The sequence below is a fragment of the Streptomyces sp. NPDC096176 genome (assembly GCF_044763255.1).
In the GTDB taxonomy this organism is placed as follows: Bacteria; Actinomycetota; Actinomycetes; order Streptomycetales; family Streptomycetaceae; genus Streptomyces.
In genome coordinates this window covers 56,215-111,790 of sequence record NZ_JBIWFV010000016.1, presented here as the reverse complement: position 1 = coordinate 111,790, position 55,576 = coordinate 56,215, and the positions used below count along the sequence as shown (strand labels likewise).

General features: G+C 71.5%; 51 protein-coding genes and 3 pseudogenes (2 of these 54 running past the window's edge). 34 read left to right on the top strand and 20 right to left on the bottom strand.

Annotated elements, in window-relative coordinates; all coding sequences use genetic code 11:
• Together ACIQ7Q_RS31645 and ACIQ7Q_RS31640 are read left to right on the top strand one after the other, a co-directional pair.
• A protein-coding gene (locus ACIQ7Q_RS31645; RefSeq protein ID WP_403869747.1) for a YihY/virulence factor BrkB family protein crosses the window boundary here: on the top strand, positions 1-915 show its 3' portion. The gene continues 249 nt to the left of window position 1, outside the view; only the last 915 of its 1,164 coding nucleotides appear in the window; its start codon lies off the left edge, out of view; its stop codon occupies positions 913-915.
• Positions 916-1,108: 193 nt separating this feature from the next.
• Positions 1,109-1,612: a hypothetical protein gene (locus ACIQ7Q_RS31640; RefSeq protein WP_403869745.1), complete on the top strand. Its 504-nt coding sequence runs from the start codon at positions 1,109-1,111 to the stop codon at positions 1,610-1,612.
• 111 nt (positions 1,613-1,723) lie between these two features.
• Here the strand turns inward: ACIQ7Q_RS31640 and ACIQ7Q_RS31635 are convergent.
• Positions 1,724-2,826, bottom strand: a pseudogene (locus ACIQ7Q_RS31635) (IS630 family transposase).
• Between the two features lie 707 nt (positions 2,827-3,533).
• Between ACIQ7Q_RS31635 and ACIQ7Q_RS31630 the strand changes: the two are divergent.
• Positions 3,534-4,256, top strand: a complete 723-nt coding sequence (locus ACIQ7Q_RS31630) for a helix-turn-helix domain-containing protein (RefSeq protein WP_403869742.1) — start codon at positions 3,534-3,536, stop codon at positions 4,254-4,256.
• Here the strand turns inward: ACIQ7Q_RS31630 and ACIQ7Q_RS31625 are convergent.
• The gene (locus ACIQ7Q_RS31625; RefSeq protein WP_403869740.1) at positions 4,196-4,588 is read right to left on the bottom strand and encodes a VOC family protein; all 393 of its coding nucleotides are present in this window, start codon (positions 4,586-4,588) and stop codon (positions 4,196-4,198) included. The two genes, ACIQ7Q_RS31630 and ACIQ7Q_RS31625, sit on opposite strands and share 61 nt — an antisense overlap.
• Positions 4,589-4,698: 110 nt before the next feature.
• On the opposite strand from ACIQ7Q_RS31625, the gene ACIQ7Q_RS31620 reads away from it, so the two are divergent.
• From ACIQ7Q_RS31620 to ACIQ7Q_RS31585, 8 genes are all read left to right on the top strand, one after another.
• Positions 4,699-5,409, top strand: a complete 711-nt coding sequence (locus tag ACIQ7Q_RS31620; RefSeq protein WP_403869737.1) for a response regulator transcription factor — start codon at positions 4,699-4,701, stop codon at positions 5,407-5,409.
• A 5-nt stretch (positions 5,410-5,414) separates the two neighbouring features.
• Complete coding sequence (locus tag ACIQ7Q_RS31615; RefSeq protein WP_403869735.1) at positions 5,415-6,533, top strand: sensor histidine kinase; 1,119 nt, start codon at positions 5,415-5,417, stop codon at positions 6,531-6,533.
• A 125-nt stretch (positions 6,534-6,658) separates the two neighbouring features.
• Positions 6,659-7,537, top strand: coding sequence for an ABC transporter substrate-binding protein (locus ACIQ7Q_RS31610; protein ID WP_403869732.1), 879 nt, complete (start codon positions 6,659-6,661; stop codon positions 7,535-7,537).
• Positions 7,538-7,943: 406 nt separating this feature from the next.
• Positions 7,944-9,866 carry an NAD-binding protein gene (locus ACIQ7Q_RS31605; RefSeq protein WP_403869819.1) on the top strand — a complete coding sequence of 641 codons (1,923 nt, stop codon included), beginning with the start codon at positions 7,944-7,946 and terminating at the stop codon, positions 9,864-9,866.
• A gap of 494 nt (positions 9,867-10,360) precedes the next feature.
• Positions 10,361-10,846 carry a cation:proton antiporter regulatory subunit gene (locus ACIQ7Q_RS31600; RefSeq protein WP_403869729.1) on the top strand — a complete coding sequence of 162 codons (486 nt, stop codon included), beginning with the start codon at positions 10,361-10,363 and terminating at the stop codon, positions 10,844-10,846.
• 6 nt (positions 10,847-10,852) lie between these two features.
• The gene (locus ACIQ7Q_RS31595) at positions 10,853-12,085 is read left to right on the top strand and encodes a cation:proton antiporter (RefSeq protein WP_403869726.1); all 1,233 of its coding nucleotides are present in this window, start codon (positions 10,853-10,855) and stop codon (positions 12,083-12,085) included.
• A 141-nt stretch (positions 12,086-12,226) separates the two neighbouring features.
• Positions 12,227-13,507 (top strand): VWA domain-containing protein, encoded by a 1,281-nt coding sequence (locus ACIQ7Q_RS31590; RefSeq protein WP_403869723.1) that lies wholly within the window; start codon positions 12,227-12,229, stop codon positions 13,505-13,507.
• The gene (locus tag ACIQ7Q_RS31585) at positions 13,507-14,304 is read left to right on the top strand and encodes a hypothetical protein (RefSeq protein WP_403869720.1); all 798 of its coding nucleotides are present in this window, start codon (positions 13,507-13,509) and stop codon (positions 14,302-14,304) included. Before ACIQ7Q_RS31590 ends, ACIQ7Q_RS31585 begins: the two co-directional genes overlap by 1 nt.
• A 108-nt stretch (positions 14,305-14,412) precedes the next feature.
• On the opposite strand, the gene ACIQ7Q_RS31580 is transcribed toward ACIQ7Q_RS31585, so the two are convergent.
• Positions 14,413-14,850 carry a subtilase-type protease inhibitor gene (locus ACIQ7Q_RS31580; RefSeq protein WP_403869717.1) on the bottom strand — a complete coding sequence of 146 codons (438 nt, stop codon included), beginning with the start codon at positions 14,848-14,850 and terminating at the stop codon, positions 14,413-14,415.
• 331 nt (positions 14,851-15,181) lie between these two features.
• Between ACIQ7Q_RS31580 and ACIQ7Q_RS31575 the strand changes: the two genes are divergently transcribed.
• The 5 genes from ACIQ7Q_RS31575 (at position 15,182) to ppk2 (ending at position 18,784) form a co-directional block, all read left to right on the top strand.
• On the top strand, positions 15,182-16,213 hold the full coding sequence (locus ACIQ7Q_RS31575) for a PHP domain-containing protein (RefSeq protein WP_403869816.1): 1,032 nt from the start codon (positions 15,182-15,184) through the stop codon (positions 16,211-16,213).
• A 442-nt stretch (positions 16,214-16,655) separates the two neighbouring features.
• Entirely contained in the window at positions 16,656-16,850 is a 195-nt protein-coding gene (locus tag ACIQ7Q_RS31570; protein ID WP_403869713.1) for a CsbD family protein, read from the top strand.
• A 152-nt stretch (positions 16,851-17,002) separates the two neighbouring features.
• A complete protein-coding gene (locus ACIQ7Q_RS31565) occupies positions 17,003-17,173 on the top strand; it encodes a hydrophobic protein (RefSeq protein WP_356635539.1) in 171 nt (56 codons plus the stop codon).
• An 85-nt stretch (positions 17,174-17,258) separates the two neighbouring features.
• Positions 17,259-17,609: a PRC-barrel domain containing protein gene (locus ACIQ7Q_RS31560; RefSeq protein WP_403869710.1), complete on the top strand. Its 351-nt coding sequence runs from the start codon at positions 17,259-17,261 to the stop codon at positions 17,607-17,609.
• Positions 17,610-17,815: 206 nt separating this feature from the next.
• Positions 17,816-18,784 carry a polyphosphate kinase 2 gene (ppk2, locus tag ACIQ7Q_RS31555; RefSeq protein WP_403869813.1) on the top strand — a complete coding sequence of 323 codons (969 nt, stop codon included), beginning with the start codon at positions 17,816-17,818 and terminating at the stop codon, positions 18,782-18,784.
• A 107-nt stretch (positions 18,785-18,891) separates the two neighbouring features.
• Here the strand turns inward: ppk2 and ACIQ7Q_RS31550 are convergent, their stop codons facing one another.
• The gene (locus ACIQ7Q_RS31550) at positions 18,892-19,398 is read right to left on the bottom strand and encodes a potassium-transporting ATPase subunit C (RefSeq protein ID WP_403869707.1); all 507 of its coding nucleotides are present in this window, start codon (positions 19,396-19,398) and stop codon (positions 18,892-18,894) included.
• Between the two features lie 5 nt (positions 19,399-19,403).
• Positions 19,404-19,691 (bottom strand): annotated as a pseudogene (locus ACIQ7Q_RS31545) (potassium-transporting ATPase subunit B); the annotation flags it as partial.
• Here ACIQ7Q_RS31545 and ACIQ7Q_RS31540 point away from each other — a divergent pair.
• Both ACIQ7Q_RS31540 and ACIQ7Q_RS31535 read left to right on the top strand, forming a co-directional pair.
• Entirely contained in the window at positions 19,573-20,208 is a 636-nt protein-coding gene (locus ACIQ7Q_RS31540; protein ID WP_403869704.1) for a transposase, read from the top strand. The pseudogene ACIQ7Q_RS31545 and the gene ACIQ7Q_RS31540 sit on opposite strands and share 119 nt — an antisense overlap.
• 299 nt (positions 20,209-20,507) lie before the next feature.
• Positions 20,508-20,990 (top strand): annotated as a pseudogene (locus ACIQ7Q_RS31535) (DedA family protein).
• 118 nt (positions 20,991-21,108) lie between these two features.
• On the opposite strand, the gene ACIQ7Q_RS31530 reads toward ACIQ7Q_RS31535, so the two are convergent.
• Genes ACIQ7Q_RS31530 through ACIQ7Q_RS31505 form a run of 6 tightly spaced genes read right to left on the bottom strand, consistent with a single transcriptional unit; the run spans position 21,109 to position 26,726 of the window.
• Positions 21,109-22,113 carry an agmatine/peptidylarginine deiminase gene (locus ACIQ7Q_RS31530; protein ID WP_403869701.1) on the bottom strand — a complete coding sequence of 335 codons (1,005 nt, stop codon included), beginning with the start codon at positions 22,111-22,113 and terminating at the stop codon, positions 21,109-21,111.
• Positions 22,110-22,985, bottom strand: coding sequence for a hypothetical protein (locus ACIQ7Q_RS31525; RefSeq protein WP_403869698.1), 876 nt, complete (start codon positions 22,983-22,985; stop codon positions 22,110-22,112). Before ACIQ7Q_RS31525 ends, ACIQ7Q_RS31530 begins: the two co-directional genes overlap by 4 nt.
• Entirely contained in the window at positions 22,972-23,262 is a 291-nt protein-coding gene (locus ACIQ7Q_RS31520) for an acyl carrier protein (protein ID WP_403869696.1), read from the bottom strand. Before ACIQ7Q_RS31520 ends, ACIQ7Q_RS31525 begins: the two co-directional genes overlap by 14 nt.
• Positions 23,249-24,187: a diiron oxygenase gene (locus tag ACIQ7Q_RS31515; protein ID WP_403869693.1), complete on the bottom strand. Its 939-nt coding sequence runs from the start codon at positions 24,185-24,187 to the stop codon at positions 23,249-23,251. Before ACIQ7Q_RS31515 ends, ACIQ7Q_RS31520 begins: the two co-directional genes overlap by 14 nt.
• A complete protein-coding gene (locus tag ACIQ7Q_RS31510) occupies positions 24,184-25,647 on the bottom strand; it encodes a condensation domain-containing protein (RefSeq protein ID WP_403869690.1) in 1,464 nt (487 codons plus the stop codon). The genes ACIQ7Q_RS31515 and ACIQ7Q_RS31510 overlap by 4 nt, the downstream gene beginning before the upstream one ends.
• Positions 25,644-26,726 carry a threonine aldolase family protein gene (locus tag ACIQ7Q_RS31505; protein ID WP_403869688.1) on the bottom strand — a complete coding sequence of 361 codons (1,083 nt, stop codon included), beginning with the start codon at positions 26,724-26,726 and terminating at the stop codon, positions 25,644-25,646. The genes ACIQ7Q_RS31510 and ACIQ7Q_RS31505 overlap by 4 nt, the downstream gene beginning before the upstream one ends.
• 311 nt (positions 26,727-27,037) lie before the next feature.
• On the opposite strand from ACIQ7Q_RS31505, the gene ACIQ7Q_RS31500 reads away from it, so the two are divergent.
• Both ACIQ7Q_RS31500 and ACIQ7Q_RS31495 read left to right on the top strand, forming a co-directional pair.
• Entirely contained in the window at positions 27,038-28,261 is a 1,224-nt protein-coding gene (locus ACIQ7Q_RS31500) for an MFS transporter (protein WP_403869685.1), read from the top strand.
• Between the two features lie 479 nt (positions 28,262-28,740).
• Positions 28,741-29,133 carry a hypothetical protein gene (locus tag ACIQ7Q_RS31495; protein WP_403869682.1) on the top strand — a complete coding sequence of 131 codons (393 nt, stop codon included), beginning with the start codon at positions 28,741-28,743 and terminating at the stop codon, positions 29,131-29,133.
• An 825-nt stretch (positions 29,134-29,958) separates the two neighbouring features.
• Here the strand turns inward: ACIQ7Q_RS31495 and ACIQ7Q_RS31490 are convergent.
• A complete protein-coding gene (locus ACIQ7Q_RS31490; protein ID WP_403869679.1) occupies positions 29,959-30,177 on the bottom strand; it encodes a hypothetical protein in 219 nt (72 codons plus the stop codon).
• Positions 30,178-30,847: 670 nt separating this feature from the next.
• On the opposite strand from ACIQ7Q_RS31490, the gene rsgA reads away from it, so the two are divergent.
• Complete coding sequence (gene rsgA / locus ACIQ7Q_RS31485; RefSeq protein WP_403869676.1) at positions 30,848-32,014, top strand: ribosome small subunit-dependent GTPase A; 1,167 nt, start codon at positions 30,848-30,850, stop codon at positions 32,012-32,014.
• 353 nt (positions 32,015-32,367) lie between these two features.
• Here rsgA and ACIQ7Q_RS31480 read toward each other — a convergent pair whose 3' ends face one another.
• Complete coding sequence (locus ACIQ7Q_RS31480; protein ID WP_403869673.1) at positions 32,368-32,841, bottom strand: hypothetical protein; 474 nt, start codon at positions 32,839-32,841, stop codon at positions 32,368-32,370.
• 78 nt (positions 32,842-32,919) lie between these two features.
• On the opposite strand from ACIQ7Q_RS31480, the gene ACIQ7Q_RS31475 reads away from it, so the two are divergent.
• Both ACIQ7Q_RS31475 and ACIQ7Q_RS31470 read left to right on the top strand, forming a co-directional pair.
• Entirely contained in the window at positions 32,920-33,264 is a 345-nt protein-coding gene (locus ACIQ7Q_RS31475) for a PadR family transcriptional regulator (RefSeq protein WP_403869670.1), read from the top strand.
• On the top strand, positions 33,261-33,947 hold the full coding sequence (locus ACIQ7Q_RS31470; RefSeq protein WP_403869667.1) for a permease prefix domain 1-containing protein: 687 nt from the start codon (positions 33,261-33,263) through the stop codon (positions 33,945-33,947). The genes ACIQ7Q_RS31475 and ACIQ7Q_RS31470 overlap by 4 nt, the downstream gene beginning before the upstream one ends.
• A gap of 121 nt (positions 33,948-34,068) precedes the next feature.
• Here ACIQ7Q_RS31470 and ACIQ7Q_RS31465 read toward each other — a convergent pair whose 3' ends face one another.
• Positions 34,069-34,551, bottom strand: coding sequence for a DUF456 domain-containing protein (locus ACIQ7Q_RS31465; protein WP_403869665.1), 483 nt, complete (start codon positions 34,549-34,551; stop codon positions 34,069-34,071).
• Between the two features lie 17 nt (positions 34,552-34,568).
• Entirely contained in the window at positions 34,569-35,567 is a 999-nt protein-coding gene (locus ACIQ7Q_RS31460) for a helix-turn-helix domain-containing protein (RefSeq protein WP_403869662.1), read from the bottom strand.
• 185 nt (positions 35,568-35,752) lie between these two features.
• On the opposite strand from ACIQ7Q_RS31460, the gene ACIQ7Q_RS31455 reads away from it, so the two are divergent.
• The 4 genes from ACIQ7Q_RS31455 (at position 35,753) to ACIQ7Q_RS31440 (ending at position 43,815) form a co-directional block, all read left to right on the top strand.
• A complete protein-coding gene (locus tag ACIQ7Q_RS31455; RefSeq protein ID WP_403869659.1) occupies positions 35,753-39,496 on the top strand; it encodes a S8 family serine peptidase in 3,744 nt (1,247 codons plus the stop codon).
• A 935-nt stretch (positions 39,497-40,431) separates the two neighbouring features.
• The gene (locus ACIQ7Q_RS31450) at positions 40,432-41,433 is read left to right on the top strand and encodes a protein phosphatase 2C domain-containing protein (protein WP_403869657.1); all 1,002 of its coding nucleotides are present in this window, start codon (positions 40,432-40,434) and stop codon (positions 41,431-41,433) included.
• A 95-nt stretch (positions 41,434-41,528) separates the two neighbouring features.
• Positions 41,529-43,271, top strand: coding sequence for a pyruvate dehydrogenase (locus tag ACIQ7Q_RS31445; RefSeq protein ID WP_403869654.1), 1,743 nt, complete (start codon positions 41,529-41,531; stop codon positions 43,269-43,271).
• Between the two features lie 214 nt (positions 43,272-43,485).
• The gene (locus tag ACIQ7Q_RS31440; protein ID WP_403869652.1) at positions 43,486-43,815 is read left to right on the top strand and encodes an ATP-binding protein; all 330 of its coding nucleotides are present in this window, start codon (positions 43,486-43,488) and stop codon (positions 43,813-43,815) included.
• 109 nt (positions 43,816-43,924) lie between these two features.
• On the opposite strand, the gene ACIQ7Q_RS31435 is transcribed toward ACIQ7Q_RS31440, so the two are convergent.
• Positions 43,925-44,989 carry a DUF2637 domain-containing protein gene (locus ACIQ7Q_RS31435; protein ID WP_403869651.1) on the bottom strand — a complete coding sequence of 355 codons (1,065 nt, stop codon included), beginning with the start codon at positions 44,987-44,989 and terminating at the stop codon, positions 43,925-43,927.
• A 196-nt stretch (positions 44,990-45,185) separates the two neighbouring features.
• Positions 45,186-46,031: a (2Fe-2S)-binding protein gene (locus tag ACIQ7Q_RS31430; protein ID WP_403869649.1), complete on the bottom strand. Its 846-nt coding sequence runs from the start codon at positions 46,029-46,031 to the stop codon at positions 45,186-45,188.
• Positions 46,032-46,183: 152 nt separating this feature from the next.
• Here ACIQ7Q_RS31430 and ACIQ7Q_RS31425 point away from each other — a divergent pair, with 152 nt between their 5' ends.
• The 3 genes from ACIQ7Q_RS31425 (at position 46,184) to ACIQ7Q_RS31415 (ending at position 48,617) form a co-directional block, all read left to right on the top strand.
• Positions 46,184-46,948, top strand: a complete 765-nt coding sequence (locus ACIQ7Q_RS31425) for a GntR family transcriptional regulator (protein ID WP_403869647.1) — start codon at positions 46,184-46,186, stop codon at positions 46,946-46,948.
• A gap of 52 nt (positions 46,949-47,000) precedes the next feature.
• Positions 47,001-48,152 carry a WD40 repeat domain-containing protein gene (locus tag ACIQ7Q_RS31420; protein ID WP_403869645.1) on the top strand — a complete coding sequence of 384 codons (1,152 nt, stop codon included), beginning with the start codon at positions 47,001-47,003 and terminating at the stop codon, positions 48,150-48,152.
• A 108-nt stretch (positions 48,153-48,260) separates the two neighbouring features.
• On the top strand, positions 48,261-48,617 hold the full coding sequence (locus ACIQ7Q_RS31415) for a hypothetical protein (RefSeq protein ID WP_403869642.1): 357 nt from the start codon (positions 48,261-48,263) through the stop codon (positions 48,615-48,617).
• A gap of 9 nt (positions 48,618-48,626) precedes the next feature.
• On the opposite strand, the gene ACIQ7Q_RS31410 is transcribed toward ACIQ7Q_RS31415, so the two are convergent.
• Positions 48,627-49,145, bottom strand: coding sequence for a protein phosphatase (locus tag ACIQ7Q_RS31410; RefSeq protein ID WP_403869639.1), 519 nt, complete (start codon positions 49,143-49,145; stop codon positions 48,627-48,629).
• Positions 49,142-49,939: a hypothetical protein gene (locus ACIQ7Q_RS31405; RefSeq protein ID WP_403869636.1), complete on the bottom strand. Its 798-nt coding sequence runs from the start codon at positions 49,937-49,939 to the stop codon at positions 49,142-49,144. Before ACIQ7Q_RS31405 ends, ACIQ7Q_RS31410 begins: the two co-directional genes overlap by 4 nt.
• Positions 49,940-50,660: 721 nt before the next feature.
• On the opposite strand from ACIQ7Q_RS31405, the gene ACIQ7Q_RS31400 reads away from it, so the two are divergent.
• Entirely contained in the window at positions 50,661-50,972 is a 312-nt protein-coding gene (locus ACIQ7Q_RS31400; protein WP_403869633.1) for a UBP-type zinc finger domain-containing protein, read from the top strand.
• Between the two features lie 42 nt (positions 50,973-51,014).
• Here ACIQ7Q_RS31400 and ACIQ7Q_RS31395 read toward each other — a convergent pair whose 3' ends face one another.
• Positions 51,015-52,700, bottom strand: coding sequence for a PucR family transcriptional regulator (locus ACIQ7Q_RS31395; RefSeq protein ID WP_403869810.1), 1,686 nt, complete (start codon positions 52,698-52,700; stop codon positions 51,015-51,017).
• 296 nt (positions 52,701-52,996) lie between these two features.
• On the opposite strand from ACIQ7Q_RS31395, the gene ACIQ7Q_RS31390 reads away from it, so the two are divergent.
• The 3 genes in view from ACIQ7Q_RS31390 to ACIQ7Q_RS31380 are tightly spaced (at most 2 nt apart) and all read left to right on the top strand, a layout consistent with a single transcriptional unit that may run on beyond the window.
• Entirely contained in the window at positions 52,997-53,887 is an 891-nt protein-coding gene (locus ACIQ7Q_RS31390) for an FAD binding domain-containing protein (RefSeq protein ID WP_403869630.1), read from the top strand.
• 2 nt (positions 53,888-53,889) lie between these two features.
• Positions 53,890-54,510 (top strand): (2Fe-2S)-binding protein, encoded by a 621-nt coding sequence (locus ACIQ7Q_RS31385; RefSeq protein ID WP_403869627.1) that lies wholly within the window; start codon positions 53,890-53,892, stop codon positions 54,508-54,510.
• A 2-nt stretch (positions 54,511-54,512) separates the two neighbouring features.
• Positions 54,513-55,576 carry the beginning of a xanthine dehydrogenase family protein molybdopterin-binding subunit gene (locus tag ACIQ7Q_RS31380; RefSeq protein WP_403869626.1) on the top strand. The gene runs 1,312 nt beyond the window's last position, so 1,064 of the gene's 2,376 nt are visible here — the first part of the coding sequence; the start codon lies at positions 54,513-54,515; its stop codon lies beyond the right edge, outside the window.

Sequence of the window (55,576 nt, the reverse complement as noted above, 5' to 3'; positions counted from 1 at the left end):
ACCGTCGCCTCGATCGAGGAGAACATCCTCACCGCCGTGGGCACCGTCCTCTCCGACCGCGGTGTCAACGACATCGCCAAGCCGCTGCTGGAGGACGTCACCCAGGGCGGCCGGCCCGACCTCATCTCCATCGGCTTCGCCATCGCCCTGTGGTCCGGGTCGCGAGCCGTCAACGTCTTCATCGACACCATCACCGTCATGTACGGGCTCGACGGGCAGCGCGGCATCGTGGCGACGAGGCTCCTGGCGTTCCTGCTCTACATCATCGCCCTGCTCATCGGGGCCGTCGTGCTCCCGCTCGCCGTGGTCGGCCCCGACCGGGTCGTGGAACTCATGCCATGGGGCACGGAAGTCGTCCGAGCCCTGTACTGGCCGGTAGTCATCCTGCTCTCCATCGCCTTCCTGACCACGCTGTACCACGTGTCCGTTCCCGTGCGGTCCCCCTGGGTGGAGGATGTGCCGGGCGCGCTCGTGGCGCTCGGCATGTGGGTACTGGGCAGCTTCCTGCTCCGCATCTACCTGACCAGCACGGTCGAAGGCCCCACGATCTACGGTTCGCTCGCGGCGCCGATCGCTTTCCTGCTCTGGATAGGCATCTCCGCCTTCGCCGTCCTCGTCGGTGCCGCGGTCAACGCGGCGATCGACCGCGTCTGGCCGTCCGTCGCCACGGCGGCGGCCCGCGCGGCGAACGAGCGCGCGCGGGCGGCCGACGCGGCGGAGCTGCTGGCGAGGGCGAGGGCCGCCGAAATGTACGGCGAAGAGGACGCGGACGACGAGGAGGACGGCGGGGACATGCCGTCCGAGTTCCCGGAGCGCTGGTCGAAGTTCCTCCCGGTGGACGACGTCCGGGCCCGCCTGCACACGACGCGCGAACAGGGCCGGAGCGGCGGCAGCGGCCCGGAGGGCCGCGACTAGTGCTGTGACCGCGAACGTTCGCCGTGTTGGTCGCGAAGTCCTCGACGGCCGGACGGGTGGATAACCCAGCTTGTCCGGCGATTGAGCCCTTCTCAGGTCCTCCCTCAGCGGGTGCACCCTCATTCGCAGGGCGGATACGGTCCGCCGTAGCGGATGAAGCCCGGTCGCCATGTCCAGGGCCAGCATGTACGTCATGACGACAGCGACCGCCCCTCTCCCCGCCTCCGCGCCTGCTCCTGTCTGGGCTCGCCGCGCCGCCCACGCCGTTGCTCTGTGCGCCGTCCCGTCCGGCCTGTGGCGCATCGCTTTGGCATCCGGTGTCTATGTGGGCTACAACGACCAGGTCCTGCGCGACGTCTTCGACATCCCGGGCTGGGGCATCGCATACGTCGTCGGTCTCTCCGTCCTGGCCGAGCTGGCCGCTCTGTTTCCGCTGTTGCTCGTCAGCGACCGGTGGCAGCCGTTGCGCCCCCGGGCCCTGGCCGCACTGGCATGGACCGCCTCGGGGGTCCTGGTCCTGGTGGCACTGTGGCAACTCGTGGTCGCTTTCACCGTCGAGAGCCAGACGTACATGTCGAGCGGTACGGCACAGACCGTCTGGGGCTTCGCTTTCGCCCCGTTGTTTGCCATCCCGGCCCTGATGACCGCGGTGACCTGGTCGTACGCAAAGCGGCACCGGGCACGGGGACAGGCGTAACCCCTACCACGTCCTTGACCTCGGCTACCCCTGTACCACCCTTCCCGGCCTGACGAGCGTGGCCGATGACTGCGCTGCCCAGTGATCGTTTCCGGTCACCGGGTTGAGCGGTCAGGCTGCTGGGGTGAGGGGGCCTCCGCCCCAGCGGATGCCCTTCTCGCTGCGGATGCGGGCGCGTTCCTTGTGTTGGGCGGCGAGGACGTCGGGGTGGCGGGTGTTGCCGTTGCGCCAGCGCAGGTAGCGGTGCAGAGCCCGGGTCTGTGCGGGATGGCTGCGGTGGTTTGAGTTCGCCAGGGTGAACTGCCGCAGCGGGCCGAAGTGGGCCTCGATCGGGTTGGCCCAGGAGACGTTTCGACCTTGTTCTTCTTCGCCCAGCGGCGGATGTCCGCGCCGGTGTGGGCGGATAGGTTGTCCAGGATGATGTAGATGGGGGCGCCGTCGGGTCGGGCGGTGCGGATCGTCTTCAGTGCGGCCAGGGTGTTGGCGGTGCGTTTGCGGCGGCGGTTGACGCCCCACAAGCGGTCGTCGCCGACGGAGTAGCAGCCGTGGAAGTAGGTGACGCCCTGGGTGCGGCGGTAGGTCGCAGGGAGTCGGTTGGGCTTGCCCTGCTCCGCCCAGCAGGAACCTCCGGTTGGCCGGATGCTCAGGGGCCCGAATTCGTCAAAGGCGAAGGCCCGGTCCGGGAAGTGTTCCAGGACGTGCTCGATGCGGTCGAGCTTGGTGTCGCGGTCGGGGTCGGGGGACTCCTTCCAGGTTTTGGTGCGCTGGAAGGTGATGCCGCGGCGGGCGAGCAGGCACCGTAAGGTTTCCCGGCCGATGCGGATGACGCGTCCGTGGACGCGGCGCAGGTAGGCGGCGAGTTTGCGGATCGACCAGCGGGTGAAGGGCTGGCCGAGCTTGGCGGGGCGGGTGGTGGCCGTCCGGATGACGAAGTCCTCGTCGTCAGGGGTGAGCAGGCGGGAACGGTCTCCCGCCCATTGAGGGTCCAGGCAGGCCAGGCCGATCTCGTTGAACCGGTGGATCACATCACGCACGCTGTCTTCGTCGGCCTGGACCAGCTGGGCAATCACCGGCACCCTGTTTCTGCCGGCCGAGGCCAGCAGCATCATCGCGCGCCGGTAGCGCACCGAGTTGGTGCTGCCCCGGTGCACGATCTGCTGCAGCCGCTGGCCCTCCTGGTCCGTCAGTCTGCGCGCACGGACAGGCTCGGCCACCGCGCCTCCAGCGATCGAATCGGACGTCACCGCACATCCAACTGCCATGACCGACAACCCGGCGAACCTATGCGGTCACAGCACTGGCCACCCCGGGGGGCGGTTTTCCGCGCTTGCGCGTCTCCGGGCTTGGCCCGGTCGAGGGCGTGGCGTCCCGGGGGCTGCGCCCCCCCCGGGTGCCCCTGCCGGGTGGGTGGTGCGGGGGCGGGGCCTCCGGAGGGGGGATCGCGGACTGCTTTCCCGTACTTGCCTCGCCCTATCTAACGACGCTTTACGTCCGCTCACCGTGGGGCCGGTGGCCGTCCCCACGGCCGGGGCGAGCTTGCCCCGGGGGGAACGGGCGCCCGTGGGCGCGACTGTCCACCTGGGGTGGAATGGACTCGCGGGTGCCGGTCCATCGAGAGAGAGGGGTCGCGCCGCAGTACCGCCGCAGTACGGCGGGCGGTGGGCTGTCCACCTCCGGGAGCGAAGCCGTTGGCCGGGGGAGGGGGACACGCAGGGGGCGTGTTCGGGACGTAAGGCGTCGTGAGTTAAGGCGAGGCAAGTACGGGAAAGCAGTCCCGGACATGCCCCCGGAGCGGCACCCGGACGCACACCAGCCGGACCGGGCCCCGCCCGGCAGCGCACCCGGAGGGCCGGGCCGCGCCCGGCAGCGCACCCGGGACAACCGGGCCGTGGCCGGCCCCGTCCCGCTAGCCTCGGGGGATATGTACGAGGAGCGGGGTTCTCGGATCGACGGCGCCGTCGTGTGGACGCGGACCGCGCACCCGAGTGCGTATCCGGTACTGCCCGACGGCTGTATGGACCTGCTCTGGTCCGAGGGGCGGCTGCTCGTCGCCGGGCCCGACACACATGCCCACGTGCCGGGCGGGGGTGCGGCGTGGGCCGGGGTGCGGTTCGGGCCCGGGTTCGCGCCCGTGTTCTTCGGGGTGCCCGCGCACGAGCTGCGCGACCGGAGGGTGGAGCTCGCGGACCTGTGGGGCGCCGCCGAGTCGCGCAGGCTCGCCGAGCGCATCGGGGAGGCCGCCGACCGGGCGGCCGAGCTGGAGGCCGTCGCGCTGCGGCGGGCGGCCCGGACAGGGCCGCCGGACCCGGTGCTGCAGGCAGTCGTGCGGCACCTGGACGCCGGCGGCACGGTCCGAGGAGCGGCCGACGCGGTCGGCCTCGGGGCCCGGCAGCTGCACCGGCGGGCCTTGGACGGCTTCGGTTACGGCCCCAAGACGCTGGCCCGTGTCCTGCGGCTGCAGCGCGCCCTCGCGCTGGTGCGCAGAGGCGATGCGTACGCGGTCGCCGCAGTCGCCGCGGGCTGTGCCGACCAGCCGCACCTCGCCAGGGAGATGCGTGCCATGACCGGCCTCACCCTCGGTGCCTACGAGGCGTTGGCGAACAGCGAGACGCCGATCCCGTCCGGGTCGAGCACGACCGCGTAGCGCTGGCCCCAGACGGCGTCCCAGGGCTTGAGGTGTCCTCGGTATCCGGCTGCTGTCAGCTCTTCGTAGACCGCGTCGACCTCCGCGGGACTGTCGCAGAGGAATGCCGGTCCCATGCGTTCGCCGCCGGTGGGCGCCGACCAGCTCGGGTCGAAGGAGCGGATGGTCTCCGCGGTGTCCCACAGCAGGCGCAGACCGCCCGGCAGCGTGGCCTCCGCGTGCGGGGCGGTGTCCGCCTCCGCGGGGATGTCCAGGCCGAGGCGGCGGTAGAAGGCGAGTGAGGCCGCCATGTCGCTGACGACCAGGCCGATGGCGTCGAGTCGTGGAGTCATGACCTCAACGTAGGACGCGGCGCGGCCGTTCGTCTTGAACGAATCGGACGTCATGCTTTCGTAAGGCGGCGCCCCCGTCGGCGCATGCCGCGGGCGACGACACTGGCGGTATGCACACCATTCTCGTCGTCGATGACGATCCGACGGTCGCCGAGGTCGTCACGGGGTATCTGGAGCGGGCGGGGTTCGCCGTCGACCGGGCGGAGGACGGGCCGCAGGCGCTCGGGCGCGCCGCGGGCCGGTGGCCCGATCTGGTCGTGCTCGACCTGATGCTGCCGGGCATGGACGGCCTGGAGGTGTGCCGCAGGCTGCGTGAGGTCGCCCCCGTTCCGGTGATCATGCTGACGGCACGCGGCGACGAGGACGACCGCATCCTGGGCCTGGAAGTAGGCGCGGACGACTACGTGACCAAGCCGTTCAGCCCGCGCGAGTTGGTCCTGCGGGTGGAGTCGGTGCTCCGCAGGGGCGGCTCGGGGCCGGGGGAGCGCCGCACCGGTCCCGAGCTGTCCGCGGCGGGCATCGTGCTGGACCCGGCGGCACGGCGGGCCGTGAAGGACGGGCGGGAGCTGGCGCTCACGCTGCGGGAGTTCGACCTGCTCGCGCACCTGATGCGGCACCCGGGTGAGGCCATCGGCCGGGAGCGGCTGATGCACGACGTATGGGGCTGGGAGTTCGGCGATCTGTCGACAGTGACGGTTCATGTGCGGCGACTGCGGGGCAAGATCGAGGACGATCCGGCACGGCCGCGGCTGATCCAGACGGTGTGGGGCGTCGGTTACCGCTTCGACACACCGGGGCCCCACGCTCCGGAGGAGGGCTGATCGCCGTGCAGGACATGCTGCTGATCGCCTGCTACGCGCTGCTGGGCGCCGTGGCTGCCGGTGTCGTCGGGGCGCTGGTGCTGCGCCTGCTGCGGCATCGTTCCGTCGCTGTGTCCCTGACCGTGGTCGCGGCCGTCACGGTCACCGCGATGCTTGCCGGCACGCTGGCGGTCGCGCAGGCGATGTTCCTCTCCCCGCACGACCTGACCGTCGTCACCATGGTCGTGGCGATGGCGGCGGTCGTCTCGCTGGCGACGGCGCTGCTGCTCGGCAGGTGGGTCGTCGCCCGGAGCAGGGAACTCGCCATGGCGGCCCGCTCGTTCGGTGACGGCGGCTCCTTCGCAGCGCCCGGCGGCGTGTCCACCGCCGAGCTGGACGCTCTCAGCAGGGAGCTGGCCGCGACCAGTGACCGCCTCGCGGCCTCCCGCGAACGCGAACGCGCCCTCGAGACGTCCCGGCGTGAACTCGTCGCCTGGATCTCCCACGATCTGCGCACGCCGCTCGCCGGCCTGCGCGCCATGTCGGAGGCACTGGAGGACGGAGTCGTCCAGGACCCCGAGCGTTACTTCCGTCAGATCCGGACCGAGGTCGACCGGTTGAACTCGATGGTCGGCGACCTGTTCGAGCTCTCCCGGATCCACGCGGGCGCGCTCGCGCTGACCCCGACCCGTATGTCGATGTACGACCTCGTCGGCGAGGCGCTGGCCGGCGCGGATCCGCTGGCCCGCGAGCACGGAGTGCGGCTGGTCGGCGACGGCGTCGAACCGGTCCCGGTGGAGGTGGACGGCAAGGAGATGACCCGGGTCCTCGCCAATCTGCTGGTGAACGCGATCCGGCGGACACCGGCCGACGGCACGGTCGCCGTCGCCGCCGAGCGGCGCGAGGGGTGGGTGGTCCTCTCCGTGACCGACGGCTGCGGCGGCATCCCCGAGGAGGATCTGCCACGCGTCTTCGACACGGGCTGGCGGGGCTCCCAGGCCCGGACGCCGCCGGCCGGCGCGGGACTGGGCCTCGCGATCGTCCGGGGCATCGTCGAGGCGCACGCCGGGCACGCCGAGGTGCGCAATGTGAGCGGCGGCTGCCGCTTCGAGGTGTCCCTCCCGGCGGCCGCCGCGCCGCTCTGATCCATGTCAACTCGGTCTGCAATGCGGGTAGTTGAATCGTCCGGGGGTCGTCAGGAGTGAGCCGGCGGGCGGCGGGGCAGTGACACGTCGAGGCGGGGACGAGCGATCGAACTGGGGGCGGCCGCATGGCGCAACAGACACAGTGGGAATTCCTCGACGACCGCGGCCGGCTGGCCGCGGCCGCGCGCACACCGTCCCGGTTGGTCGCCTACATCCAGGCGGGTGCCGCGCTGTTCGACCACGGACTCCGGCCCGAGGGGGTGTTCGGATCCGCCCACGACGGCGCGGGCCCCGATCCCGCCAAGGCCGGTGCGCTGCCGCTCGACGACGTCGCCTACCTCGGGTCGGGCCCGGGCGTGGAGGCGGACGCGGTGCTCGCGACCGGGGCGGAGCTGCTGGTGGCCGTGACGTACGGCTCCGACCAGATCTACGGCCTGGACCCGGACACGGCCAAGTACGTGGAAGAACGCCTGCCGGTGGTGGTGCTCGACGTCGGGCAGGGGCGTTCGCTCGACGAGATACGCGACCGGTTCGGGGTCCTTGCGCGTTCGCTCGGCGCCGGGGCGCCGGCCGGCGTGGGCCTCGATGCGGCGCGTGAGCGACTGGTCGCGGCGGCGGCCAGGGGAGCAGGTGTACGGGTCCTGGCCCTGTCGCCGGCGGGGACCGACAGTGTCCACCTCGCCCGCCCGGACGCGTGGGCGGACCTGAGAGCGCTGTCCGGATGCGGGGTCACGATGGCCGTGCCGGAGCCCGGCGCCGGGGCGTCGTGGTCCACGGCAGACTGGGCCGCTGCCCGACGGCTGGAGCCGGATGTCGTCCTGGTGGACGTCCGGTCCAACGCGTTCCCGGTCGAGCGGCTCGGCGGGGTGGGTGACTGGGAGGCGATCGAGGCCGGGGCGCGGCTCCTGCCGTGGAATCCGGAGATCCCGCCCAGCGCCACGGCTCACGTCCTCTTCTTCGATGCGGTCGCGGAAACGCTGGTGGCGGCCTCGCCGTCCCTGTAGCTCCCGACACGGTTTCTCAAGGCGCCCGCCGGTCCGGTGGGCGCCTTCTTCTGCAGCGACGGTGGCGGTGCGCACCGCCGCGTTCACCGTCACCACGTCCGGTGCGGCGGCCGGGAAGGACAGCGCCACGGACGGTCACACCGACGGCCACTCGCACCCTTGACCGGTGGTTTCGAACTCGCGCCGCGCGGGTGCGGGGCGGTCCCTCAGCCGGTGCAGGGGGGATGGTGTCCGACGGGGCGCGGGTGTTCGGGCGGTTGCGCTTGACCCTGGTGTCGTTCAGCGTGACCGTGCCGGATTCTCGCGGAGGACCCCGCGGCGCAACCGGCCGAAGGGGCACGGCAGTCTATGAGCTGTGACCTCATCCCTCCCGCATCAGGCGCAACACCCCGCCACGCAGGGCCACATGATCGTGTGCGGCGACGACGCCCTCGTCCACCGGTTGGCCGTGGAGCTCCGCGAGGTCTACCGCGAGCGGGTCACCCTCGTCGTCCCAACCGCCCAGCCGGTGCGCAGCCCCCGGCCGGTGTCGGGCCGGGGCCGCGCCTCGGCGCTTTTCGGCCGGATGTCGGCGGTCATGACACGTACGGTCGGCGCCCCCTACGCCCCCGGCGGCACTCCGCCCCCCGATCTCCCCAGGGTCCTGGAGGTTCCGGAACTGGACGAGGAAGCACTGGTCGAGGCCGGTGTGGCCCATGCCGCCGCGCTTGCGCTGGTCCATGACGACGACGAGACCAACATCCGGGCCGCGCTGGCCGCCCGGCGGCTCAATCCGCATCTGCGCCTGGTGATCCGGCTCTACAACCGCAAACTCGGCCGACATCTGACCGAACTCCTCGACCAAGCCGCCGTGCTGGGCCTGCCCGGCCTGGACACGGCAGCCCTGGACGCCTCCACCACCGTCCTGTCGGACGCGGACACCGTCGCCCCCGCACTCGCCGCCACCGCCGTGGCCGGCACCAGCAAGGTCGTCCGGGCCGACGGCCTGCTGCTGCGGGCCGTGGAACGCACCCCGCCGGCGCGCGGCGAGGTCGCCGACCCCGGGCTGTGCACGCTCGCCCTGCTGTCGTCGACCACCAACGACCCGGCGGGCGCCGAAGGTTCGGACCGCAGCGGTCAGGAAGGGCCGCGCCTGCTGCCCGACGACCGGAGCGTCGCGGAGGCCACGGGCCGTGGCACGGTCGTGCTCGAGGCGATCACCCACAGCACGCCGGGCCGCGGCCGAGGCGCGCTCGCGGGCCGGGGCGTACCACTGGGCCAATTGTTCTCCCGGCGGCTGCGCTGGTCGCTGGCCGGGCTCGGCGCCGCCGTCGTCGCTCTGGCCGTCGCCTCATGGGCCACCACCGGCGACGACCCGCTGCACGCCACCTACCTGATCCTGCTGGACCTGTTCGGCATGGGCGACCCGGCGGTCGGCGAGGAAGCCGACCGTCAGATCCTCCAACTCCTGACCGGAGTCGCCGGGTTGCTGCTGCTGCCACTGACGGTCGCTGCGGTACTGGAGGCCCTCGGTACGTTCCGTACCGCATCCGCCCTGCGCCGCCCGCCGCGCGGCCTGTCGGGCCATGTGGTGCTGCTGGGACTCGGGAAGATCGGCACCCGGGTCCTGATGAGTCTGCGGGAGCTCGGCATTCCCGTGGTCTGTGTCGAGGAGGACCCCGAGGCGCGCGGCATTCCACTGGTGCGCCGGCTGAGGGTGCCGACCGTGATGGGCGACGTGACCCAGGAGGGGGTCCTGGAGGCCGCCAAGATCCACCGGGCACACGCACTGCTCGCCCTCACCAGCGTCGACACGACCAATCTCGAGGCCGCTCTTTACGCGCGCTCCGCCAAACCCGACCTACGGGTGGCCCTGCGCATCTACGACGACGACTTCGCCACCGCCGTCTACCGCAGCCTCCGCGCCGCGCACCCCGACGCTCTCACCCGCAGCCGTAGTGTTTCCACGCTCGCCGCCCCGGCGTTCGCCGTCGCCATGATGGGCCGCCAGATCCTCGGGGCCGTACCGGTGGAGCGCAAGGTGCTGCTCTTCGCCGCCGTCGACGTCGCGGGTCATCCGCAACTCGTGGGGCGTACGGTCGCCGAAGCGTTCCGCCCGGGGGCCTGGCGGATCGTCGCGCTGGACGCGGCCGAGCCCGACGAACGGCAGCCCGACCTCGCGAACACCCGCCGCGACACGGAGGGCACGGCACGCAATGCGACCGGACTCGTGTGGGACCTGCACCCCGGCTACGTGCTGCGACCCCAGGACAGGGTGGTGGTCGCCGCGACCCGGCGGGGAGTTGCCGAACTCCTCGGGCGCCGTTCGCAGCCGCGCTCGAGCGGTTGACATGCGCCCTTGCGTCAGGCCCGTACGATTCCGGCCAGTTGTCCTACGGTAGAATTCTTTACCGAGTCATTGCCACGCTCCTGTAGCGCGGCGATGCGATCAGCGGCAGGAGGGGCCGTCGGCGCCCGGGGCTCCGGCCGGGAACGGAGGGGCACGTGATGGCGTACAGCAGCCATGCCCGGGTTCCCTCCATGGGCGCTTCCTCCACGGCCTGTTGCCCCCGTCGCGCCCTCGCGGCCCGCCCCTCTCATGACCGCACGGATCGACACCCGTGCGCGCAACGGTGTTCCTGATCCGGTCCGTACCCGCTGACGACCGAACCGGTCGGCCGGCGATCGACGGACCCGACCGAACCGATCCACGGGGACCGGTGCCGGTGGGCGACACATGATGCAGAATCCCCCTCCGAACGGCCGCCGACCACCCGTCGACGGCTCGGCCGGAGCAGGACACCCGCGCCCGCGCTCGTCACCGACCGCCCCTATGGAGCCCCCATGGAACCCACGGCCCACGTCAGCAAGACAGCGCTGCCCGGAGTCGGCACACGCTACGACCTCAAGACGGACGCCGGTGCGCACCTGTCCGTCGTCATGCACCAGGACGGACGCCGCATCCTCGCCTTCCACGATCCCGAGGACGACGACAACTGCAAGGACTCCGCCGCGCTCACCCCGCACGAGGCGACCGCGCTGTCCAAACTGCTCGTCCCGGACCCCGTTGCCCATCTGCACCAGCACCTCGAGATCGACCTGGTGACCGAGCACATCCCCGTCACCAAACGGTCTCCCTACGCCGGCCGGCTGCTCGCCGACACCCAGGCGCGCACCCGCACAGGCGCGTCCATCGTCGCCGTACTGCGTCGCACCGCGGCCTTCCCCTCGCCCGCCCCGGACTTCCGCTTCGCCATCGGCGACACGCTCGTCGTCGTCGGCACGCGCGAAGGCGTCGACGCCGTTGCCGAACTGATCACCGGAGGATAGACACCCGTGCACGACACCACCGCGCTGCTCATCGAACTCGGGGCGATCATCCTCGCCCTGGGCCTGCTCGGCCGGCTCGCCGGACGCATCGGGTTCTCGCCCATCCCGCTGTATCTGCTCGCCGGCCTCGCCTTCGGGCACGGCGGCCTGCTGCCGATGAATGCCAGCGAGGAGTTCATCGCGACCGGGGCCGAGATCGGCGTGATCCTCCTGCTGCTCCTTCTCGGGCTCGAGTACAGCGCCTCCGAACTCGTCACCAACCTCAAGACGCAGTACCCCTCCGGGATCGTCGACTTCGTCCTCAACGCGCTGCCCGGCGCGGCGGCCGCGCTGATCCTCGGCTGGGGGCCGGTGGCCGCGGTCGCGCTCGCCGGCGTCACCTGGATCTCCTCCTCCGGTGTCATCGCCAAGGTCCTCGGCGACCTCGGGCGGCTCGGCAACCGCGAAACACCCGTCATCCTCGGCGTCCTCGTCATCGAGGACCTCGCCATGGCTGTCTACCTGCCCCTGCTCACCGCCCTGCTCGCCGGGCTGAGCCTCGCGGGCGGCAGCCTGACGCTGCTCATCTCACTCGGCACCGTCAGCATCGTGCTGTACGTCGCGCTGCGCCACGGGCGCCTGATCAGCCGGGCCGTCTCTTCCGACAACCCCGAGATGCTGCTGCTGGTCGTCCTCGGCCTGACGCTCTTCGTCGCCGGCATCGCGCAGGAACTCCAGGTGTCCGCGGCCGTCGGCGCGTTCCTGGTCGGCATCGCGCTCTCCGGCGAGGTGGCAGAGGGTGCGCACAACCTGCTCGCGCCGCTGCGGGACCTGTTCGCCGCGGTGTTCTTCGTCTTCTTCGGCCTCTCGACCGATCCGGCCGACATCCCGCCGGTCATCGTCCCGGCGCTGATCCTCGCCGTCGTCACCGCGCTGACCAAGGTCGCCACCGGGTGGTACGCGGCCCGCCGCGCGGGCATCGGAGTCCGCGGGCGCCTCCGGGCGGGTGGCGCGCTCGTCGCCCGGGGCGAGTTCTCCATCGTCATCGCGGGCCTCGCGGTCGGCGTCGAGCCCCGCATCGGGCCACTGGCCACGGCGTACGTCCTGATCCTGGTCATCATCGGGCCGTTGACGGCACGCTGGACGGAGCCGATCGGGCGCCGCTTCCTGCGGACGCCGCCTCCGCCGGGCAAGCCGTCCCCCACGGCGCCCGAGTCGACGGCGCCCGAGTCGACGTCGACTGCGGCGACGGCGAGCTGACGGCCGGGCGGTCCGGAGTGACGGCGCGTCACCGTGCCGCCGTGGCCGGCGAACCGGACCGTGCCCGGGTGTGCGATCCGGCCGCCGTCCGCTCGAGGACCCCGTTTTGGATCATCCGCGGATCGTCAATACGATCCGCGGATGATCATAAGAAAACGGCCCGCGGCCCGGGCCTGCGCCCTGCTCGCAGTCCTGGTCGCCGGGCTGTTCCCGGCAGGGGTGGCCGCCGCCGACGAACCGGCGGCGAAGGAATCCCCCAAGGTCGAGCTCGTGCTCGACGTCAGCGGCTCCATGCGGGCCCGTGACATCGACGGCAAGAGCCGGATGGCTGCCGCCAAGCAGGCGTTCAACGAGGTGCTGGACGCCGTCCCGGAAGAGGTGCAGCTGGGGATCCGGACCCTCGGCGCCGACTACGCCGGTGACGACCGCAAGCGCGGCTGCAAGGACACCCGGCAGCTCTATCCCGTGGGACCGCTCGACCGGACGGAGGCGAAGACCGCCGTCGCCACCCTCGCGCCCACCGGCTGGACGCCGATCGGTCCCGCGCTGCTGGGAGCGGCGGACGACCTGGAGGGCGGGGACGCCACCCGGCGGATCGTGCTCATCACCGACGGCGAGGACACCTGCGCACCGCTCGACCCGTGCGAGGTCGCACGGGAGATCGCGGCGAAGGGCATCCATCTCGTCGTCGACACCCTGGGCCTGGTGCCCGACGCCAAGACCCGCGCCCAGCTCCGCTGTATCGCGGAGGCCACCGGCGGCACCTACACGTCGGTGCAGCACACGGACGAACTCTCCGATCGTGTAAGCCAGTTGGTGGACCGCGCGGCCGACCCGGTCGTCACGCCGGTGGCGACGGAGGGCGCCGCGCGGTGCGGCGACGCGCCCCTGCTCGCCCCCGGCCTCTACACGGACCGCGAGAAGTTCGGCGAGCACCGCTGGTACCGCGTGGACGTACTGCCCGGCCAGGAACTTCGCGCCTCCGTGAGCGTCGGCGCAGACCGGGCGGTGAACAGGGACTACGGAGTGCTGCTGCGTGCCGTCACCGTGCGCGGCCGTGAGATCGTCCGCGGATCGGAGGCCGGAGACGGCCGGACCGACCTCGTCTCGACCGGCCTGCGTTACCCGAAGCCGGAGCTCGACGACGCCGACGACGCCGACCTGAAGCCCGCGGCGGAAACGGTCTGCCTGCAGGTGAGCAACTCCTTCTCCGCGCCCCCGGCCGTCAAGACCGAGCCCGGCCTGCCCGTCGAGCTCACCGTCGACGTGGTCGACGGTCCCGCCGAGGCCTCGGACGTGGCCTCGTTCGGCCTCGGTCGCGGCTGGTGGCTGCTGGGCGTCCTCGTCCTCACCGGTTTGGTGGCCGGGCTCCTGTGGGGCTGGGTCTCGCGCTGGCGCATCGCCGTCTGGAGGACCAACTGATGGGTATCGCACGCATACTGACGGCGGGCGCGCTGGCCGCCGCCGCACTGCTCGCCCCCGCGGGCGCGGCACTGGCGGACGACGCCTCCCCGAGTCCGAGCCCGAGCACGACCGGGTCGGAGGCGGGGCCCACCGAAGCCGGCACCACCTTCCGTACGGCCACCCCGATCGAGCAGGACCAGAAGGCCACCGCGAACGCTTCCAGTGGTGACTACCTGTACTGGGTGTTCCCCGCCGACGCCGAGCAGCGGCCCACCGTCAGGGCCCGGGTCACGCTGCCCGACGCGGCCGAGCGGCACGGCGAGTCGACCTGGCGGATCGACGTGTACGACGGACTGCGCCGCCGCCAGGCCTGCATGTACGGCATGCAGGCCCGCACGGCGGCCAAGGACGCCACGGACGTGGAACTGTCCTGCGTTCTGCGGACGGTGCGTTCGCTCGCGGAGCAGTGGGCCGACGACCCGCTGCCCGGCAGCTACTACGTACGCCTGACCGTGACCGGCCTGCCTGAGAAGGATCTCGGACTGCCGGTCAGCGCCGAGGTCGAGGCGGTCTCGAGGGACGCGGGCGGCGGATACGCGGTCGACGGCGCGCTCGCCGAGCCGCTGGTGCCCGGTGTGTCCGCCGACGGCAGGCGGAACGAGGAGGAGGCCCGGCTGGACTGGTCCTCCGGCCGGTGGTCCGACCGCTGGGCCTGGACCGCCGCGGGCGGCCTGCTCGCGGCGCTCGCCGGTGTCGCGGGCCACGGCCTGACCCGGGGCTCCGGTCGTCCCTCACGGGTGCCGCCGGGGGCCTGAGCGCCGGCACGAAGGGCGGGCCCGGAGCTCGGGCGCGATGGTCGGATCCCTGAGCTCCGGTACGAAGAGCGGCCGCACGGCGTGCGGCCGCTCTTCGTACCCCGCACGTCAGAAAGCGAAGACCGTGCCGCTGGAGGTGTTCTTGACGCACGCGTTGCCGAAGGTGTGCACGTACGAGACGCGCTTGCCGTTCCACACGCCGTCGGCGGTCACGGTCACCGGGTCCCACTGCTTGGTACAGGCGACGCCGGGGTCACGCGTGGTGATGGCGTCGAAGCGGCCCTCGTTGGCGCGTAGTTCGGCGCAGGCCGCCCTCGGCGCGGGGTGCGTGCCGGTGGCCTTCGGAGTGCAGTTGAGCGTCACCGCGCGCAGCACCGCCCCGTCCACGGCGTCGTCCCCGGCCGTGACGGTGAACACGAGGGCCGAGGGGGCGTACAGGCTCTCCGTGCCGGGCTGTGCCGCACCCGCGCTGCCCACCGCGGGCGCCGCGACGAGAGCGAGCGTGGTGGTGGCCGCGAGCGCGAGTCCTCTGGCGATGTACCGCATTTCGAACACTCCTGTGGGTTGTTGTTTCGGAAATCGGACGGGAGTCTTACTGAACCCAGTGAAGAACGCACAGTCGTACGTCCGCTTTCGGTCACGCCACGTGATGCCTTGAGGGCAGGCGGTGACCGGGTTCTCGCTGCTGACCAGCGGTTCAGTAGCTCACCGAATCGGCCGAAGACAGACGTTCGGGGTCGTTGAGCTGTTGATTTTTAGGTGGGCGGATACTTGAACCATTGATTGAAAGGGCAGCTGGCGTTCACGCCTGCGTCGCGCAGCATTGGACGGTTGACCGGGGTCGGGGTTCACTGGGCGGAGGAGCCCGGAGGTGCCGATGGAACCGGTGGAAGCACTGGAACGTGTCGCCTTTCTCCTGGAACGCTCGCTCGCGGAGAGCTACCGCGTACGGGCCTTCCGGACCGCCGCCGCGGCGGTCGACGGCCTCGGGGCGCAGGAGATCGCCGACCGCGTCGCGGCAGGAACACTCGTCAAGATCAAAGGCATCGGCCCCAAGACCGCCAAGGTCGTCGAGGAGGCCCTCGCCGGAGGGACGCCCGCCTATCTGCAACGGCTCGAGGAGGAGGCCGGCGCGCCGCTCGCCGACGGCGGCGCCGACCTCCGCGCCGCGCTGCGCGGCGACTGCCACATGCACTCCGACTGGTCGGACGGCGGCAGTCCCATCGACGAGATGGGCCGCGCCGCCGCAGCGATCGGTCACGACTGGGCCGTCCTCACCGATCACTCACCCACCCTCACGGTCGCCAAGGGTCTCAGCGCGGAACGGCTGCTCGCCCAGCTCGAGATCGTGGAACGTCTCAACCGCGAATGGCAGCCCTTCCGGCTGCTCACCGGCATCGAGTGCGACATCCTCCCCGACGGCAGCCTCGACCAGGACCCGGAACTGCTGGAACGGCTCGACGTCGTCGTCGCGTCCGTCCACTCCAAATTGCGCATGGACTCCGCGACGATGACCCGGCGGATGCTCCGGGCCGTGGAGAATCCGCTCACCGACGTCCTCGGCCACTGCACCGGACGGCTCGTCACCGGCGGCAGAGGCACCCGGCCCGAGTCCCAGTTCGATGCCGACCAGGTGTTCGCCGCCTGCGCGGATCACGGCACCGCCGTGGAGATCAACAGCCGCCCGGAGCGGCGGGACCCGCCACGCAGGCTGCTGCGCCGCGCCGTCGACGCGGGCGTCCTGTTCGCCGTCGACACCGACGCGCACGCGCCGGGTCAACTCGACTGGCAGATCATCGGCTGCGCACGCGCCGAGGAGTGCGGCGTGACCGAGGAGCGGGTCGTGAACACCTGGTCCGCGGACGAGCTCGTCGAATGGACCCGCACTCGGCGGCAACCCCAAGGCTGAGCCCGAGGCCGAGCCAGGCACCGAACCGGGCATGCCGCGGGCCGCACGGGGCAACCGATGAGCGGGGTTCTCCGCCCCGGACACCGAAAACAGAGGGGGATGCCCCGGATGTCTTCCAAGCTGAGCACCATTGTCCGTGAACTGCGGCGGCACGGGACCGCCCGTCGCCGGCCGGCCGTGGACTCCCGTCTCGGCAGAGGCCCGCACGGAGTCTCCGCGGTGGCCGTCGTCCGTGGGCTCGTACAGTCGCTCCGCACCCGAGCGGGCTCGAGCCGCCGCTGACGCGGGGGCGTGAGGAACTCCGTCGGCCGCTCCGCGGGCGAGCGGATCCATGCCGGTACCCGCCGGCAGCAATGCCGACGTCTTTATCGCCGCATTTACCGGTTTGCATTGCGACAGTGCGGGCAACGGCAAGTCAGGACGACCGTGAAAGGTGATTTCCATGAGCGGTAGCGAAAAGGCGCGCGCCAAGGCAGAAAAGGCGCGGGGCAAGGTCAAGGAAGGCGCAGGGCGCGCCATGGACGACGAAAGTCTGACCGCCGAAGGGCGTACGGAGCAGGCGCAGGGCGATATGCGCGATGCCAAGGAAAAGGCCAAGGGCGGGGCGCGCAAGGTGAGGGACGCCTTCAAGCGCTGACGCGCCACGAGGAACCGTGCCGCCGACCACTTCCGTGGTCGGCGGCACTTTTTGTGCGGCGCGTGTACCCGCGAATTTTTCAGAGAAACAAGCAGTGTCGCGAGCATGCCGGTCAAGGCGCGGGGCACACGAAGTTTCGGAGGTGATGAGAAATGATTCCCCTGCTTCTCGTCCTGTTGCTGGCACTCATTCTTTTTGGCGCCGGTTTTGCCCTCAAGGCTCTCTGGTGGATAGCCGTCATCGTGCTTGTCGTGTGGCTGCTGGGATTTGTGATCCGGCCCGCGGCTACGGGCGGCCGTCGGGGCCGCTGGTACCGCTGGTAGGGATCCGGCCCTGACCCGCAGGCGGCCCCCGGCCCCTGCCGAGCGGCAACCGACCGGCATCAATTCACACAGTTGAGAGGAACACATGGACCCGAACCTCTGGGCCTACACCCCCGCTTCCGGCCGCGCGACCGAGGCCAGTCTGGTCGGCTTCAGGGTCGAGGCGAGCGACGGCAGCATCGGCAAGGTGGACAAGCACTCCGACGAGGTGGGCTCCGCGCACATCGTCGTCGACACCGGCCCGTGGATCTTCGGCAAGCATGTCCTGCTGCCCGCCGGCGTCGTTTCGAGCGTCGACCTCGCGGCGGAGACCGTCCATGTCTCCCGCAGCAAGGACGAGATCAAGAACGCGCCCGAGTTCGACAAGGACGCACACGCCGACGACCCGGCATACCGGGACAGGCTCGGCGGCTACTACGGTGGTTTCATGGGCTGACGTGCGACCCCGGGGTGGGGGCGGACCGGGAGACGTTCCCGGTCCGCCCCCGCCCGGTACGTGAACCCCTCGGGAGCCCCGCCTCCCGTGTGCCGGGTGCCGCCTCCGGTATCAGGGAGTTCGCGTGGTCCCGCGAGACAAGGTGAACGCCGGTGCATGACGACGAGAACGACAAGGGCAGCGACACCGCCAGCGACGAAAAGGAAGTGGAGGGGCTGCTGCACGGACTGACCGTGGACGAGAGCCGGCCCGAGCGTCCCGTCCTCCTCGACGCCGCCGGCCGTCCGATCAAGACGTGGCAGCAGAACCATCCCTACGACCGCAAGGTGCCTCGCGCCGCGTACGAACGGCGCAAGCGGGTGCTGCAGATCGAGATGCTCAAGATGCAGCGCTGGGTGAAGGACACCGGGCAGCGGCTCATCGTCATCTGCGAGGGACGCGACGCCGCCGGCAAGGGAGGGACGATCCAGCGGTTCACGGAGCGGCTGAACCCGCGCGGCGCGCGCGTGGTCGCTCTGGAGAAGCCGACGGAGCTCGAGGCCGGGCAGTGGTACTTCCAGCGTTATGTGGCGCATCTGCCCTCGGCCGGCGAGATCGTCTTCTTCGACCGCTCCTGGTACAACAGGGCCGGCGTGGAACGGGTCATGGGATTCTGCACCCAGGCCGAGTACAAGCTGTTCCTGCGCCAGTGCCCCGCATTCGAGCGGATGCTCGTGGACGACGGGATCCTGCTCGTGAAGTTCTGGTTCTCCGTCTCCCAGGCCGAACAGCGCACCCGCTTCGCGATCCGGCAGGTGGATCCGGTACGGCAGTGGAAGCTGTCCCCCACCGACGTGGCCTCCTTGGACCTGTGGGACGAGTACACCGCGGCGAAGGTCGACATGTTCCGGGCCACCGACACCCAGGAGGCGCCCTGGACCGTGGTCAAGAGCAACGACAAGCGCCGCGGCCGCCTCGAGGCCATGCGCAGCCTCTTGTGGCGGCTGGACTACGCCAGTAAGGACGTTGAGGCGATCGGCGTGCCCGATCCGCTGATCGTCGGCTCCGCGGACACTCTCCTCGAGCCGGGCGAAGAAAGCAGCGACCTGTCGCCCACACCGCTGTCGGGCCGGGCGCTGGGACGGGGGCAGCACCCCGGGGACGCCACGGCCCGTACGGAGCCGGGAGCCGACTGACGGGGAGGCGGCACCGCTCGCGGAGCCGGACACGGACCGGGCTCCGTGTCACCGACGACACGCTTGTCGTAAGCATGGCCGTCCGACCAGCGGCGCGGTTCCGTTCCTCAGCTTCGGGCCAGTGCCTCGAGCGCGATGTTGAGTTGGAGGACGTTGACCCGGGGCTCGCCGATGAAACCGGCGGTGCGGCCTTCGGTGTGGTCCTCGACGAGCTTCTCGACCTGCTCGACGTCGAGGTTGTTCCTCTCGGCGACGCGGTTTACCTGGTATTCGGCGCACGCGGGGGAGATGTGCGGGTCGAGGCCGGAGCCGGAGGAGGTGACGGCGTCGGCCGGCGCGTCGGAGGGGCGCGGCTGGAACCACCTCAGGTCCGGCGCCGGTGTCTCCTCCCCGGCCTTCAGCGGCAGGTCGTAGCGCTGCCCGATGAGCGCGGAGCCCACGATCCTGCCGCTCGCGTCCTTGACCTCGGAGCCGTTCGCCCTGTCGGGGAAAAGGGCTTGGGCGATGCCGGTGACGGCGAGCGGGGAGAGGACACCGCAGATGACGGTCAGGACGAGCAGGGCCCGCAGGCCGGCTCCGACGAGCCGCGCGGTGTCGCCGAGAGAACTGTTCATGACGGTCAGCCGATTCCGGGGATGCGGGAGATGAGCAGATCGATGAGCTTGATGCCGATGAACGGGGCGATCAGGCCGCCGAGTCCGTAGACCCCGAGGTTGCGGCGGAGCATCCGGTCGGCGCTCATCGGCCGGTAGCGCACGCCCTTCAACGCCAGCGGCACCAGCGCCACGATGATCAGCGCGTTGAAGACGACCGCGGAGAGGATCGCGGACTGCGGGGAGGCCAGGTCCATGATGTTGAGCTTGTCCAGGTCCGGATGGGCGACGGCGAACATCGCGGGGATGATCGCAACGTTCCGGCTGGTCACCAGCCTGCTGGACCACCGCCTCGCCCCGGCCCACCAGCTGGCCACGGCCTACCACCAGCGGTGGGAGATCGAAAACGGGTTCGCGGAACTGAAGAACCGCCTGCGCGGCACCGGATTCATCCTGCGTTCCAAGGCACCCGAGCTGATCTGCCAGGAGATCTACGCCCTCCTGACCGTCTACCAGGCGCTGTGCGCACTGCAGATGCGTGCGGCCGAGCACGGCGGGACCGATTCCGACCGGATCTCCTTCACCGTCGCAGTGCAGCTCGCCCGGCTCGCCGTCGCCGCTCAAGCCGCAGCCGAGGTGACCATGTTGGACACCGCACGCCGCGAGGCCATCACCGAGCTCCTGGCCGCCCTCCTCCCGCCCCGGCGCAACCGACAGTGCCAGCGCATCAAGAAGCCGTCCAAGAACACCTTCGAGGTCAGAAAACGCGAACTGCCCCGCACTCCCAGTAACGTCCACTACACACTCAGAGTCACCAAACACCCCACCTGACCTGCACCAACGCGCTAACTCACCGGCACTGCAGATCAGAAGGCACTTTCACTTTTCCGATCACGATCCGGACCCAACCCCAGACGAAACGCGCAGGTTAGGCTGCCTTGCTTGGCGTGCGGGCGTGCAGGTTCGGGTCCCGGTGGCGCAGGTGGCACCCATAGGACGGAACGGGCAGAGGCAGGCGCAGGTGAGAGACGCTGAGCGGGCTGGTGTGCGTCGTGCGCCCGGCTGGAGCCGGACGCTCGTGTGGCTGACGGGTGCCCTGGGTTCAGGGCCGGATCTCGGGACGGGGCGCCGTGGATAAGATCGCGCTCACGGCCGAGGCCCTGTACTTTATCGTCCTGCTCCGCGCCGGAGGGACGTTCGCCGTCGGGTGGCGCGGGCGCCGGTGCCCGGCGCAGCCGGTTCGCCGACCGAATCTCCTCGGCGAAGTTCCAGCGCGCCGAGCGGGCGATCCAGCGGTGGGGCGCGCATGTGGTGGCCGTCTCCTTCCTGACGGTCGGTTTCCAGACCGCAGCCAATCTCCTCGCGGGCAGCATGCGGATGCCGCTGTCGCGTTACCTCCCCGCCCTGTTCCTGGGCGGAGCGGCCTGGGCGCTGATCTACGTGACCGCGGGCCTCGGCGTCCTCGAAGTGCTGGGCCGGCTCTTCGCCGAGCAGACGGCCCTCGGCGTGGCCGGCGTGGCCGCTCTCGTACTGCTGGGGGGCGGCGTGCTGTGTACCGCCGCCGTAGAGCCGCCGCGCCGTCCTTCGCTGCCCCGGTGGCCGAGGAACCGTAAGCCCGTCGGGGTGGTGGGACGGGCTGCGGGGCGCTCGTGTGCTGATGCTCCTCCATGTGACTGCGCCGGCTCTGCTGGGCCTGGTGGGCAGCAGAGCCGGCGTGGGTGGGGACTGGGGTCAGGCGGGTCGGGGGGTCGGGAGTTGTTGGGTGATGCAGTGGATGCCTGCGTCGCCCGTGGCCAGGGTGGGGGCCTCGACTCCTAGCACGCGGTGGTTCGGGAAGGCCTTGGCGGCTGCTTCCAGGGCCTCGGCGTCGCGGCTCGTGCCGGCCAGCGGCATGATCACTCCGCCGTTGGCGATGTAGAAGTTCATGTAGTTCACGACGGCGTCCTGGCCGTGCACGCGTACCGGCTGCTGTGGCGGCAGTTCGAGGATCTCCAGGCTCCGGCCCGCCGCGTCGGTGGCGGCTTCCAGAACGGCGCGGTTGGCCTTGAGGCGCGCGTGGTCGGGGCGCGCGGGGTCGCCCGGCGCCTCCACCAGGACCCGGCCGGGTCCGGTGAACTGGCACACGTGGTCCACGTGCCCGTCGGTGTCACCGGCGAGGTGGCCGTACGGCAGCCAGATCACCTTGGTCGCGCCGAGCAGGGCCTCGAACTCGGCCTCGCTGTCGGCGCGGCCGAGCCGCGGGTTGCGGTTGGCGTTCAGGACACACTGCTCGGTGGCGATCAGCGTGCCTTCGCCGTCGACGCTGATGGCGCCGCCTTCGAGGACCGTCATGGTGGCCCGGCGCTCGATGCCCAGGACGGGGAGCAGCCGCTCGGTGATCCGGTCGTCCCGAGCGTACGGGTGGAAGCGTTCGCCGAAGGAGTTGTAGCGGAAGTCCACGCCGACCCGGCCCTGCGGGCCGTGGACCACGATCGGTCCGGTCGCGCGGAGCCAGGCGTCGTCCATGGGGATCTCCACGGTGGTGACGTCGACTTCGCACAGCGCCCTGACCCGCTCGGCCTGGCCGGGCAGGACGAGCAGGATCACCGGTTCGAAGGCGGCGATGGCCCGTACGACCTCCACGTACTCGCGCTCGACGGAGCCGAAGCTGTCGCCCCACAGCGACTCGTACGGCGGCCAGGCCAGCATGCAGGCCTCGTGGGGTTCCCACTCGGCCGGCATCAGGTAGCCGGTCATGCCGTCCCCCCGGGGAGGGGGAAGGATGCCACTGCCTCTTCCGCGGCCTGCCAGTCGCCGTCGAAGCGCCCGGCGAGGACGTGCAGCCACCGCTCCATGCCGAAGGCCACGCACGAGGTGTGGGCCTCTTCGCCCGCGTACGTGATCCCGGCCCGCTCGCCGAAGAAGTTGCGGTGGTAGTTGACGGAGGCGATCGCGAGGCCGCCGTCGGCGACGAACTCCTCCTTGGTGGGGAAGAGCCGCTGCATCACGGCCCGGGAGCCGTTGGCGTCGAAGAACGGGTCGGTGGCGACCTCCGTCGTGAGGTCGAGGCCGAGGTGGGCCGCGAAGCCGAGGACGAGGTCCTTGTGGGTGGTGAGGTGGCCCTTGACCGTTTCGGCGTCGCCGACGGCGATGATCTCGCGCATCGTGAAGCCGTGCAGGCGGCGCAGGCCCTCGTAGTGCGTCTCGCGCCGGAAGCACTGCGCGATGGTGGTGAACCGGACCGGTTCGTCGAGCCGGCTGCCCGCCAGGGACAGGTAGGCGTTGTAGCAGGCGGCCGAGGGCAGGACCAGGCCGGCCTGGGCGAGCTGGTGGCCGCCGAGGGTCGTGCCCGGCTCCGCGGGGTGCGTGGGCAGGCCGGCGATGGCGTCCGTGTTGACCGCCGTGGCGGCCAGGACGAGGTGCGGGAAGTTGGTGAAGTAGTCGAAGCGCGCCAGGTCGGCGACCGGGATCAGCGGCGGGTAGAGGACCTCGGCGGCGCCGGCCGCGGCCGCCCAGCCGGTGAACACCCGGTCGAGGGCGGCCCGGAGGCGGACCGCCTCGGGGCCGAGCGTGACCAGGCCGTCGGTGACGTCGACGGGGGCGCGCAGGCCCGGATCAGGAGTGCGCATGGCCGGCACCTTCCGTGAGGAAGGCGTTGATGCGCTCCAGCGTGCGGAAGTTGTTGACGTCCGTCGTGGCCAGGTCGACGGGCTCGCCGGTCAGTTCCTCGATGAGCAGGAGGAACTCGACGAAGGCCAGCGAGTCGAGGATCCGGGCCTCGATGAGGTCGCGGTCCCAGGCGATGGTGTCCACGGAGGCGTTGAGCTCCCGGAGGAAGCCGAGAACGGTGTCCATCGACGGGTGTGCCATGGTCGAGGTGGTGCTGCTGTTCTCACGCGCTGACATGCTCGGTCCCCCAAGAGGTGCTGAAGATTCCGGCGGCGACGAAGAACCTGTCGACCCGGGCCATGAGCTTGACGTGGAACGCCTCGCGCACGGGGTGCGAGAGCGCCTCGCGCCGGACGGCGAGGGGGTTCCCGACGCCGCAGTCGCGGAAGATCTGCGGGTTGTAGAGGCTGCGCACGGAGTACGTCATGTAGTCCTTGACGTACTTCTCGATCTCCTCGCGGCGGTCCGGGTCGGCGGCCAGGGCGCGGTCGTAGAGGCGCTTGACGAGCTGCTTGCCGAAGGCGACGTGGCGGCTCTCGTCGTGGTGGTGGGCCGCGTGGATCTCGCGGAGGATGTCCGGGATCAGCTGGTCCTTGCCCATGCGGCTGTTGTAGTAGTCGAAGATCTCTTCGAAGATCAGGATGCGGGAGAAGACGATGACGTCGTCCCACAGGTTCCCGAAGCCCTCGCGGCGGAGCGGGGAGGCGGCCTCCGGGTAGATGCCGCCGGTGTACCGGTGGCAGAACTCGGCGAAGAACCACATGTGGGCGTTCTCTTCGCCGATGAAGTGGTGCAGGTACTCGTTGTACTCGGCGAAGTCGGGCGTGTGGATGCGCTTCGCGACCTCGATCATCAGCTCGCGGATGCCGTGGACGTGCAGGCTGAAGAAGTTGACCGTCTCGTAGCGGGCGAGCGCCTTGAGCGTCTTCTCGTCGTCGATCAGGCCGGTGCCGGAGACGGTGAGGTAGTCGGGGTTCATCCACCACTGGTCCTCGGGCACGGTGTCGGGCCACGTGAACTTGGTGTACGGGTTGTAGTACTCGTCGCGCGACTTCTCGGAGAGGCGCGCGAGCATGGTGCTGAAGCCGGAATCGTCCATGGTGATGCGTTCTTTCGGGTTGGTGCTGGTGCGGTCGGCCGCCCGGGTGGCGGGCTCGGTCATGCGACGGAGTCGGCGAGCGCGACGAGCGAACGCTCCAGTTCGCGCAGGAAGGACTCCATGCGGGTTTCGGTGACGTGCCGGATGTCGCAGGTCAGGGAGAACTCGAGGTACGGGCCTCCGCCCTCGCGGGCATTCGCTCCGGCATGCGCTGCGGCAACTCCGGTTTCCTCTCCTGCCTCTTCTCCGTCGTCGACGATGAGGTAGAAGGGCTCCTGCTCGGTGACCGGGAGCCAGGTGAAGACGGTGCCGGGCAGCAGGTCGGCGGCCCGGACGTCGCGTCGTACGGCCGCGTCCGCCGGCAGCGTGCGCCGGTCGTTGATGCAGTACGCGAAGTGCAGCGGTGCGTCCGGGCCGTCGCCCAGCTCGGCGAGGAGCCGGTTCATGCTGACGGCGTCGCATCCGGACTTCTGGAAGGCGGTGATGGCCGCCGGCCAGGACCGTTTGACCGCCTGGGTCAGGTCGGCGCCCGTGAGGTCCACCGAGAAGTAGCTCTCCTGCATCATCGTGGCGATCGTGGTGCGGCTGTCCCGGCCGAAGCGCTGCGAGCTGGTGAGGTGTAGGTCGATGCGGTCGCTGCCGGTCAGTTCGCGCAGCAGCAGGGCCGTCGCGCCGACGATGATCGCCGCGATGCTGAGGCCGGTGTCCTCCGCGATGCGGGCGGCGGCGTACTGGGCGGCGCGCGAACGCAGGGCCGCCTGCCGGTACGCCGACGCCTCGGGGAGGTCCGCGACCGCCGGCGGCAGCGCGAGGGGCGGCCGGTCGCGGTAGAGCGCGGCCACATGGGCCAGGGTGCGGTCGCGCCTGCGGATGCCGTCGGGCGACTCCTGCCACTCGGCCAGGCCGGCCGAGGTCGTCGTGCCGGGCGGCAGCGGAGGGAGCGTACGCCCGTTGCGGAAGTACGCGGTGACCTCCTCGGCCAGGTACTGAAGGGCGTACCAGTCGACCGCCATGTGCGAGAAGACGTACACGCCGCCCCACACGCGGCCCTCGGTGACCAGGAGCACCAGGCGCATCGGCAGTTCGTCGGCGAAGGAGAACCTCCGGGTGGCGAAGAACCGTTCGAGTACGCCGATCTCGTCGCCCGAGGTCGTGGGGGTGTCCACGAACTCGACGGGCAACTCGCCCTCGGTGAGGACACGTTGGACGACCCGGCCTTCCGGCGTGCGCGGGAAGACCGAGCGCAGCGCCTCGTGGCGCGAGAGGAGGAACGAGAGCGCGTCGAGGCACTCGTCCTCGGTGGGGCGGACGCCGGGCGGTACGCGGAAGGCGTCGACCACGTTGTAGACGTGGTGGTCCGGCGCCGACTTCTCGATCAGCGCCCAGATCTCCTGCTGGCTCCAGTTCAGCCCGGCTTCGACGGCGCGCTCGCCGGTGAAGGGCGCGCGGCGGACCCGCGCGGGGAGGGGCTGTCCGCTGTGGTCGGGGTCGGCGTTGGTGTGTGTGCCGGCGGGGGTGTTCACGTCTGCCCCGCTCCCGTGTCCGTCCGGGCCGCCGCGAGTTCCTCGGCCACGGCTGCGGCGAAGGCGTCGACGTCCTCCGGGGTGGTGTCGAAGGAGCACATCCAGCGGACCTCGCCCGTCCGTTCGTCGCGTACGTAGAAGGGGTGCCGCTTTTGCAGGCGGGCGGTGGCGTCCGCGGGCAGGACGGCGAAGACCGCGTTGGACTCCACGGGCCGGCTGATGCGTACGCCGGCCAGCGCCCCGACGGCCTCGGCCAGGCGGCGCGCCATGGCGTTGGCGTGGCGGGCGTTGGCCAGCCACGCCCCGGACTCGATCAGGGCGATGAACTGGGCTGATACGAAGCGCATCTTGGAGGCCAGCTGGGCCGCGGCCTTGCGCAGGAACTCGGTGCCGCGGACGGCGTCCGGGTTGAGTACGACGAGGGCTTCGCCCAGCAGCAGGCCGTTCTTGGTGCCGCCGAAGGAGAGTACGTCCACGCCCGCGTCGGTGGTGAGGGCGCGCAGGGGGGCGTCGAGGGCGGCCGCGGCGTTGGCCAGCCGGGCACCGTCGAGGTACACGGTCATGTCGCGCTCGTGGGCGTAGGAGCAGATGTCGGCGATCTCCTGCGGCGTGTACAGGGTGCCGAGTTCGGTGGGTTGGGTGATCGTGACGACGGTCGGTTGGGCGCGGTGCACGTCGCCGCGCCCGCCTGCCTGCTGCTCGATGAGGGCAGGCGTGAGCTTGCCGTCAGGAGTCGGCACGGTAAGCAGTTTGACGTGGGCGATCCGCTCCGGGGCGCCGCACTCGTCGGTGTTCACGTGGGCGCTTTCGGCACAGATCACGGCGCCCCAGGGCTCGCTCATGGCCTGGAGGCCCACCACGTTCGCGCCGGTGCCGGTGAGTACGGGGTACACGCTCGCGCCCGGGCCGAAGTGGTCGCGGAAGACGTGCTGGAGCCGTTCGGTGTAGACGTCGTCGCCGTACGCCGTCTGGTGGCCCTCGTTGGCGGTGTTGAGGGCCGCCAGGACGTTCGGGTGGATTCCTGCGTTGTTGTCGCTGGCGAAGCCCCGCGAGGCGGGGTCGTGCAGTCGGGAGATCAATCCTTCGTCCTTCACTCACGCGACGCGCCTCGTACGGGCGCCGCGGTGTCGGCTGGATCACGGGGAAACGTGGGCATGCGGGGATGCCGGGACGTGTGGGGGGATCGGGATGAACGGGGGTGCAAGGTGTCATGGGCTGCTGGTGGCAGCCGTACCTTTCCCACTCCCCTCGATGTCCGGTGCGAAGATCCTACGAGATGATCTAGTAATCAGCGCAAGCCTTCCGGCACACTTCTGATCAAGAAGAAATCCTGCCGTGCAGCCTTGACGTGCTTGGCAGTTGCCCGTACGAGCACACAGGAAGACGGAGCATGCAGACTCCCCCGGCACGCGCCCTGCGGCGCGCCCACAGAGGTGTCCTCGGCACCTTCGCCCTCGTCGGTGTGGTGAACGGCATCTTGGCCGCCAGACTCCCGGGACTGGCCGCCAAGCTGGGCCTGGACACGGGCGATGTGGGGCTGGTGATCCTGTCCTGGGGCGTCGCGGCGACGCTCACCATGCAGTGCATGCGCTGGATCGTCGCGGCGGTGGGGAACCGGCTGCTGCTGCGGATCGGCACCCCGCTGGTGACCGTGTCCGTGGGCCTGATCGCCCTCAGCCCCTCGTTCCCGCTGCTGCTCGCCGCCGCCGCGGGCTTCGGCGTGACGTCCGGTGTGGCCGAGGCGATGATGAACGCGCAGGGCAGCCTGGTCGAACGGCGGGCCGGACGGCCGATGATGAACGGGTTCCACGCCGGGTGGAGCGCCGGCGCGGTGGCCGGCGGCCTGCTGGCCGTGCTGCTGGCCGCGCTGGACGTCCCGTACACGGCTTCGGTGCTGGGCGTCGCGGCCGTCGCGCTGGCGCCGGCCTTCGCGTTGGGCTGGACATACCTCGACGAGCCGGCCGAGGAGGAGGAGACCGAACAGCGCAGCAACCTGCCCGGTATCGTCTACCTGATCGGCGCCGTCGCCTTCATGGCTCTCCTCCTCGAAGGGCTGGTGGCGGACTGGAGCGGACTGCTCCTGACCCGCGAGCTACGCACGACGGAGGCGGTCGCCGCCCTCGCCTACCCCCTGTACGAGGTGGCCACCTTCACCGGGCGGCTCTTCGGCGACCGGCTGCGCCTGCGCTTCGGCAGCCGCCTGCTCCTGGCGGCGGCCGGCACCGCGACGGCTCTCGGCGTGCTGCTGGTGGTCGTGGCGCCTTCCGCGGCCTGGGCGATCGCCGGGTTCGGGCTGACGGGACTGGCCGTCTGCATCGTGGTGCCGCTGTGCATGTCGCTGGCCGGGGCGGTCGTCCCGGGCCGCTCCGACGCCGCCATCGCCCAGGTGTCGGCGATCGGGTACGCGGGCCTGCTCGTCGGTCCGGTGCTGATCGGCTTCGTCGCGGAGGCGAGCTCGCTGCGTACGGGGATCGCCACGGCCATCGGGGTCGCGCTGTTCATCGCCGTCGCGGCGAGCCGGATGCCGCGGGGGCTCCCCGCCGCCGGGTTCGGTGCGGAGCCGGACCTGGCCGGGGCGCCTGCCACCGTACCGGCGGGCCGCAGCGACTCGTGAACGTGCGGCCGGCGGATCGGTGTCCGGCACCGGTCCGCCACCGCCGAGGGGGTGCCGGGCCGTCGTGGACGCCGTACGCACCCACGATCCGCCCGCTCGGCCCATGCCCGTTTCCGCCTCGCAGGCCGTCGTCGGGTGCGACTGGGATCCGCGGGAGCCGGGCGACGGACCTGGCCGCCAGGAACGGGGGCGCAGGGGGATGGCCGCAGCGGATCACGGGGACGGCGGTGGCGTCCGGCGTGCGACCGAGACGGTCCTCCCCCAGCGGGGCGGGACGCCGTCAGGGGCTGTAGTTGTCGCTGATGGGGCGCACGCGGGCGGCGCCCGGGCCGACACGGGTATGCGGAGACGGGTGGGAGGGCAGGTGAGCACGTACGGTCGGGCGTACGGGCCATGACTGGCTGTCATGGCCGTCGTGCCTCGCCGCCGGGGACCGGACCGGTCCCGTCCGTCGACGCCGCCGGAACAGCAGCACGCCGATGCGCCTCTACGCCCAGACCGTCATCGACATCCTTTCGGATGCCGACGAGGCCGTGGTCGAAGCGTTCCACCGGTTGCTGCCTCAACTAGACGAACAACCACCCGAATTGACAGCGGAGTTCGTCCGGAGCGTCGTCACCTACCCGGCGAACCTCGTGCTCGCGGCGCGTGCCGGCCAGCGCGTAGTCGGGCTGCTGCTCACCCTAGTCGTTCTCGCCCTGCCGACCGGGATCACCGCCCTTTTCGAGGACGTCGTGGTCGACGAGGCGGCGCGCGGCGCGGGCATTGGCTGGGCGTTCGTACGGAGGCCTGGAGCTGGCGAGGTCCCACGGAGCCCGCCAGGTCGATCTGACGTCCCGGCCGAGCCGCGTGTCCGCGCACCGTCTGTATGAAAAGGCCGGTTTCGTGCGACGGGAGACCGGTGTGTTCCGCTGTCATCTGGAGCACACCGATGTCCCTGCCCCCGCCGCCGCTGCGGGTCAGTCTGCGACGGGGAGACAGCTCGAACAGGTAGCCGTTGGGCGGAACCGTGGTCGGCTGGACGTTCAGGCAGTCCCAACCGGATTCCCGAAATGCCTCATGCCACTGGTCGAGGGTGGGGAGGTAGTCGCCCATCAGCGCATGTACGGCCTTGAAGCCGAGGGTGAAGATGGTGGTGTATGGGCTGGGCAGTTCGCTGGTTCGTACGACGTCGCAGATGAACAGGCGGCGGGCCGCCGGAAAAGCGGTGCGCAGCCTGCGCAGCGTCTGTACGCAGCTGTCGTACGGCCAGATGTCGTGCCCCATGAAAACGCAGGTGACCGTCTCCACGTTGGCGAACTCGGGGTGCGGTTCGAGGTCGAGGACGTCGTCCTGGAGCAGGGTGATGCGGTCGGCCAGGCCGGCGACTCGACGGACTCGACGGCCAGCTGCAACGCTGTGGGAGAGATATCGACGCCGACTCCGCGCGCGCCAGGGTGGTTGCCGAGGATCCTGATGAGCCGCTGCCCGGAGCCGCAGCCGAGGTCGGCAACCTTACCGACAGGCGGGTCGGCCAGGATGCGATCGAACAGCGGCTCCACCTCCTCATCCCCGATCAATCGCGAGCCGACGGCCACGGACCGCATGTCGCGATGATAGAAGTCGTCGGTTCTGCGCTCCGCGAGGGCCACGTCCGGGGCGATGCTGAAGAGTTCACCGCAGCCCTTGACCAGCCAGTAGAAGTAGCCGCGGGCGGGTTACGCCTCAGCGAAGAGCGCGCCCGGCATCACCACCTCCTCGTCCTTGACCTCGACGACCTTGGCCCAGTGCAGGGTGCGGTGCACGGCGCGGACCACGGTGTCGGAAGGGCACTCGTCGCCGCCGTTGCCGAAGGGCGCCTGGCCGTCCTCGGCGATGCCTCCCGCTACAACGAGCGCCTCGACGACGGACGCCCTGACACCAGCAGCACCCTGCATGACCTGCGATTTCGCCAACCTTCCGGCCTTGGGGCTTTCTCTCTGAGGGAGGACACCTTGGATATTGGGCCCGTCTTGGAGCCGGCTGCACGTGGATCGCTGTGTGGCTGTCCGGCGAGCTTGGCTCACCGCAAGGCGGCAGCCCAGGCAGGTCGGGGCCCGACGGCAGAGGTTCGAATTGGTCTTCGGCTAGCGGACCTTCCGGGGCTGGGTGTGTTCTCCCTCGTAACCGACCTCGTGGAAGTGCTGCGGTACGAACTGGTGGAGTTCACTACGCGCTCCGGGATCGCCGTGAGCTACAGGCGGCCGGTCGTTGAGGTCGGCAGGACCCGGGTCCTCGCCCAGGACGCTGTACGGCTTGCGGCGAGACGCCAGTCGGTGGTTGTCGGCGTCGTGCAGGTGGGGCCCAGAATCTTAATTGGTGGTGCCGTGTCCTGGGGTGGGGCTATGGTTCTGCTCGTTCCCAGGCGCGGCTGTGTCGTTGCCGAAGGAACGGTGTTGGTTCGTCGAGCAAGAAGCAGGAGGTGAGGACATTGATGACTGTCACGGTGACGGGCTCTGCCCGCATTCAGGAGTTCATCGTTCCCACCCCTGTGGTCTCCGGCTGACACCCACTCCACTTCCGCGCGCTCGGAGCGCGCCGCCGGGGCCACCCTTCGAAGGGTTCCCCTTGTTCAACGCTCCGCTCCCCCCGTCTTCCCTCTCCGCTGTCCAGCACCCGCTCGCCGTCTACGGCTGGGACGAGGGCTGGGAGGCCGAGTTCGCCTCGTACGCCGCCCAGGGCCTGGTCCCAGGCCGGGTCGTCCGGGTCGATCGTGGCCAGTGTGATGTGGCCACGCCTGATGGTGTCGTCCGTGGCGATACCGCGTTCGTCGTTCCTCACGACCCGATGAAGGTCGTGTGCACGGGGGACTGGGTCGCCGTCGACCCAGAGGGCGGTGATCCGCGGTACGCGCGGACGATCCTGCCGCGCCGGACCGCGTTCGTGCGGTCGACGTCGTCCAAGCGTTCCGAGGGGCAGGTGCTGGCCAGTAACATCGATCACATCATCATCCGTGTGTCGCTCGCGGTCGAGCTCGACCTCGGGCGGATCGAACGGTTCCTCGCGCTCGCGATGTCCAGTTCGAGCGGTGAGGCACTGCTGCGTACGTCGGCGGACTCCTGGGAGAGCGGTGCGCAACCGCTTGTCGTCCTCACCAAGGCCGACCTCGTCCCCGACGTCACCGGTCTGTCCTACCTCGTGCAGGACGTCGAGACCACTGCCCCCGGCGTCCAGGTCCTGCCCGTCAGTTCCACCTCGGGGGAAGGCGTCGAGGTGCTCAAGACGATCGTCGCCGACGGCACCAGCGTCCTGCTCGGCACCTCCGGCGCAGGCAAGTCCACCCTCGCCAACGCCCTGCTCGGCGAGGACGCCATGGAGGTCCAGGCCACCCGTGACATCGACGGCAAGGGCCGGCATACGACCACGACCCGCAATCTGTTCGTCCTTCCCGCAGGGGGAGTCCTCATCGACACTCCCGGTCTGCGGGGAGTGGGGCTGTGGGATGCGGCGACCGGTGTGAACCAGGTGTTCTCGGAGATCGACGACCTCGCGGAACAGTGCCGGTTCCACGACTGCGCGCACGAGGCCGAGCCGGGATGCGCGGTGCTCGCCGCGATCGAGGACGGCGCGCTGCCGGAACGCCGGCTGGAGAGCTACCGCAAGCTGATGCGGGAGAACCAGCGGATCGTCGCGAAGACGGACGCGAGGCTGCGGGCGGAGATCCGGCGTGACTGGAAGATGAAGGGCGCGGAGGGCCGTGCGGCGATGGCTGCCAAGCGCGGCCGCCTGCGCTGAGGCACCGTCACCGGGGATGCTCGCGCCCATGGGTGAGCCGCCTGGCCGTCCATGGGCGCGACGACGGTCGGCCCGGGCGGCCGGGCGCCTACGCCCCGCTCGGGTTCGGCTTCGGATCCGGCGCAGGGCGAGTATCCCGCCGATTCCCGGAACGAGGGCATGCCATCGGGCGCCCGAGGCGGCGGCCGAGGGGGCCGCCGCGGTGGCCGCGATGACGACGAGGTAGGCGGTGCCGTGCAGCGGGCCGACAAGGGACGAGACCGCCGGCGTGTGGGTGGTGAACAGGTTGCCGAGCAGCACCACCAGGGAGGCGGCCTCGACGGCAGCCGCGAACCGCAAGGTGCGCACGGCGCTCACGCGCCCGTCGTGGAGCCGGGGCGGACGATCATCAGGACGACCACGACGGCCCACAGGACGTTGAAGATGCCGGTGAGCATGGTCAGCCGGGCTGCGATCGGGCGCGCAGCGTCCTCGGCCGGTGATTCCTGAGCGGATGTGAGCAGGCGCTGTTGGGCGGGCAGGATGGCCAGCGCCAGCACGGCCGCGGCGATCACGGTCAACAGGAGCGACGCGATCAGCCAGGCGTCGGTGAGGACGCCGAGCTGGGCGCCGGTGGCGATACCGAAGACCGGCACGGCGAGGCCGGCGATGGCGTAGCCGCGGCAGATCCGGTGCAGGAGCGCGGCGATCCCGGCGGCCCGCCCGCCCGGATCCTCGCCGCCGGATGCCTGCAGCGCAAAGCGCGGGAACATCGAGGCGGCCACGGTGATCGATCCGACCGCCACGATCGCCGCGAGGACATGGATGGACAGCAGAAGCTTGGTCACTGCGGAGGCCTCCCCTTGTGATTACGTTGGCTGCCAATACATACCTGCCAACGCTGCTTTTGTGTAGGCTGCCTACTCATGAGGGCGGATGCGGTGCGAGGGCACCTGGACGGACTCCTGCTGGCCGTGCTCGAGCAGGGCCCGCTGCACGGTTACGCGATCATCGCCGCGGTCCAGCGGCGCAGCGGCGGCGTGCTCGAGCTGCGCACAGGCACGATCTACCCGGCGTTGAACCGGCTCGAGCGGCTCGGGCTGCTGAGCAGCAGCTGGCAGTCGGAGGGCGAACGGCGCAGGCGGTGCTACGAGCTCACCGACACGGGCCGGAACACCCTGGCCGGGGAACGGACGGCGTGGACCGAGTTCACCACGGCCATCGGCTCGGTCCTGAACCCCGCCGCGCCGCCGTCCGGACTCGCCACGTGAAGGCCGCCGGTCGGCAGGCCGACCCGCTCGAGGACCCTGTCGAGGAGCATGTCCGCGAACTGACTGCTGCGCTGCACGGCCCGGCCCGGGCCAAGGCCAGGATGATCCAGGAGATTCGCGACGGACTTACGGACACGGTGGAGGCGCACAGCCACGGAGGGGTGCCCTACCGCAGCGCCGCCCAGCAGGCGGTACGGGAGTTCGGCACCGTCGACCAACTCGTGCCGAGCTGCCAGCGGGAACTGACCATCGCCCAGGCCCGGCACACGGCGCGGGCCGTCGCCCTCACCGCCCCGTTCCTGATCACCTGCTGGTACCTGTCCTGGACCGTGAACCACGGTCAGACCTGGCTGCTGCCCCGGACCGCTCAGCTCCTGGCCGTTCATCTGGCCGGTGTCGCGACCGTCGCCGCGGTGCTCGCCGCCGTGACACTGGCCGTCACCGGCAAACTCGCCCGCCGGGTGGACACGCCGCGGCGGCTGCCTCTCGCGGTCGCCTGGACCGGCACCACCGCCAGCGTGGCCATGGCGCTCGCGACGCTCGCGCTCGCCACCGCCGCCGTGCTGGCCACGCACTGGCCACTGCTCGCGTTCGCCGGCACGCTCGCGGCCGCGTCGCACGCGGGGGTGGCCGCGTCGGCCCGGGCGTGCCGGCGATGCGCGCGGCTGCCGGTCACGCGATGACGTGTGCGGGCGCGGTCGTGAGGGCCCGTCAGCGACCGGCTTGCACTTGCGGTCTCGTCGGGGCTCCGCCCCGAACCCCCGCGCCTCGAACGCCGGCGGTGCCGAAGCTGGGGGCGAACTCCTAGGCCGCGGTCACCGCGTAGATCCATGCGCCCACCACGAGCAGGCACCCGAAGAGCTCCACGAGCAGGCTCGTGCCTCCCCCGCGCATGACCGCGCGTGTCGCGGCCTTCGCCTGGCCGTGGCCGCCCAGGCGCCTGCGTTCGGTGCCGTAGATTCCGCCGATGAAGCCGGGGACCGCGCCCACGACGGGGACGAGGAAGAAGCCGAGGAGGGCGCCGGCGCCCGCGTACGCCGCCGTCCTGCGGCCGACGCCCACGTCGCGCAGACGGCGGGCGGGCAGCAGCCAGACGATCACCTGGTTGACGACCAGGACCGCCGTGGAGCCGACGAGCAGCACCCAGGCCGCCCCCGTCTGCTCGTGCAGTGACCACCAGAGCATCGCCGCCCATACCAGCCACGGCCCCGGGACACCCGGGGCGACGACCCCAAGGAGGCCCAGCAGCATCACCCCGCCGACCATCAGCAGCTGCCACACGCTCACATGCCCAGAGTGCAGGATCAGTGCTGTTCGTGCAGGTCGCGAGCCACCCAGCCCTTCGCGTACGCGTGCCACCCCAGTTGCAGGCGCGTGGTCACGCCGGTGAGCTCCATGAGTCCCTTGACCCGGCGCTGGACGGTCCGCAGGCCCAGGTCCAGCTGTTTGGCGACGCTCGCGTCGGTCATGCCGGAGAGCAGCAGCGACAGGATCTCCAGGTCCGTGGTGTCGGGGCCGACCGCATCCTCGGCGACGGTGTCGCCGAGGACCCCGAGCCGCAGCGGCACGGCATCCCGCCAGACCGCCTCGAAGAGGCCCATCAGGGACTCCAGCAGCCCGCTGGCGTGGACGACGAGCGCCGCGGGCTCGGCGCCGCGGCCGGTGAGGGGGACCATCGCGAGGGCCCGGTCGGCGATGACGAGCTTCGTCGGCACCCGGTCGACCACGCGGACCTGCTCGTCGCGGCTCAGCGCCGCCGACAGTTCCACGAACCCGCCGGGCATGGTCAGCACCTCGCGCTCCACGACGACCCGGTACGCCACACCGCGAGCCGCCGCGGTCTCCTCGGCCTCGTTGTCCGTACCGGTGACGGCGACGGGCTTGCCGGTGACCAGCGCACAGACCTCCTCCGTCGCGCCGAGCTGCAGCTGGACGAAGCGGTGCACGACGGCGCTCGCCCCCGTGACCACCTCGACCAGGTCGTGGACCGCCGGCTCCTCGGACTCTGCGCGGTACTCCTCGGCGAGCAGCGCCGCCGCGAGTTCCGCCTGTTCCAGCTCGTGGCGCTGCTGCGTCAGGAGCGCACCGAGCGCGACGCCGGGCGGTGCGGCGACCCAGCGGCCGGTGCGTGCGGAGGACTGGGCGGCCAACCCGTGCTGCTCGAGGCGCCGCAGGGCGCGTTCCGTCTCCGGCTCCGGCAACGTGAGCCGGCGCGCGAGATCGGTGATCTCCGCGGCCCCGAGCGCGACCAGCGCGCGGTAGGTCGACTCCTGTCTCTCGTCGAGCCCTATAGCTCCCAGCACCGAACCCCTCCCCGGACGTGCGCCTATCGGCCGCTGTGGCGGAAACCGGCCACGGCGTAAACCCGCCGCAGGACATCATCCCTGCACCGGCCGCATCTCTGTCAACGTGGTGCCACCGCAGCACCAACAGCCTTCGGCGACGGGGCCTTTGTGCCCTCTTGCGGTCGGAATCGGAGGGGAGAGCGATGCGCCCGATATCGCGTACGGCACTGGGAGCGGCAACAGCCGCCGTCCTGGCCGTCACGGCAATCGCGCCGTCGGCGGCCGCCGGGCCGCAGGACGAGGCGGCCGGCAAGAGACCGCTGGTCGGCAGCGAGGCCGCTGCCCGACAGGGGGAGCGGCCGACCACGGTCACCCTGGTCACGGGGGACCGTGTACTCGTCGGCAAGGACGCCTCCGGCGCCCCGTCGGCCACAGTGCTGCCGCGCCCCGACGGAACGAGCGCGACCGTGCAGACGCGCCGAGCGGGGGAGGACCTGTACGTCTACCCCGAGGACGCCACCGCCGCGCTCGCCGCCGGAACGGTCGACGAGCAGCTCTTCAACGTCACCGGCCTGGTCCGCCAGGGCTACGACGACGCGCACACCACCGCCCTGCCCCTGATCGCCACATACCGCAACGATGTCGCCCGCTCCGTCCCCGCCGCACCGCGCGGTGCCGAGCGCTCCCTCGTCCTGGACGCCGTCGACGGCGTCGCGCTCAAGGCCGACAAGAAGCACGCGGCCGACTTCTGGGCCGATGTCACCGACACCCGTTCGCGGTCCGCCGCGGACTTGAAGAAGCTGTGGCTGGACCGCAAGGTCGAGGCCACCTTGGACCGTTCCACCCGGCAGGTCGGTGCCGACCTGGCGTGGGCCGCCGGATACGACGGCAAGGGCACCAAGGTCGCCGTCCTCGACACCGGTGTCGACGCCGAACACCCCGACCTCGAGGGACGTGTCGCCGCCGCGGAGAACTTCACCGACTCCGACACACCCGACGACCGTCAGGGCCACGGTACCCACACCATCTCCACCGTCGGCGGCTCCGGCGCAGCGAGCGACGGCACGAACAAGGGCGTCGCGCCCGGCGCCCAACTGCTCAGCGGCAAGGTGCTGAACGACTCCGGCTCCGGCGCCGCCTCATGGATCATCGCCGGCATGCAGTGGGCCGTCGACCGGAAGGCCGATGTCGTCTCCATGAGCCTCGGCAGCGTCGAGCCGACCGACTGCACCGACCCGATGAGCACCGCCGCGGAGGAACTGGGTCAGAGCAAGGACACGTTGTTCGTCGTCGCCGCCGGGAACACCGGCCCGGCGCTGAACACCGTCTCCTCGCCCGGCTGCGCGCCGAGCGTCCTCACCGTCGGCGCGGTCGACCGCGACGACAGCACCGCCCAGTTCTCCAGCCGCGGCCCCGCGATCGTCACGCACACCCTCAAGCCCGAGATCGCCGCGCCCGGCGTCGGCATCTCGGCGGCCGCCGCAGGCGGCCGGGGCGTGTACGCGTACCGGTCGATGTCAGGCACCTCGATGGCCGCCCCCCATGTCGCGGGAGCCGCCGCCGTCGTCAAGCAGCGCAGGCCCGACTGGACCGCGCAGCAGATCAAGGCCGCGCTGGTGTCCTCGGCGAAGGCGTCCGTACCCGGCGACGTACGGGAGACGGGCGGTGGCCGGCTCGACGTGAAGGCCGCAGTCGACACCACCGTGACCGGCGCCCCCGCCGTCCAGGGCGGCGCCTTCAACTGGCCGCAGGACAACAGCGACCGCACCACTGTCGAAATCCCGTACACCAACAGCGGCGACGCGCCCGTCCGGCTCGACCTGGCCGTGCGGAACGTCACCGGCAACGACGGCTCCGCCGTTCGCGCCGGCCTCGCCCGGCTCGGCGCGCGCTCGGTGACGGTGCCCGCCGGTGCGACCGTCAAGGTCCCGCTGACCCTGGACCCGTCCACCCGTCTCGAACGCGCCCAGTACGGCGACATCACCGGCCGCGTCATCGCGACCGGGCGCGGCGTCACCGTTTCCACGCCGTTCTCGCTGTACGTGGAGCCCGAGACGGTCACGCTGCACGTCAAGCTCGTCGACCGTGCCGGAGAGCCCGCCGCCGGATCGTCCTCGATCGACGTCATCGGCACCGACGACGCGACCGGCGAGCGCCGCGCCAACGCCGGCGCGGCCGACCAGCTCTACCGGCTCCGGCCCGGCTCGTACCTCCTCTCCTCCTTCGTCATGTCACCCGACGGCACCGTGACCTATCTGGGCAGGCCCCAGGTCGAGTTGAAGCAGGACACGGCCGTGGTGCTCGACGCACGCGACGCGCACCGGCTGGACATCAGGACCGACCGGAAGTCCGAAACCCGCACCACCACCCTCGGCTTCGCCCGCAGCTGGGACGACACCTGGGTGCACGCAGGCACGGTCTCCGGCTCGCGCACCGTCACCGGCTACTACGCGGATGTCCAAGGACGGCCTCAGGAAGGCGACTTCGAGTTCACCAGCTACTGGCGCGCCTACGCCCCGCTGATCGAGCAGCTCACCGTCGACGGCGGCCCTCAACTGCACCCCGTCGCCGCGAGCACCGGCTCCGTCAACCTCGACGGCACCGGTGAGGCCGGCCTGGTCGACGCCGGCAGCGGCACCCCGGCGGAGCTCGAAGCGGCGGGCGTGAAGGGCCGATTCGCGCTCGTACGACTGCCCGACGGCATCCCGAACGCCACGACGGTGGCCCGCAACGCCAAGGCCGCCGGCGCCCTCGCCGTCGTCGTGCACCGCTCCGCGCCCGGCGCATGGCTGCCGTCCACCGGCTTCGGCGCCGCCCCGCACCCGGTCCTCGGCATCGAGGCCGCGGAGGCCGTGCTGCTGCTGAAGCGGCTCGCCGACGGCCCCCTCACCCTGCGCTGGAGGGCCACGGCCAAGAGCCCGTACGTCTACAACCTCGCCTTCCCCGAGTCCGGCCCGGTGACCTCCGACCGCACCTACCGGGCCCGGGACAACAAGCTCGCCAGGAGCGAGTCCACGTACCGCGCGATGGGCGTCACCGCCGACTACTCGGACGGCGTCATCGCCCACCGCCCGAACGGCATCCAGGCGTCGGTCTCCGGCTTCGACCTGGTCCCCGCGCCGGGCTTGCGCACCGAGTACTACACACCCGGCGACACCCGGTGGGAGCGGTACGTCTCCTCCAGCTTCCCGTGGGGCGAGTACCTCCTCGACGGGCCGCGCGGCTACCGCGCGGGCGAGCAGCGGGAGGAGACCTGGTACGGCGGGGTCCTCGCCCCGGCGGCGCCCCGCGACGCGACGGGCAGGCCGGCGCTCGCCGCGGAACGCCAGGGCAACCTGATCGGCGCCGCCCCCGCCTTCTGGGGGGACAGCGAACACGTGGGCGCCGCCGGCTCGTTCGGCGACATCGGGAACATGCGGCTCGTCCGTGACGGCGAGGAGATCGGGCAGAGCGCCAACCCGTTCGGCGTCTTCGAGGTCCCGGCCGGCGAAGCGGCGTACGAACTGTCCATGACCACCAGAAAGATCGGGTCACCCGCGGCGGTCTGGAAGCGCTCCACCCAGGTGCAGACGACCTGGAAGTTCCGCTCCCACCTCGACGAGGCCGCCTACTCCCAGGGCATCCCGCTCCTCTTCCCGGGTTACGGTCTTCCCGAGGACGGTCTCAAGACCGTCGCCCCGCGCGACGGCCTGCGGATCGCCCTGAGCGTGACGGGGCACGCGGGCTACAAGCCCGGAGCGCTGACCGCGGCGAAGGTCTCGTACTCGTACGACGGCGGCGAGACATGGACCGAGGCGGTCACGGAGCGGCGGGGCGACGATGCGTGGACCGCGACCGTCCATCACGCGGACGCGGCCGGCAGCAGCGTCACCCTGAAAACCGAACTGACGGACGCCAACGGCAATTCCGTCACCCAGCTCGTGGTCGACGCGTACGGGGTGCGCTGACGCGCGGACGCGCCGATCACGACCGGTCCGCCGGGCGTCTTTCCCGTGGGGGGTTGGGCCGCCCGGCGGACCTTTGGCACGTGTCTTTTCGGAATGCCCGTTTTCTGGCCCTGCCCGCGGTCGACAATAAGGGCATGAGTGAGCAGGGGGAGAGGCCCAACAGGCCTACCACCGAAGACGAGTGGTGGAACCGGCTGTACGACGACTCCGCTCCGGACACGGGCCGCCCGGCCACGTCGTCCGCCGACACGCTCGACGACCGCTTCGACTCGGCATCCGACACGGTGACCGCCCGCCCCCACAGCTGGTCGGACCCGCCGCCGTCCCCGCCTGCGGGCGGGGACGGCGCGCGCCCCTCCGGGCCCGCCCCGTCGCGGCCGACGGCCGAACCCGAGGGCCCCGGGCCGGTACCGCCGCCCCCGCCCGTGGCCCCGGACCGCCTGGCGGGCGCGGCCGGCGGTGGCGGCTCCCCGGTTTCGCCGCCGGCGGCCGATGCTTCTCGCGGCCGGTGCGGGCGAGCCGAGCCCCGGTTCCCGCCGGGCGGCCCGGCCGCGTCACCGCCTTCGCCGGGCGGCCTGGCCGAGTCGCCGCCCGCGTCGCCCGCGGCCCCGGCCCGCCCCGGGGGCTGCACACCCCTGGCCGACGGGACGTCTCCCGCGAAGAGGGAGGGGCGAGACCCGCGCACTGAGGCCACCTCCGGCCGAGACGGCTCCGCAGCCTCCCCCGGAGGACCCCGGCCCGCAGGCAACGACCGCCCCGGCGGCGGTAGCCCGCCCGGACCTGCGCCGGACGCGCCGTCACCGGGTGGCGCGTGGGGCGGGGATGCGTCCGGTTCTGGGCCGGAGGCGGTGCCGCCGGGCGCGACCGCCGCGCAACGGTCCGGCGGCGACGGCGGGGCGCAGCAGGGCGACGGTGCTCGTGCATCCGGTGGGCGGGTGGTCGTGCCTGCGCAGGGGCCGAGGGCCGGGGTGGTCGGGGGTGGGCCGCCGACCTACGACGCCGAGCCGACCGCACTGCCCGCCGCCAAGGCGCACGCGCTGGACGAGCTCGTCGCCGACACCGTGCTGGACGGCGCCCGGTACGGCACGTACACGTTGCGGGCCGCCTCCGTGCGGGGCGATTCCGCCCGGTTCCGGGGCGAGCCGCGCCGTGACGCCCTGCTCACGGCGCGGTTCGGCGCCGGCCCCGCCGCGCTCGTGTTCGTCGCCGTGGCCGGTGGGGTCCGCGGTGCCGACACCGCGCATCTCGCCGCAGGCGACGCCTGCCGTTGGATCGGCGGCGCCGTCGGCCGCAGCCACGCCCGGCTCTCGGAGGACATAAGGGCCGGCCGCCGCGGCGATCTCAAGTCGGGGCTGCACCGGCTCACGGACCGCAGCTTCGGCAGGCTCCGCGCCCGCGCCGCCGAGTTCGGGCTCGAACCGGAGGAGTACACGGCCGGCCTGCGCTGCCTCCTTCTGTCCGCCGATCCGAGGTGCCGTACACGCGTCTTCTTCGGCGTCGGCGGCGGCGGGCTGTTCAGGCTGCGCGACGGGGTCTGGCAGGATCTCGAGCCGGTCGTCCCTGACAGCGCCGACGTCACCGGTGTGCCCGTCGTCGGGTTCGGTTCGCCCGTGCCGGAGGCGGGTACGGACGGCGACCGGCTCACCATGGATCTGGGCATCACCACGCCTTTGGCGCCGTACATCGAGGCTCCGCCGCTTCCGCCCGCCGAGCCGTTCCGCTTCCGTGCCTCCGTGGCCCGGCCCGGCGACACGCTCCTGCTGTGCAGCAGCGGTTTCGCGGAGCCGGTGCTCGGCGAGCCGGCGCTCGCGAAGGAACTGGCCGAGCGTTGGAGCAGGCCGGAGGCCCCGGGGATGGCCGAGTTCCTCGCCGACACCCAGCTCCGGGTGAAGGGGTACGCAGACGACCGTACGGCGGTGGCCGTCTGGGAGGCGTAACCGCACAGGCGCGCGCGGCCCGGCCATGGGTTGATGGACCGACGGACCTCGAGGTCCGTCGGTCCGGAGGTCCATCGAGAAAGGGCACGCATCCCATGGCCAAGCAGAACGTGGCGGAGCAGTTCGTCGACATCCTCGTCCGCGCCGGTGTGCAGCGGCTCTACGGCGTCGTCGGCGACAGCCTCAACCCCGTCGTCGACGCCGTACGCCGCAACTCGGCCATCGACTGGGTCCAGGTCAGGCACGAGGAGGTCGCGGCGTTCGCCGCCGGCGCCGAGGCCCAGATCACCGGGAAGCTCGCCGCCTGCGCCGGTTCCTGCGGCCCCGGCAATCTGCACCTCATCAACGGCCTGTACGACGCCCACCGCTCCATGGCGCCCGTCCTCGCCCTCGCCTCGCACATCCCCTCCAGCGAGATCGGCCTCGGATACTTCCAGGAGACCCACCCGGACCAGCTGTTCCGCGAGTGCAGCCACTACTGCGAGCTGATCTCCAGCCCCCAGCAGATGCCCCGGCTGCTCCAGTCGGCGATCCAGCACGCGATCGGACGTGGCGGGGTGAGCGTGGTGTCGCTGCCCGGCGACATCGCGGACCGTCCCGCGCCCGAGAGGACGATCGAGCACGCCCTCGTCACCACCCGCCCCACTGTCCGGCCCGGCGACACGGAGATCGACAAGCTGGTCCGCATGATCGACGATGCCGACCGGGTCACGCTCTTCTGCGGCAGCGGCACGGCCGGCGCGCACGCAGAGGTCATGCAGTTCGCGGAGCGCATCAAGTCACCCGTCGGGCATGCGCTCCGCGGCAAGGAGTGGATCCAGTACGACAATCCGTACGACGTCGGTATGAGTGGCCTGCTCGGCTACGGCGCCGCGTACGAGGCCACCCACGAGTGCGATCTGCTGATCCTTCTCGGCACGGACTTCCCCTACAACGCCTTCCTCCCCGACGACGTCAAGATCGCCCAGGTCGACGTCCGGCCCGAGCACCTGGGCCGCCGCTCCAAGCTGGACCTCGCCGTGTGGGGCGATGTGCGCGAGACCCTGCGCTGCCTGATCCCACGGGTGCGCGCCAAGACGAACCGCCGCTTCCTCGACAAGATGCTGAAGAAGCACGCGGACGCCCTCGAAGGGGTCGTCAAGGCGTACACCCGCAAGGTGGACAAGCACGTGCCGATCCACCCCGAGTACGTCGCCGCCGTCCTCGACGAACTCGCGGACGACGACGCCGTGTTCACCGTCGACACCGGTATGTGCAACGTCTGGGCGGCCCGCTACATCTCGCCCAACGGCCGGCGCCGTGTCATCGGCTCGTTCAGCCACGGCTCGATGGCGAACGCCCTGCCGCAGGCGATCGGCGCGCAGTTCCTCGACCGCGGCCGCCAGGTCGTCTCGATGTCCGGCGACGGCGGATTCACCATGCTGATGGGCGACTTCCTGACCCTGGTCCAGTACGACCTGCCGGTGAAGATCGTGCTGTTCAACAACTCGTCGCTCTCCATGGTGGAGCTGGAGATGCTCGTCGCGGGACTGCCGTCGTTCGGCACGGACTACCGCAACCCCGATTTCGCGGCCGTCGCCCGTGCCGCGGGAGCCTACGGAGTACGGGTGGAGAAGCCGAAGCAGCTTGCAGGAGCGCTCGAGGACGCCTTCAGGCACAAGGGACCCGCGCTCGTCGACGTCGTCACCGACCCGAACGCCCTGTCCATCCCGCCGAGGATCAGCGCAGAGATGGTGACCGGCTTCGCGCTCTCGGCCAGCAAGATGGTGCTGGACGGCGGCGTCGGCAGGATGGCGCAGATGGCTCGCTCGAATCTGCGGAACGTGCCACGGCCCTGACATCAGCGTTTCTGTCGGCACCTGACGAAATCCACATGAGTGGTGCTCCGCGCATGGGGCATGCATCCGGTGACCGTCATGAAGCTCGTTCCGATGTGGGTGGGGGAAGATGACAGGACGTCACGGGGGCGCGGGAGTTCGCGGCCGGTTGCATCGCAGACTCGGCAGCGGTGATCTCACGGCCGTGCCCGAAGTGAGGCACGCTTTACGCGACTTGCTCGGCAAGTGGCCCGATCCCCAGGAGGGCGGCACCGCGGACGCGGCCGACGTGGCCGAACTCCTCGCGAGCGAGCTGGTGACCAACGCCCTCATACACACCGATCAGGGAGCGGTCGTCACCGCCACCGTGGAGGACTCGAGGCTCCATGTGGAGGTCCAGGACTTCATGGCGGGACTGCCTGTGTCGGACAGGCCGCGGGCCGACCTCGGGACGAGCGGCCGGGGACTGGTGCTCGTGGAGAGCCTTGCGGACGCCTGGGGGGTGCGCAGCGCGCAGGGGGTGGGCAAAGTCGTCTGGTTCGATTTGTACGCGGGGGCGGCCTGAGCCCACGGGCCCGGCCGCCCCCGCAGTGCGGCGGTCTTCCTGATCACGACAGTCTTCCTGCTCACGGCAGTCGTCCTGATGACGGCGATCATCCGGATTGCGGCACTGATCAGCCGAACTGCTGCTCGAGATCCTTGAGTTTCTGCTCCAGGGAGTCGAGACGCGGCAGGGTCTGTGTGTCGTCCTCCGCCGTCAGGTCGACCGTGATCGGTTCGGCGCCGGCAGACCGCACGGCCTGCAGGGAGGGCCGGGGCCGCACGGGCAACTGTCCCGGCTCGGCTATGGCAGGCTCCACGACGGATGCGGAGCCCCCCGGCTGGGAGGTGCCTGTCGCCGGGCCGAGGGCCGGGAGGTGCGTGCCCCGGTCCGCCCGTCCCAGGCCCCACGCACGGTGCTGCCGGTTGAGTGCCTTGATCTGGGCGCGTTCCAGCTTCTCGCGGTCCCGTCGGCGCATCCGGTTCTGCTGCTTCTGCCTCCGGTCCTCGCGCACTTCGTCGACCGCCTCGTCCAGGGTCCTTACGCCCTCGAGGAGCATCAGCGACCAGGCGGCGAAGGTCTCCCTCGGGGCCCTCAGCCACCGCACGATCCGGATCTGCGGCAGCGGACGGGGCACCAGGCCCTGTTCGCGCAGCGCCGCGCGACGGGTCTGCTTCAGAGCCCTGTCGAAGAGGACCGCGGCGGACAGGGACATGCCCGCGAAGAAATGGGGCGCGCCGTCGTGGCCGAACCCCCGTGGGGCGTGCACCCAGTTGAACCAGGCGGCCGCCCCGGCGAACGTCCACACCAGCAGCCTGGAGCCGAGAGCGGCGTCGCCGTGACTGGCTTCCCGCACGGCGAGGACGGAGCAGAACATGGCCGCGCCGTCGAGCCCGAACGGGACCAGGTACTCCCATCCGCCGGACAGGCTGAGGTTCTGCCGCCCGAAGCCCACCAGACCGTGGAACGAGAGGGCGGCTGCCACGGCGGCGCAGCAGAAGAGGAGCACGTAGGAAGCGGTGCCGTAGACCGCCTCCTTGCGCCTGCGTCGGTCCTCGCTGCGTTCCCACGAGTCGTCGGCCGCGGCCTTGTCACCGGCGCGCTTGCCGCGCGCGAGCACCGCCACCGCCGCCAGGACTCCCAGGATCATCACGGCGCCCGGAAGCAGCCAGTCCAGTGATATGTCGGTCAGTCTCATGTGCGGTGTCCCTTGCATCGCGGTAGGGCGTTTCGGCGCCCATCCTGGCCGAGGGTGGGGGACACCCAGGGGTTTTCGGCGCAACTGAGTGCCAACGAGCCCGTCAGGTACGCGAATAGGTGTGATCTGCTCGAACTGCCGCTTGAGGCAACCGAGTTACGTTCGAATCAACGTCACTCGAAAGGGTGGCGTGGAATCAACCGGTCTGTTGAAGGCGCGCCACGCGGTCGGCGTCGCAGGTACGCGGACAGGTGACACATGTGTCCTCCGGCCGCAGCGTGTAGAACAGGCAGCAGCTCGCCCGGTCCCGGGTCGACAGCCGCTCGCCGTTCGGTGCGGTCAGCTCGCGGAATCCGGCGTTCCCCACATACGGCTTGGCGGTGCCCGGCAGCAGCTGCTCCAGCTCCGCGACCGCGCGCGGCTCCTCGCCGAGCAGATGTGCGATGTACCACAGGCCCTCGACGATCTCGTCGGTCGCCATCCCCCACAGGGCGCGCTTTCCACGCCGCATCCGGGGTCCGAAGCCGTCCAGGACCGGCCCGAGGTGCTCGGCGACCGCCGCGCGCACCTCCGCGCGCAGCGCCTCCTCGTCCGGTACGACGCGGGCGCCGGGCAGCTCGGCGGCCGGGTCGCCGGGCAGGCAGGCGAAATCCCGGATCCGTACGGTCATGTGCCCCAGCGCGCGCTGGAAGGCGACGTCCTCGACGTGAACACGCGGCACCCTGCGGTCCAGGAACCAGGGGACGGTGATCAGCAGGCAGGCGGGCCAGGCGTACCGGTGCAGTCCGAAGCTGGCGACGACGTCGGGGCGGGCCTGCTGTCCGTAGTCCCGCAGCACCTGCGCGTTGTCCCAGGCGAGGAAGGAGTCGAGCACCGCTCCGCCCGCCGCGAGGTCGGCCGCCCCGACCCAGCCCGCTCCGGCAGGCGCCGGGGCGCCGTCCGTCAGTTCCTTGACACGCAGGCCGGGGAAGACCTCGGCGAGGCGCGCGTAGGCGCCGGCCGCCGGTGAGGTGAGGCGGGGCAGCAGGGCAGGAAGGGTCATGCCGGGGACCACCGAATCGCGATCGTTAGCAGGTTAGCCTTACCTTACCCGATCTTCGCGATGTTTGAACTGCCGCCCAGGCCGCATATCGTGCACTCAGGGGTCCGCACCCGCGAGCCGGGCCCGGGCCGATCGACCGGAGGAGGACCCGAGTGGAGCAGGCCAGAGCGCGTGACCTCGCCCTCCCGCAGCCGTACGCCTTCGTTCGCATACCCGCTCAGGGGCGCCCGGAGCCCCTCCTCGCGGAAGCGGCCCGCGGCGAACACACCCACAGCGAGCCCGCGGCCCCGCGCCCCGTCCAGCGCCACTCCGTCCGCGGCCAGATCCTCGACGCCCTGCGCACCGCCCTCGTCGACGGCGACCTGGTGCCCGGCGAGGTCTACTCGGCGCCCGCCCTCGGCGAGCGCTACGGCGTCTCCGCCACTCCCGTGCGCGAGGCGATGCAGCAGCTGATGACGGAGGGGGCCGTCGAGGTCGTGCCCAACCGCGGCTTCCGCGTCGCCCGGCGCAGCGCCCGCGAACTCGCCGAGCTGGCGGAGGTCCGCGCACTGATCGAGGTCCCGGTGATGCTCCGGCTCGCCCGCACCGTGCCCGCCGCCAACTGGTGCGCCCTGCGGCCGCTGGCCGAGGCGACGGTCGCGGCGGCCGCGACCGGCGACCGTGCGAGCTACGCGGACTCGGACCGTGCCTTCCACCGCGCGGTCCTCGCCCTCGCGGGCAACGAGCAGCTGCTGATCGTGGCGGACGACCTCCACCGCCGCTCCCAGTGGCCCCTCACCACCGCACCCACCACCCGTCGGGCCGACTTGATCGCGGACGCCGCGGAGCACATGGCCCTGCTGGAGGCTCTGATGGCCCAGGACCTGACGGTGGTTCAGTCGCTGGTGCGCGAGCACTTCACGGGCTCGGACGCCTGAGCCGCCGACGGGCCCTGGCGGGGACGCGGACGTGCGCGGCACGGTATGGGCGGTGGCGAACCAACTGGGCGTCGTGGCGGGCACGCCGGCCGAGCTGCTGTCGGCGCTGCTGTCGGGGCCACCGCGCACCGTACTGCTGCGGCCGGTGGGGCAGGACCCGGAAGAGCTCGCCGAACTGGCCCGTTCGCTGCGGGAGTTCGGGCACCTGCGCGTGTTCGTGGAGCCTGCGGTCGCGGCCGAGTCGGAGCCCGGACGGCCGGTTGACCTGACCGACCCGGAGGCGGTCTGTTCGGCCGACCCCGTACGGGTCTCCTCGGCGTACGAGACCGCGGACGAGGACCACGGGGGCCTGCGCACGGCATGGCTGCGGGCGGGCCAGTCGCTGATCCGGGAGCAGCCCCCCGCCGGGCGCGCCCTTGTCCTGCTGGCCGCCCTGCCGGCCGCAGCGGAAGCGCGCGTGCGCCGGGCGCTGACCCGGTTGTCGGAAGGGGCGCCCTGGAGCGTGGAGTGGTCCCGGCCCGGTCCGGTGGCCGCCCTGACCGTCTCGGCGGTCGGCCTGGTGGCGGCCGACCCCACCGGCGGTGTGCGCACGCGCGGCGATGACGTCCCGCACCGGTCGACGGCCTCACGCGTCAAGGCGGTCGCGGCACTCGACGACACCGTGCTGCTCCTGGACGAACGCGGCCGTCTCCACCGGCACGGCGGCACCCGGACGCCGCTGACGAAGGCGGTGGCGACCACTCTCTCGAGCCACCCCGGCACAGCGCTCGCCGCAGCGGCCGACACCGTGCTGGTGGGTGACCGCATGGGTTTTGTCCACGCGTTCACTCTCGCGGGCGTTCACCAGGCAGCATTGCACTCCGGCCGCGTCACCGCCCTCGCCGCGACCGCGTCGCCCGTCCTGTCCGTGCACAGCGGGGGCACGGACGGCACGGTCCAGGTCTGGACACCGGAGGCAACGAGGCGCCGCCCGCCCGTGACGGAGCGGCCGTACCCGGTAGCCGCCCTGCATTGCGCGCGGACACCGGCCGGCCACGCCCTCGCAGTCGCCTGGGCGGACGGTCTGGCAGAGCTGCACCGCCTCGGCACGCGGGAGGTGCTCGCCTTCAGGCCGGGGCCCCCGGTCCGCGCTGTCGCGGTCACACCGGACGGCGCGCTCGCCGTCGGCACCGACGACATGCTGACGGTCCTGCGGCCGCGATGAAGGGTGACAGGGCCGCGGGCCGGCCGGTCGGCGGGCCGGGCCCCAACTGGGCTGTCGTAGCCCTGCATTAGGGTGTTCGCTCGAATGTCCGAGAGGTGGGGGGCCGACATGACCGCGGGATCACCGGAGTTGCCGGAGTCGTCCATACCCGACGAGGAGTGGGAGAGATTCCAGCTCGAGAGCGAGGGCCCTGGCCGGCTGGCCGCTCCCAAGGAGCCTTCCGCGCGTGCGCGGATGGTCACCGAGCGGCTGCGGCGCGCCGACGAGGAAGCCGCCAGGCAGCAGGGGCGCGCCCGCCGTTGGGCGCGTAGGGGGAAACCCGTGCAGGCCGAGCCCGACGGGTGGCGCGCATGGCCGGACCGCCGGGCGACCAGGCCGCGCAGCAGGGCCCGGGGGTTCCTCTGGGTGGGGTTGGCCGTCGTGGTGGTGCTGCTCGCGATGAATCCCGGGCGGTTCTTCTCCTGACCGGCCTGATCAGCCCGGGGGCGGCGGCTCCAGGCTCGACAGCAGCGAGGCGATGTCCAGACCGGTCAGCAGGTACTGCTCGAACGCGGCGTTGTGGAGCGCCCACGGGGAGCGCCGCAGCCTGACCCGGTCGATGGCCCCTTCGGCATCGTGACCCAGCTCGATCAGCGTCTGAGCAGCCACCAGACCCGCGCGGTTGTAGCCCGAATAGCAGCGCACCAGCACCTTGCGCCGCGCCCGTACGGCATCGGCGGCCGTCACCGCCACACGGCGGACACGGTCGATCTCCTGCGCGGTCAGCCAGTCGTCGGGGATGGGCACGACATGGTGCTCGACACCCTCCGCGGGGCCGTGACCCTCGCGGGTGTAGAGGCTGATCACCACGTCGAACTCGTCGGCAACCACCACGTTGCGGTGCCGGTGTCCGGCGTCCGACCAGACATGACCGCCCACCCACAGGCCCGTTGTGATCTCGTCCCACCGCGTCCGCGGCTCCGGGACGTCGCCCTCCCTGCGGCGGGTTCTCACTGGCCGGCGGGATCGGGGAGAGCCACGGACGGCTGCGGTGGCACGACGGGAGAAAGCTGCGCACCGAGCCACACCGGAACGCCACCGAGCAGCCGGAACAGTCGGTGGGCCTCCGAACGCAGCCTGCCCGCCTCCGGTTCCGGCTCGCAGTCCGCGAGCCCGGCCAGCGCCGGCGCGGTGCCGACCAGATAGCCGAGCTCCTCGCGGATGCGCAGACACTCGGCGAAGCCCTGCCGGGCCTGGGCCAACTCCCCTTCGCGCAGGTCGAGTCCGGCCAGCTGCTGCCATGTGAACGACAGCAGCAGCGGATCGCCCTGGGTCGTCGCGCCCGCGTGCGCCCGCTGGTAGGCGGCGCGTGCCGCCTGCGGCGAGTCCGCGATGTGCTCGGCGACCAGGCCGCGCCGGAAGTCCAGCAGGGGGCGTCTCGGTGAGGAGGGGGAGAGCAGCGCCGTGGCCCTGCCCAGCGCCGACCGGGCCTCGTCGGCCCGGTCCCGAACCCCGAGGCGGGTGGCCGCGTATGCCAGCCGACCGCGCTCGCTCGCGGCTCCGCCGCGCTCCTCGTCGTCGCCGGCCACGGCCTCCGCCGTGCGCAGCGCGTCCTCGGCCTCGGCCCAGCCGTCGCAGGTGAACAGGCAGCGCTCCACGAGCAGTCCGGCCCGTTCGAGCGCCGCCGCGGGGTCCGCGGCATGGGGCGCGAGCAGGGCTGCCGCATCGGTCCAACAGCCGCGCGAGCGCAGCCGCCATACCGCGGTCTGGAGTGGATCGTCACCTGCTGTGGTTCCGGAACCAGACATGGCGGTATGCGCCACTTGCCCTCCCCGAGCACGCCATTGAGCTGTTGAGTCAGACGGCATCTCAGCACGGATCGGCACGCAGGGCCAAGGGTTCAGGTGAATCAGTTCACAATCTTTCAGCGGCCGATCGGGTCGCCGTGGGCGCCGTCGTCGGGGCAGGCCAGGGCGAGACGCCCCCAGTCGTTGAGCGGTGGCGGCACCTTTACTGTCGTCACCAGCGGGGATGTGCCGGGGGTCGCCCCGGCGTCAATCAGGTGGATCTCTCCGTGACCCCCACGGGTGACAGCGACGAGAGCCGATCCAGGTGACGCGGCGAACGCGCCCAAGCGGCGGGGCGGCGCCTCGGACGCCGCCGCGGGCGCCGCCCTCCGCGCCAGGGGCGCGGGAAGAACGGGGCCGTGCCCGGGCAAGCACGCCGCGGTTCGGGGCACGCGCGCCCCCATGGGCACGGAAGAGGCCCTCGACCCGGCCCCGTGCGGGGCAGCCGCGGTGCACCGCCGTGCGGCACCCGCGCGCAGCGCCGCGCCTGGGTGCGGGAGGGCCCCGCCCCCGCCCCGGTGGGCGTTTGACAGGCCCCGCTCGGGTGGGAGCCTGGAAGCGCGGGGCGGGGCGGCGTTCGCGGCCGCGGGGCAGCAGGCCGAGCGGGCGGCGACGCCGACGCGTGCGGCGTCGTTCGAGGGCGCGGGGAGGCCAGGGAAAGGGTCGAGCCGAGGAGTCGTGGATGATGACCAGCGAGACGGCGGGCCGGCTCTGCCGGCACCTCGATCAGATCCAGGACGTCAGGCCCGACAGTCCCGACAGCTGTCCCGAGTGCGTCGCGCAGGGCGATACGTGGATGCACCTGCGCGAGTGCCAGACCTGTGGCCACATCGGGTGCTGCGACTCCTCGCAGAACAAACACGCGACCGCGCACCACCACGCCACCGGCCACCCCGTCATCCGGTCCTACGAGCCGGGCGAGAGCTGGTGGTGGTGCTACCCCGACCAGGTCGCCTTCGAGATCGAGGGCGCCCCGCCGGCGCGCGAGAGCTGACCCGCCGTCGAGCCCAACAGGGCCGCCGGCGGCCACCGGCCGTCAGCTCATGCGCAGCGCCAGGAAGAAGTCCAGCTTGTCCTCCAGGCGCGACAGGTCGCGGCCCGTCAACTGTTCGATGCGGCCCACCCGGTATCGCAGCGTGTTCACGTGCAGATGCAGGCGCGTCGCGCAGCGCGTCCACGAACCGTCGCAGTCCAGGAACGCCTCCAGCGTGGGGATCAGCTCCGCGCGGTGCCGGCGGTCGTAGTCCCGCAGCGGGTCCAGCAGACGGGCCGTGAACGCCCGGCGGACGTCGTCCGGCACGAACGGCAGCAGCAGCACGTGCGAGGCCAGCTCGTGGTGGCCCGCCGCGCAGACGCTGCCCGGCCGCGCCGCGGCCACCCGGCGGGCGTGCCGGGCCTCCTCCAGGGCGCCGCGCAGGCCCTCGGCCGAGTGGACGGCGGCGCTGACGCCCAGCGTCAGGCGCCCGTCGTCGGCGAGACCCGCCGTGAGCGGGACGCGTACGGACGCGAGAAGCGCGTCGGCGTGCAGCCCAGCGTCCGACGAGGGCGGCTCGTCCGCCTCGACGCCGAGGCCCACCGCCGGCAGCGGGACCAGCGCGATCGCCTCCTCGCCGCTGTGGGCGACGGCGATCCGGTCCGCGGAGTCGGGGCCGGCCGCCGGCGGCTCGACGAGGATCTCCTCGAGCAGCGACTGGGCCACGGGGCCCGTCTCGACGGCCGTGTCGGCCCCCCAGTCCACGCGGGCCACGACGACCTGCCAGTGCGGGGCCGTGCCGAGGCCGGGCAGCAGGACGGGAGCCGCGACCCGCAGTCGCGCCGCGATCTCCGCGGGGGCCGCGCCTGCCTGGACCAGCTCAAGGACCTCCTGCGCGAGTCGGCGCCGTACCGTGCGGGCCGCCTCGCGCCGGTCACGTTCGACCGCGATGAGCTGGGTGACGCCCTGGAGCAGGTCGAGCCGGGCGGCGGGCCAGTCCCCGGCGTCGGCCTCCACGGCCAGCAGCCAGTCAGAAAGCACGCTCTCGCGCACGTCGCGGACGGCGGGAGGGGCGCCGCGTCCAATGTTGCGAATCGGGAAGAGGGAGTACGTCACGCCACCCGCGACGACACGGTGCGGCGCCCGCCGGCCGGTGCGCACCGCGGCGAGGTGTTCACCGGCGAGCACCTGGCCCACATCTTCCGGAAGCCCCTTGCCGACGCCCGCGATCTGCCGCCCGGTGGGGGACAGGACCCAGGCACGCAGGTCGAGATCGGAGCCGAGAAGGTCCAGGACGGCGTCCGGTCCGCCGCCCGCGGGACCGGACGTCATCAGCCGCCTGTGTCTGTCGACGACAGCCGCGAGATCCCCTGCTCGTTCCCCGGAGACCTGCCGTACCACGTACTCCGTAATGGTTGCGAACGCAACGGACTCGTTTACGGCAAACAGGGGGAGCCGATGGCGCAAACAGGCCTGGACGAGGTCGTCGGGGATGTCCCCGAGCTCGGCCTCGCCCGCCGCGAGCCCCGCGACCTGGGCGCCGGCCAGGATGCGGACGAACGGCTCGGAGTCCTCGGCGTCGCGCCGCCAGGCGAGCCCGGTGAGCACCAGCTCGCCGCCGGACAGGTACCTGCTGGGGTCACGCAGGTCCGTGGTCATCACGCCGCGCACCCCGCGGTCGAGCTCGTCCTCGCCGCCGAGCAGCCGCAGCCCCAGCGCATCGTTCTCCAGCAGTGCGCGCAGCCGCATCTCGTCGCCGCCGATCTGTCTCGTTGTTGCCGGTCGTGGCCAGAGATCCATCGCCTGCGTTTCCAGGGGGAAACGGTGAGGTTGCTGATCTCCGTCTTTCGTTCGAATCTACAAGACGAGGGAGGCGACCAGCCAACTCCTTCATGGTTTCAGTGACTGCACCGGCCGGATCGCACCTTGTGTACTGGACCACACCGCGTGAACAGCAGATGAACGACGGCACTGAACAAGTCGAGGGCCGGCCGTCCCGGGCCCACTGCGACGAACGACCCCGATTGAGAAGAAGAGAGCCACTCATGGACTTCCTTCGCCCCGCCAGCTGGGAGGAGGCGCTCGCCGCCAAGGCCGAGCACCCCACCGCTGTCCCCATCGCGGGCGGCACCGATGTGATGGTCGAGATCAACTTCGACCACCGTCGGCCGCAGTACCTCCTGGACCTGAACCGCATCGGTGAGCTGACCGAGTGGGAGGTCGGCGGCGAGGGCGTCCGGCTCGGAGCCTCCGTCCCGTACACCGCGATCATGGAGAACCTGCGCGCCGAGCTGCCCGGGCTCGCGCTCGCCTCGCACACCGTCGCCTCTCCCCAGATCCGCAACCGCGGCGGCGTCGGCGGCAACCTCGGCACCGCGTCCCCGGCCGGCGACGCCCACCCGGCGCTGCTCGCCGCGGGCGCCGAGGTCGAGGTGGAGTCGGTGGGCGGCTCCCGCCTGATTCCCATCGACGAGTTCTACACGGGAGTCAAGCGCAACGCGCTCGCCCCCGACGAGCTCATCCGGGCCGTGCACATCAAGAAGGCCGACGGCCCGCAGCAGTACTCCAAAGTGGGTACCCGCAATGCCATGGTCATCGCGGTGTGCGCGTTCGGTCTGGCGCTTCACCCCGAGACCCGCACCGTGCGCACCGGCATCGGCTCCGCCGCCCCCACCCCGGTGCGGGCGAAGGCCGCGGAGGACTTCCTGAACGCCGCGCTCGAGGAGGGCGGATTCTGGGAGAGCGGGAACATCATCACCCCGTCGATCGCCAAGCAGTTCGCCGAGCTCGCCTCGGGTGCCTGCAACCCGATCGACGACGTGCGCGGCACGGCGAAGTACCGCCGCCACGCGGTCGGCATCATGGCCCGCCGCACGCTGGGCTGGACCTGGGAGCAGTACCGCGGCACCGCCCGCACGCTTGAAGGAGCTGCATAACCATGCGCGTCAATTTCACCGTCAACGGACGCCGGCAGGAAGCGGACGACGTCTGGGAGGGCGAGAGCCTGCTGTACGTCCTGCGCGAGCGCCTGGGCCTGCCCGGCTCCAAGAATGCCTGCGAGCAGGGCGAATGCGGTTCCTGCACGGTCCGGCTCGACGGCGTCCCCGTCTGTGCCTGTCTGGTCGCAGCGGGCCAGGTCGAGGGCCGCGAGGTCGTGACCGTCGAGGGCCTGGCGGACTTCGCCAAGCAGCGGGAACAGTCGTGTGCCAGTGGCGCCTGCGGCAGCGACAAGGGCACCTCGCTCCAGAACGCCCAGCAGTGGTCGGCTGTGCCTCGTGACAGGGTCACTGACTCGCAGACCGGCGAGGGCGCCGAGCTGGCCCCGATCCAGCAGGCGTTCATCGACGCCGGCGCCGTGCAGTGCGGCTTCTGCACCCCCGGGCTGCTGGTCGCCGCCGACGAGATGCTGGAGCGCAACCCGTCCCCGACGGACGAGGACATCCGCGAGGCCCTGTCCGGCAACCTCTGCCGCTGCACCGGTTACGAGAAGATCCTCGACGCCGTCCGCCTGGCGGCCGCCCGTCAGGAACGTCCAGGACATCAGGAAGCGACGGTCTGATCATGGCGACCACCGGTACACCCACGAAGCTCACCCAGAAGACCAAGGGCGGCATCGGCGAGTCCACGCTCCGCCCCGACGGCACCCTCAAGGTCACCGGCGAGTTCGCGTACTCCTCGGACATGTGGCACGAGGACATGCTCTGGGGCCAGATCCTGCGCTCCACGGTCGCGCACGCGGAGATCGTCTCCATCGACACTTCCGAGGCCCTCGCCCAGGCCGGCGTCTACGCCGTGCTCACCTACGAGGACCTGCCGACCGAGGTCAAGAACTACGGCCTGGAGATCCAGGACACCCCCGTCCTCGCCAACGGCGTCGTGCGCCACCACGGCGAGCCGGTGGCGCTTGTCGCCGCCGACCACCCGGAGACCGCACGCCGCGCCGCCGCCAAGATCAAGGTCGAGTACAGGGAACTGCCCGTCGTCACCGACGAGGCATCCGCGACCGCCCCCGACGCGCCGTTGCTGCACCCGGGCCGCGACGATCACCACGCCGGCCACGTGCCGCACCCGAACATCGTCCACCGCCAGCCGATCATCCGCGGCAACGCCGACGAGGCCGCCGAGGGGGCCGATGTCATCGTCTCCGGCGAGTACACCTTCGGCATGCAGGACCAGGCCTTCCTCGGGCCCGAGTCCGGTCTCGCCGTCCCCGGGGAGGACGGCGGCGTCGACCTGTACGTCGCCACCCAGTGGCTGCACTCGGACCTTCACCAGATCGCGCCCGTTCTCGGCCTGCCCGAGGAGAAGGTGCGGATGACGCTCTCCGGCGTCGGCGGCGCGTTCGGCGGCCGCGAGGACCTGTCGATGCAGATCCACGCCTGCCTGCTGGCGCTGCGGACCGGCAAGCCGGTCAAGATCGTCTACAACCGGTTCGAGTCGTTCTTCGGCCATGTCCACCGCCACCCGGCGAAGCTCTGGTACGAGCACGGGGCCACCCGCGACGGCAAGATCACGCACATGAAGTGCCGGATCGTGCTGGACGGCGGCGCCTACGCTTCCGCCTCCCCGGCGGTCGTCGGCAACGCGTCCTCCCTCTCGGTCGGCCCGTACGTCATCGACAACGT

Coding starts and splice junctions, on each gene's coding strand:
- ACIQ7Q_RS31405 (WP_403869636.1), bottom strand. CDS start 49,939: ATGTCTGGTTCCGGAACCACAGCAGGTGACGATCCACTCCAGACCGCG.
- ACIQ7Q_RS31640 (WP_403869745.1), top strand. CDS start 1,109: ATGACGACAGCGACCGCCCCTCTCCCCGCCTCCGCGCCTGCTCCTGTC.
- ACIQ7Q_RS31495 (WP_403869682.1), top strand. CDS start 28,741: ATGCGCCTCTACGCCCAGACCGTCATCGACATCCTTTCGGATGCCGAC.
- ACIQ7Q_RS31630 (WP_403869742.1), top strand. CDS start 3,534: ATGTACGAGGAGCGGGGTTCTCGGATCGACGGCGCCGTCGTGTGGACG.
- ACIQ7Q_RS31560 (WP_403869710.1), top strand. CDS start 17,259: ATGGACCCGAACCTCTGGGCCTACACCCCCGCTTCCGGCCGCGCGACC.
- ACIQ7Q_RS31430 (WP_403869649.1), bottom strand. CDS start 46,031: ATGACCCTTCCTGCCCTGCTGCCCCGCCTCACCTCACCGGCGGCCGGC.
- ACIQ7Q_RS31455 (WP_403869659.1), top strand. CDS start 35,753: ATGCGCCCGATATCGCGTACGGCACTGGGAGCGGCAACAGCCGCCGTC.
- ACIQ7Q_RS31550 (WP_403869707.1), bottom strand. CDS start 19,398: ATGAACAGTTCTCTCGGCGACACCGCGCGGCTCGTCGGAGCCGGCCTG.
- ACIQ7Q_RS31625 (WP_403869740.1), bottom strand. CDS start 4,588: ATGACTCCACGACTCGACGCCATCGGCCTGGTCGTCAGCGACATGGCG.
- ACIQ7Q_RS31565 (WP_356635539.1), top strand. CDS start 17,003: ATGATTCCCCTGCTTCTCGTCCTGTTGCTGGCACTCATTCTTTTTGGC.
- ACIQ7Q_RS31490 (WP_403869679.1), bottom strand. CDS start 30,177: ATGCAGGGTGCTGCTGGTGTCAGGGCGTCCGTCGTCGAGGCGCTCGTT.
- ACIQ7Q_RS31590 (WP_403869723.1), top strand. CDS start 12,227: ATGATCATAAGAAAACGGCCCGCGGCCCGGGCCTGCGCCCTGCTCGCA.
- ACIQ7Q_RS31610 (WP_403869732.1), top strand. CDS start 6,659: ATGGCGCAACAGACACAGTGGGAATTCCTCGACGACCGCGGCCGGCTG.
- ACIQ7Q_RS31620 (WP_403869737.1), top strand. CDS start 4,699: ATGCACACCATTCTCGTCGTCGATGACGATCCGACGGTCGCCGAGGTC.
- ACIQ7Q_RS31530 (WP_403869701.1), bottom strand. CDS start 22,113: ATGACCGGCTACCTGATGCCGGCCGAGTGGGAACCCCACGAGGCCTGC.
- ACIQ7Q_RS31475 (WP_403869670.1), top strand. CDS start 32,920: ATGAGGGCGGATGCGGTGCGAGGGCACCTGGACGGACTCCTGCTGGCC.
- ACIQ7Q_RS31605 (WP_403869819.1), top strand. CDS start 7,944: ATGATCGTGTGCGGCGACGACGCCCTCGTCCACCGGTTGGCCGTGGAG.
- ACIQ7Q_RS31570 (WP_403869713.1), top strand. CDS start 16,656: ATGAGCGGTAGCGAAAAGGCGCGCGCCAAGGCAGAAAAGGCGCGGGGC.
- ACIQ7Q_RS31585 (WP_403869720.1), top strand. CDS start 13,507: ATGGGTATCGCACGCATACTGACGGCGGGCGCGCTGGCCGCCGCCGCA.
- ACIQ7Q_RS31415 (WP_403869642.1), top strand. CDS start 48,261: ATGACCGCGGGATCACCGGAGTTGCCGGAGTCGTCCATACCCGACGAG.
- ACIQ7Q_RS31395 (WP_403869810.1), bottom strand. CDS start 52,700: ATGCGGCTGCGCGCACTGCTGGAGAACGATGCGCTGGGGCTGCGGCTG.
- ACIQ7Q_RS31500 (WP_403869685.1), top strand. CDS start 27,038: ATGCAGACTCCCCCGGCACGCGCCCTGCGGCGCGCCCACAGAGGTGTC.
- ACIQ7Q_RS31385 (WP_403869627.1), top strand. CDS start 53,890: ATGCGCGTCAATTTCACCGTCAACGGACGCCGGCAGGAAGCGGACGAC.
- ACIQ7Q_RS31600 (WP_403869729.1), top strand. CDS start 10,361: ATGGAACCCACGGCCCACGTCAGCAAGACAGCGCTGCCCGGAGTCGGC.
- ACIQ7Q_RS31525 (WP_403869698.1), bottom strand. CDS start 22,985: ATGCGCACTCCTGATCCGGGCCTGCGCGCCCCCGTCGACGTCACCGAC.
- ACIQ7Q_RS31580 (WP_403869717.1), bottom strand. CDS start 14,850: ATGCGGTACATCGCCAGAGGACTCGCGCTCGCGGCCACCACCACGCTC.
- ACIQ7Q_RS31445 (WP_403869654.1), top strand. CDS start 41,529: ATGGCCAAGCAGAACGTGGCGGAGCAGTTCGTCGACATCCTCGTCCGC.
- ACIQ7Q_RS31520 (WP_403869696.1), bottom strand. CDS start 23,262: ATGTCAGCGCGTGAGAACAGCAGCACCACCTCGACCATGGCACACCCG.
- ACIQ7Q_RS31575 (WP_403869816.1), top strand. CDS start 15,182: ATGGAACCGGTGGAAGCACTGGAACGTGTCGCCTTTCTCCTGGAACGC.
- ACIQ7Q_RS31400 (WP_403869633.1), top strand. CDS start 50,661: ATGATGACCAGCGAGACGGCGGGCCGGCTCTGCCGGCACCTCGATCAG.
- ACIQ7Q_RS31435 (WP_403869651.1), bottom strand. CDS start 44,989: ATGAGACTGACCGACATATCACTGGACTGGCTGCTTCCGGGCGCCGTG.
- ACIQ7Q_RS31515 (WP_403869693.1), bottom strand. CDS start 24,187: ATGACCGAGCCCGCCACCCGGGCGGCCGACCGCACCAGCACCAACCCG.
- ACIQ7Q_RS31540 (WP_403869704.1), top strand. CDS start 19,573: ATGATCAGCGCGTTGAAGACGACCGCGGAGAGGATCGCGGACTGCGGG.
- ACIQ7Q_RS31390 (WP_403869630.1), top strand. CDS start 52,997: ATGGACTTCCTTCGCCCCGCCAGCTGGGAGGAGGCGCTCGCCGCCAAG.